This window comes from Peribacillus kribbensis DSM 17871 (assembly GCF_000430765.1).
Classification (GTDB): domain Bacteria; phylum Bacillota; class Bacilli; order Bacillales; family DSM-1321; genus Paraperibacillus; species Paraperibacillus kribbensis.
In genome coordinates, this window is the sequence record NZ_AUMQ01000041.1 from 1 (window position 1) to 49893 (window position 49893).

Consider the following 49893-nt stretch of genomic DNA (forward strand, 5'->3'; position numbering starts at 1 on the left):
CAGGTTCGGGCGCCCAGCGGGAAAAGTAGTCCGAAGGCGGTCCGTGTTCGGACAAGTTCAGGAGTCCAGAAGAGAAAGTAGTCCGAAGGCATCCCATGTTCGGACAGGTTCAGCCGTCCAGAGAGAAAAGTAGTCCGAGGGCAGTGCATGTTCGGACAGGTTCAGGCGCCCTGCGGGAAAAGTAGTCCGAAGGCAGCCAGTCTGCACGCCCACATGCAACGCCGCTCAAAATCAAAAAAAAGAGAAGGCGCTTGTGGCCTCCTCTTATCTGTAATTCAAAAATTGGACGTCAACGGTCAGGTCAGCTGCTTTGATGGCTGCAATGATTGCCTGAAGATCGTCTCTGCTTTTTCCGGTAACACGGATCTGGTCTTCCTGGATCTGGCTTTTTACTTTCAGACCGCTGTTTTTGATGAGGGTATTAATCTTTTTGGCATTTTCTTTATCGATTCCCTGAATCAATTTAGCACGCTGTCTTACTGTTCCTCCGGAGGCACCTTCAATTTTTCCGTAGTCGAGGTTTTTGACCGGTACCTGGCGCTTGATCAGCTTGCTGATCAAAACATCCTTCAGTTGTTCCAATTTGTACTCATCATCAGAAACTAACACCAATTCTTCTTTTTCAAGTGAGATGTCGCTTTTGCTTCCTTTAAAATCGTAGCGGGTTTTAATTTCCTTCATGGCTGCGGTTACCGCGTTCGTTACTTCTGAAAAATCCACCTTTGATACAACATCGAATGAGGCGTCTTTTGACATAGCGTTCCCTCCAGTTATCTCATTTTTTTCATTATACCAAAATAACAGGCTTTATTGCACGGGCCAGGAAGCCGAAAAAAGCCGTTTCATAGGGCGTGTTTCCATATAGAAGCAGGGGCTGGCTGCCCTTCACTTCAACTTTTTAGAGGTCCGAAGGCGGCAGTTCATTTAGGAAGAAGACCGCGATTGTACCCGGGCCGGCATGGGCGCCGATGGCAGAACCGACTGTATGTATGTATACATCTTTTACATGGAATTCATCCATGATAGCCTGTTTCCATTCTTCCGCTGTTTCAAGCGCGTCCGCATGGCTGATGGCAACGGTCTGCTGTGATAAGCTTTCTCCGCGTTCGCCCATCAGCTCCAATATCCTTTTTAAAAGCTTCTTCTTTCCCCGCAGCTTCTCGAGCGGTACCAGCTGTCCGTCCTCCATATTCAAAAGAGGCTTGATATTTAACAGGCCTCCAAAGAAGGCACTGGCCTTGGAAATCCTGCCTCCTCTTGCGAGATACTCCAGGTTGTCGACTGTGAATAAATGCTCCATATGCCTGCAGTAAAATGATGAATCTTTCAGGATCCGGTCTTTATCGGCTCCGCCGGCAGCAAGATGTACCGCAAACTTTACAGCAAGGCCATATCCAAGGGAGGCGCATTTCGTATCTATGATGTCGATATCTGCTTCAGGATAGTCTTCTTTAACCTGTTCAAGAGCAAGTACGGCTGATTGATAGGTGCCTGAGAGCGCTGATGAAAAAGCAAGGTATACAGCCTGCTTATTTTCAGCGGCCGTTTTTCTGAAGGTATCCAAAAAATATTCCAGGGAAGGCTGGGACGTCTTCGGAACCCTGCCTTCAATCATCGCTTTATATACTTCATCGGGAGTGATTCCCTTTAAATCTTCATAATCGATTCCGTCAAGGTGGACTTTTAAGGGAATAAAAACTACATCATTCTCTTCAAAGTAGGATAAAGGTAAATCTGAGGCGCTATCAGCAATAATCTGCACCGCCATAATTCAACACCATCTTTCATTTCTCTTCATAAATTAAGCCGAAGCGTAAAGCCCAGCCAGTTTACATTAAGTGTATCTATATCTTTCGTAAAATACAATCCTCGAATAGTATTTCCTGCTTTAGGGTAAGTCAATATTATTCACATCAAGAACTGGGGGATATAAAGTGATCTATGCAGAGACAAAAAAAATAGGGGTCGTGATCATTGGGGCCTTTCTGAATGCCATTTCCATGAATTTATTTCTAATTCCAGCAAAGGTCTATGCAAGCGGCTTTACAGGACTGGCACAGCTTCTTTCCAATCTTCTTGGAAGTTTTGCTCCCTTTAAAATTTCCACCGGGATTCTGCTGTTGATTTTGAATATACCAGTAGCTGTGCTGGCATGGAAAAAGGTTGGGAAGCTTTTTACTTTTTACAGCCTTCTGAGCGTCGGCTTCAGCACCATTTTCCTTGAAACGATCCCTGTCAAGGAAGTTTCGCCGGATATATTATTGAATGCTGTATTCGGCGGGGTCATTGCAGCGGTAGGCATCGGCCTTACGCTGAAATATGGGGCGTCCACAGGCGGCCTTGATATTGTAGCCATGGTACTGTCGCGTTTAAAGGATAAACCAATCGGAATTTATATGTTCAGCTTAAATGCCTTGATCATTCTGACTGCCGGTTATGTATACGGCTGGGAAAAAGCCCTTTATACTCTGGTTGCGCTGTACGCCTCCACAAGAGTGGTAGACGCCATACATACGAGGTATGAAAAGCTTACTGTCATGATCATCACAAAAAACTATGAAGAGATGAAAAGTGCCATTTATTCAAAATTCGTCCGCGGCTTAACTCTAATACCTGCAAAGGGAGCCTTTAAGAATGAAGATAAAAATATGATCATGATTGTGATAACCCGTTATGAATTATACGATCTGGAAAAATTGATCAAAGAGGTGGACCCGGCGTCCTTTACAAACATCGTCGAAACGGTCGGCATTTTAGGACAGTTCAGGAAGGACTAGCCCTCGGGCTTCGGTTTTCTTCATATAGATCCTCAGTCCTTAAGCGGGAATAGGACACGAGGACGCACCTCGCTAATATGAGAGATATCAAAAATGAGCATGAAGTGAATCGAATTCAGGCTTCATGGAGTAGAAGAGAAGTCCACCTTATCAAAAAAGGACACGAAAGCGCTGTGCTTTCAGTGTCCTTTTGCAGCTAAAATAAGAAGGTATCAGCTTTGGTCCAATTGTTTTGCTTCAGCCTCTGCCAATGTCATTCGGTAGGGGATTTTTTGACTGTGAAGAGTGACAGTGTCTTTTCCCTGCTGAATAAAGCGTCTGGATTTATTTCGTTTTCCCAAGTGCGCTCCCTCCTCATTTTAGGCTGGCGACACATTTGCTGCGTCAGGTTTATTGTGTCTTTCCTGACGGTAAATACATCGGGAAATTATTGGCTGTCGATCAGGCGCTGATGACTTTGAATCGTTCCTCAAGGAATAGGGCAATTCCATCTTCTTCGTTTGTGAGGGTGACCTCATTGGCAATATTTTTCACGAGTTCTATGCCATTTCCCATGGCGACTCCGCAGCCTGCATATTCAAGCATTTCGAGATCGTTGTCTTCATCACCAAAGGCGATGATTCGTTCCTTTGGTATCTGGAAATAGTCGGCGACCCGTTTGATTCCGACTGCTTTGTTCATTCCTTTTTTTACGATTTCAATGATATGGAAGGGATCTGCCCACCTTCTGTGCTCGATGACTTCTGCATGGACTTCTTCCAGGTGGCCCCGGATTAATGGAACATGAGCTTCATCGGTATGAATGAGAAGGCTTGTTGGATCTTCTTTCAGGAAGTTCCGGATATCCCCCGTGGTGACCTGGGGCTTTCCAAGATTAAAGATATCGAGCAGCTTTTCGTCATGATAATGGAAGTAGACATCGTCTCTGACCTCTGCGATGACATTGTGGAAATTAAAGGCGTGGAGAGCTTCGACGATATCCTTGGCAATCTTGATGTCCATAGGGGAGTGGTAAGCACCCCATTTGGAATCGAGAGGATGGTGCACAAAGGCGCCATTGAAGTTCACAATGGGAGTATTTAATCCTAATTCACGGTAATACTGTTCACTGGACCGGTATGGACGGCCTGTCGAAATCATGATCTTATGGCCTAGATTCATTAGGGAAGCGAGTACAGACTTTGTTCTTTCAGAAATGGTTTTATTGTTTCTTAATAATGTACCATCTAAGTCTAAGGCGATTAAATGCTGTTCCTTCATAAGTTCTCCCTTCCTATGTATGATTTATATACAGATGTCTTACCCTGGTGGATGGGAAACATCCAGTATCCGGTTATTTTTTGAGACCGTTTTTATCTATATTAACATGTCTCCTTGAAAATGATAGTAAGCTAAAGGTAAATCTTTTTCCATAATTGCGAAATTGTTGTAGAGTTAGGATAGAGAAATATTCATCAGGAGCAGTGAATAGGAGGCCGTGCATTGGTTTTAGTGAAAAAAGAAAGGATAGGGGATATCCATCTGCTGCATATTGCGAAACAGGACAGCTGGAACGAATCCCTTCCTTTTATTATTTTTATACATGGCATTACAAGCGCGAAGGAGCATAATCTGCATTATGCCTATCTTTTGGCAGAGAAGGGCTTCAGGGTGGTTTTGCCGGATACCTATCTTCATGGCGAAAGGGACACAGGGCTGCCGCAGAATAAAGTGGTCATGGCATTTTGGGATATCGTCATAAAAACGATTAAGGAACTTCAAGAGATTAAAGAGCATTATGTCATTACCGGTCAGGCGGACCCGGGGCGTATTGGAATGGCCGGCACTTCCATGGGCGGGATTATTACGTACGGAGCTCTGGCACAATACAGCTGGATTAAAGCTGCAGTGAGCCTGATGGGAAATCCGGGTTATGTCCACGCAGCGAGGTCACAGGTTCAGTGGCTGAAGGATCAGGGAACAGAGCTTCCTTTTTCGGAGGGCGATCTCGACAGACTGTTTACCGCCCTTGCGGAGCACGACCTTACCATGAAGGAGGATAAGCTTGACGGCAGGCCCCTCATGATCTGGCATGGCCAAAAAGATACCGTGGTCCCTTATGAGCCAGCCCGGGAATTTTATAATCATATGAAATTAAAGTATAATGATCCCGAACAGCTTTTATATATCCTGGATACAAAGGCGGGGCATAAGGTATCAAGAGAAGGACTGCTTAAGACCGCTGAATGGTTTGGCAGATATTTATAGAGTCCTTTTTTTAGCCTTTCTGGCGCTTCGGGGTAGGAATAGAAAAATTTCTATAAATAAATGATGAATAAGAGGCATGAAAGTATCCTTTTTGGGATATAGAGAGTATATGTGCTTATTTTTTAAGGAGAGATTACAATGGATCAGGATTTGAAAGATAATATAATGGGAGCCCTTGAACAGGTGGTGGATCCTGAAATCGGGATTGATATCGTAAACCTTGGGCTTGTGTATGATATAGATATGGACGAGGAAGGCAATACGACTGTCACCATGACATTGACATCTATGGGCTGTCCGCTTGCGGGAACCATTGTCGACCAGGTGAAAATCGCTCTGGAGGATATTCCGGAAGTGAAGAGCACCGAAGTCAATATTGTATGGACCCCGGTATGGAACAAAGATATGATGTCGAGGTACGCCAAGATCGCCCTTGGAATCCGATAATTTTCAGAGGACCGAAACATCCCGCAGAACGTTCTGATGGGATGTTTTTTTTAAAAGCCGGCTGCTAGCTTATTTAAAATATAGAGAAAATGCGGGAGGGGACAATTTTGAAAGAAATCAACCAGACTTTTGACGCTTTGAAACGGCCGCTCCGCGATCTGCGCATATCTGTTATTGACCGCTGCAATCTAAGATGCCAATATTGTATGCCCGCAGAAATATTCGGGGACAGCTATGAGTTTCTCCCGATGGAGGAGCTTTTGACTTTTGATGAAATTGAACGGGCTGCGACCTTTTTTGCGAATCTAGGAGTGGAAAAAATACGGCTGACTGGCGGGGAACCGCTATTGAGGAAAAATCTCCCCCAGTTGATTGAAAAGCTATCTGCTATTAAGGGCATAAAGGATATAGCCCTGACATCCAATGGTGTATACCTGAAAAAGCATGCCTCTGCATTAAAGGCTGCGGGACTCAAGAGGGTCAATATCAGCCTTGACAGCATCGAGGATGAGCTCTTCAAAAAAATCACCGGCAGGAAAATAGGCATCAAGCCTGTGCTTGAAGGAATAGAGGCTGCAGAAAAGGCAGGTCTTGAGGTCAAGATCAACATGGTCGTCAAAAAGGGGATGAATGAATCTCAAATCCTTCCGATGGCTGAATTCTGCAAGGATAAAAACGTCACTTTACGATTTATCGAATTTATGGACGTAGGCAATACAAACGGCTGGAAGCTTGATCATGTAATGACTAAGCAGGATATCCTGGAACTTCTTAGCTCGAAATACGCTCTGGAGGCTGTAGACCCCGATTACTATGGAGAGGTGGCAAAAAGGTACCGCTACTCTAATTCAAGTGCCCAGATCGGCTTTATAACCTCTGTTTCAGAGTCTTTCTGTTCGACCTGCACACGTGCCCGCCTTTCGGCAAACGGACAGATTTATACATGCCTGTTCAGCAGTGAAGGCTTTGACCTGAGAAAGTCCCTCAGATCCGGTTTGACAGACGAGGAAATTCAGGGCCAGATCGAGTCAGTCTGGAATTTACGGAGAGACCGCTACTCTGACGAACGGGTGGAAGGGATTGCTGAGAGGAAAACAAAAATAGAAATGTCTTATATCGGCGGCTGACATTTATCTTTGGGGGAATCTGTGTATGCTTGAAAAAAGAAAACCGATATCCATTGAGGAAGCAGTATCAAGGGTCATGGCGATTAACACGGCTGGAAGTATGGAAACTGTCTCTTTACAGGAAAGCCTAGGCCGGTATCTTGCTGAGGACATAACGGCCGCTCATGATGTACCGCATTTTAACCGGTCTCCCTATGATGGATTTGCTATAAGGTCAGAAGATACGAGTATGGCTGGGAACAGCCATGCTGTAGAGTTTGAGGTAATTGAAGAGCTTGGGGCAGGAATGGTTGCCGAAAAAAGAGTAGGCCCATTCCAGGCGGCAAGGATTATGACAGGGACACAGATGCCTGAAGGGGCAGATACTGTCATTATGCTGGAGCTTGTAAGAGAATATGAAGAGCAGGGAAGAAAATTCATCTCGGTTAAAAGGAGGCAGGAAAGCGGTGAGAATGTCTCCTTTAAGGGTGAAGACGCTAAAGAGGGAGAATCGCTCCTTCGGAAGGGTACATACATAAATCCGGGTGTCATCGCGGTGCTGGCGACATTTGGCTATCATTCAGTCAAGGTGGCAAAAAAACCTGTCATCGGCCTTTTTGCAACAGGAACGGAACTGCTGGATGTAGCAGAGGATCTGCAGCCCGGAAAAATACGTAACAGCAATGCCCCGATGATTGCGGCACAGGCAGCCAGGGCAGGAGCAGAGGCGGTATATTTCGGCCAGCTTCCGGATCATTTAGAAGTATGCTATGATGCCGTCAAGAAGGCCCTTGATAAGGTGGACATCCTTATTACGACGGGCGGAGTGTCTGTTGGGGACTTTGATTTCATGCCGGAAATTTACAAACGTCTTGAAGCCGAGGTTTTATTTAATAAGGTCGCTATGAGACCGGGCAGCGTAACTACTGTTGCAAGGCTCGGAAATAAAATATTGTACGGTCTTTCAGGAAATCCATCAGCCTGTTATGTAGGCTTTGAGCTTTTTGTCCGGGGAGTCATCAGAACCATGCTTTTTTCCAGCAGCCCATATCTTCGAAAAGAAAAAGCTTGGCTGAAGGAGGATTTTCCAAAGGCAAATCCTTTTGCCCGCTTAATACGAAGCAGGGTTATGATCGAAGAGGGCCGGCTTTATGCTCAGCCATCCGGTTTGGATAAATCGAGCGTGGTGATGAGCCTGGCAGGAGCCAATGCTTTGATTGTCCTGCCTGGGGGAACGCGCGGGTATAAAAAGGAAGATGAAGTGGAAGTGTTTCTGCTTGAGGACCATGAGGGAAGCCAATGGCTGAAATAGCGGCTGCCCCGGTATTCCAGATTTGCGGATACCAGAATTCCGGCAAAACCAGCTTTCTTTCAGGAATCCTTCGTGAACTAAAATCCCGGGGGAAATCGGCGGCTGTTTTAAAGCACCATGGCCACGGCGGGAACCTGACAATCAGGGAGAATCTGAAGGATTCGGAAAGATATCTGGAAGAGGGGGCGGCCGCTTCGCTTGCGGAAGGAGGAGGCACCCTTCAGCTGCTGGCAGGGATGGAGATTACCATGGAGCAGCAGCTTCAGCTTCTCTCTGTATTCAGTCCGGACATCATTTTGATTGAAGGCTATAAACGAAAACCTTTTCCGAAGATTGTCATGCTAAGGAAGCCTGAAGATTTCTCACTGCCGGAGGAGCTTTTTGGAGTACGGGGAATCGTGTATTGGCCGGACGTTGAACACCATGTGAAGGAATTGGAGTTTTCAGGGGAGAAGCTCAGCCTGGAAGATCCAAAACTTTTTGAAAAAGCCGCAGACCTGATGTTGAAATTCGCTGAAGAGTGAAGGATCCGTCCAGAAAGTCGGGTAAATCGGCTTTCTGTGCATAAGCTGACCCTCCAATTTCGATAAAAAAGCCTGGATGGAGAAATCAGTTGAACATTAACAAAAGCAGGTGGAGGAAATCTTTCTCCACCTGCTTTATTTGATTTAGATTTTAATGTGGTACATCCGGCATTTATCATAAAAGCTGGTTTTTCCGATTCCGAGCAGCCGGGCCGCCAGCTGCTTGCTGCCCTGTGCCTTTTTGAGCGCCCTTTCCAGGGCTTCCTTTTCAGCAGCGGCCATAGTCTCTTTTAAGGGCTTTACAGGTTCCTCCTCTCTTGGGGGATTCCCGATTACAGGTGCGGGTACTGCTGCATCCTGCAGATAGAGGGGGAGGTGCTCCGCTGATATGATATGGCCGTCCAGAATATTGATGGCCCGTTCGAGTACATTCTCGAGCTCCCTGATATTCCCCGGCCAGGAGTGGTTCAGTAGGAGGGGTTCTGTGCTTTTGGATAAAGAAATATTCTGCCTGAAGAATTTCTTCTCCAGTTTTTTTAAGAGCAGATTGGCAATCTCCATTAGGTCGTCTTTCCGCTCTCTAAGGGGAGGGATTTCAATTTTCAAGACATTCAGGCGGTAGTATAAATCCTGGCGGAACGTCCCTTCATTGACCATCTCCTCGAGATTCCTGTGGGTGGCCGCAATGATTCGGACGTCAACAGCCTTCGGCATCTGTCCGCCAATCCGTTCAATTTCCTTTTCCTGAAGAAACCGCAGCAGCTTGCTTTGCATGGGCAGGGGCATGTCGCCGATTTCGTCCAGAAAAACAGTCCCTTTATGTCCAAGCTCAAATTTTCCTTTTTTCCCACCCTTGCTTGCGCCGGTAAAGGCACCTTCTTCATATCCGAATAACTCAGATTCCAGGAGGTGCTCCGGAATGGAAGCACAATTGACCCTGATAAAGGGAAAGCGGGATCTTGTGCTGTTATGATGGATGGAATGTGCGAACAATTCCTTCCCTGTGCCGGATTCTCCAATGATAAGAAGGGAGCTTTGACTGCAGGAGCCTCTCTCCGCAAGTGCCTTCGCCGCAGTGAAGGCCTTGTTTTTTCCGGCAAGATCCCTAAAGGTATATTTACTTGAATTTTCCTTGGTATACCGTCTTTTATAATAATTCAGTTCATCCAGCAGGGGCTGGATTTTTTCCGAGTAGTCCAGCCATTCCTGCGGATTGCGGAAAATGACAGTGCCAGCTGCCCCTTTCAGCTCATTATCGATGAAAATGGGATATCTGTTCGCTATCATCTCACTGCCTTTGATGGATTGAACGGACGAAATTTCAGGGATACCTGTGTTCGAGACAATATGCATTCTTGTATTCTCAATGACTTCAGTCACATGCCGTCCAATTGAATGTGACGGCCGGATATCGAGAAAATCGCAATAAGCCGAATCCATATATTTGATGATTCCGTCCCTGTCTACCACAACTAAGCGTTCAGCTACAAGATTGATCACTTCCTCCATCCATTCGACAGGAAGAGCAATTCCCTTATGCACCATATTTGCAATCACCTTTAGTTTTTATAGCTATTATACTAAGAATGTCCAAGGTATGCTTTCTAAAAAATGAAAAATTCAGAAAAATACTATTGTGCGGTATACCCGCCGTCCAGGACACATGCCTGCCCCGTAATTCCCCTTGCTTTTTCACTTGCAAGAAAGATGGCATAATCTGCGATTTCTTCGACCTCAAGCAGCCTTTTTTGCGGAATGAGGGGATATAGGACTTCCTCCAGCACACTCTCCAAGGGTACATTGCGTTCCCGGGCCAGATCTCCCATCTGATTTTGAACAAGCGGTGTGTTTACATAGCCTGGGCAGAGAGCATTGACCGTGATCCCTGATTCCGCACCCTCAAGGGCTGCCACCTTTGTCAGTCCGATCAGGCCATGCTTTGCGCTGTTATAGGCGGCTTTTCCGGCAAAGCCTACCAGGCCGTTAATGGAGGCCATATTAATGACCCGGCCATATCCTTGTTTTTTCATTAAGGGGAAAGCGTGCTTGATCCCAAGAAATGGTGCCGTCAGCATCAGCTTAACCAGGAATTCAAACCGTTCCACAGGAAAATCTTCTATCGGGGAAATATGCTGCATGCCGGCATTATTCACAAGGATGTCCAGTCTGCCAAATTGGCTGACTGCATGCTGCATGCTGTTTTGAATGTCTATTTCGCTTGTCACATCACATTCAAGCCCCACAGCCCTAAAGCCCTGTTCCGATAAGATACGGGCCTCTTCTTTGGCAGAATCTCCCCTGATGTCCGTCAGGATCACATTCGCTCCTTCGGCAGCGAATGCCTTTCCTATCTCAAGGCCGATTCCGCTTCCTGCCCCGGTAATAAGGGCAGTTTTGTTCTTTAATGTCTGCATCATTTTTTTCCCTCCGGAAGTAGTATTTGTCATATGTTCAGCTTAAACAATCCCTGTAAGGCTGTACAGTCCGATAATCAGGAAAACAGTCACGGTCTTTAACACAGTAATTGCAAAAATATCCTTGTACGACTGCCTGTGGGTAAGCCCTGTTACGGCCAGCAATGTAATGACCGCCCCGTTATGAGGGAGGGTATCCATCCCGCCGGATGCCATGGAGATGACCCTGTGCATAACCTCTGCCGGGATATGAAATTCCTGGATGGCCGCTGTATATTTATCCGACATGGCTGCCAGGGCAATGCCCATTCCGCCCGATGCTGAACCGGTGACTCCAGCCAGGGTGGTCGTAGTGATGGCCCCGTTGACAAGGGGATTGGTAAAGGTTTCGGAAATCCCTCTGCTGACCGTAGAAAATCCCGGCAGAGAAGAAATAATCCCGCCAAACCCATATTCTGCAGCGGTATTCATGACAGCAAGCAAAGCTCCGGCGATGCTCAGGTTCAATCCCGTCTGGAAATCAGTAGAAACTCTCTTCCAATTGTAAAAGAGGGAAGCAATAATCCCGATGGCAAGTGCCATTTCCACAGACCAGATGGCAGTCACTGCCGGCGTTTCAAGTTTAACTACTGTATTTAGCCCGATTGCGGAAAAGTCAAACCCATTTGGGTACCATTTAGGAATGTTAACCGTAAATACCTTATTCATTACTCCTACCAAAATAAGGGGAAGGAAGGCTGCTGTCTGGCGCAGCGGAGAGGGGCTGCCTTCAGGAAGAGGCTCTTCTTTTTTAGAAAGATCTGCTGCTGTACTGGCAGCTGCTGTTTCAGAACCAAATCCAGTGTAGCCTTCACCGGCTGCCAAAGCCTTTCTTCTCTGGCGTTCGAGGTAAAGCAGTCCGACAAGAAGAATAAACACGCCTCCAATGATTCCAAGTGCTGGGGCAGCGTAAATATCGGTTTTGAAAAAGGTAGTCGGGATGACGTTTTGAATCTGAGGTGTCCCCGGCAAAGCATCCATAGTGAATGTGAACGCTCCCAATGCTATTGTGCCGGGAATCAGCCTTTTTGGAATATTTGCCTGCCTGAATAAATTGGCAGCAAAAGGATAGACTGCAAAAACCACTACAAACAAGCTTACACCGCTGTATGTCAAGATAGCTCCGAGCAGCACGATCGACAGCATGGCCCTTTTGGCCCCCGCAAGCCTTGAGATCGTGGACGCTATGGACTCGGCGATACCTGACATTTCCACGACTTTTCCAAAGATGGCTCCCAATAAAAAGACTGGGAAATACGATTTGATGAATCCCACCATCTTATCCATGAAAATGTTTGAGAAAAAGGGAAGAACATAATGCGGGTCCGTTAAAAGAACAGCAAACAAGGCGCAGATAGGGGCAAATAAAATAACGGAGAACCCTCTATAAGCAACGAACATTAATAAACCTAAAGACAATAAAATAATGACTAACTCCATGTAAATCCTCCTTTTTCAATAAAATCAGCTAAGCCAGGGATATGTATCCACCTCCATGTTTGAAATTGCAGCCAAAAGGGTAAGTCAATCTTGTTTAATGCAAATAGTGTGCCAAATTAGAAAAATCAGAAAAATAAGCGAATAAAAAGGAGAGTTTTACTTTCATTCCGGAAAAACGGAATTTTTTTTCTCAGTCACAGCCGTTATTTCGGAAAGTTTCCGTATTTTCGGAAGGGAATGGATCCTTAAGATTGTTAAATTAAGAGATTAATGAAATAATTTATAATAATACATTTGCATTTATTTTTATTCATACATATAATGGGTAATAATCCTATTTTTTAATACTTATATCCATGGAGATGATTGATTTTGAAGGTTTCGATTGTAGGAGCGACAGGTTATGGAGGGTTGGAATTAACAAGATTTATTAATAATCATGCAGTATTTGAACTGGAAAGCGTCCATTCCTCCTCAAGGACCGGTGAAAGCATTGCAGGCGAATACCCGCATCTGAAAAGCATCACAGATCATCTGCTTCAGGAAATTGATCCTGAAAAGATTGCAAAAACGTCCGAGGTGGTTTTTCTAGCCACGCCAAATGGGATTTCAAAAGGACTTACCCCAATTTTTCAGGACTTGAATATAAAGGTGATAGATCTGTCGGGTGATTTAAGGATTAAAGACCGCGGGCAATACCAGGCTTGGTATAAGAAGGAACCTGCGGATCAAAAGGTGATTGACTCTGCGGTCTACGGCCTTTCAGAATGGAATCGGGAAGCTGTATCCAAAGCAGGCACGATTGCCAATCCGGGCTGTTTTCCAACTGCATCGCTGCTGGGCCTGGCGCCAATCCTGCAAAACTATGAAACTGTCTGTGATATTATCATTGATGCCAAGACGGGAGTTTCAGGCGCAGGAAAGGCTCCCTCTGCTTCTACTCATTTTAGTGAAATCAATGAAAATATCAAAATTTATAAGGTGCATGAACACCAGCATGTCCCGGAAATTGAACAGCAATGCCTTCTATGGAATCCTGGGGCTCCAAACATCAGTTTTTCGGCCCATCTTGTCCCGATGACAAGAGGAATTATGGCTACTATGTATATAAAAACAAACCAGGAAACGACGTCTCATGAAATATGGGAACTGTTCCGCCATACGTATGAAAAACATCCGTTTGTCAGAATTCATCCGCAGGGAAGCTTTCCCTGTACCAAGCATGTGTACGGCTCCAACTTCTGTGATATAGGCACGGCCGTGGATGAACGAACAGGCCGGATTACCGTCGTTTCCGTCATTGATAATCTGGTCAAAGGAGCTGCCGGCCAGGCCATTCAAAATGCAAATATCATGATGGGCATAAAAGAGGAAGAGGGGCTCACGCAGCTGCCCCTATATCCTTAACATCCTCACTGGAAAGAGGATTACCATCATCAGCTAAAAGCATGGCAGCTCATCCTGATCACGATCAAAGGGAAGGCAGCCAGCAAACCATAGGAGGCAAACATGGAAACAATTAAAGAGAAGCATCACCTTGAAAAAATCATGAGTGGAGGCATTCTGTCACCTAAAGGATATAAAGCGGCAGGCGTCCATGCCGGCCTCCGTTATACAAAGAAAGACCTGGGGATCATCCTTTCGGAAGTTCCGGCTGCCTGTGCAGCCGTATATACCAAAAATCAGCTGACTGCGGCACCGCTTCAGGTCACAAAGGAAAGTATAGCTGTAGAAAGGAAACTGCAGGGAATTGTGGTGAACAGCGCCTGTGCGAATGCCTGCACAGGCAGACAGGGGCTGGCTGATGCCTATGAGATGAGGAAATATGCAGCAAATGCCTTTGGAGTAAAGGAACATTATATGGCCGTGGCATCCACGGGTGTCATTGGTGAATTTCTAAATATGGAAAAAATCAAAAGGGGGATCGACCTGCTGCAGCCTGTGAAGGAGGAAACAGGAGGGGCTGACTTTGAAACAGCCATCCTGACCACGGATACGGTAACCAAGAAGACTGCTTATTGTACGTATATTGATGGGGTAAAGGTGACAGCAGGAGGTGCAGCCAAAGGCTCGGGTATGATTCATCCCAACATGGCGACCATGCTCGGCTTTGTAACGACAGATGCCAATATCAGTTCCGCTGCTCTTCAAAGGGCGTTATCAGCAGTGACGGACCAGACATTCAATCAAATCACAGTAGACGGGGATACATCGACAAATGATATGGTTGTGGTTCTCGCAAATGGTACAGCCGGGAATCGCCAGCTGGATGAAGACCATCCCGAGTGGGATAAATTTATGAATCTGCTGAAAACCACGTCAGAAGAACTTGCCAAGAAAATTGCAAGGGATGGAGAAGGGGCAACCAAATTGATCGAAGTCCGGGTATCCGGAATGAGGACAGTAGAAGAAGCCCAGCTGGCCGCAAAGACCATTGTCGGCAGCAATCTTGTGAAGACAGCCGTATTTGGCGCTGATGGCAACTGGGGCCGCGTGATTGCAGCCATGGGAAGAAGCGGTATCAGCTTTAATCCGGATGATGTGACCATTTATTTCGGCAGCCACCTGCTGCTGAAAGAAAGTGAGCCTGTTGCTTTCTGCGAAGAAAGTGTGACTGCTTATCTGAAAAATGAACATGTCACGATTGATGTGCTTCTCCAGGAAGGCGGATGCAGCGGCACTGCCTGGGGCTGTGACCTGACGTATGATTATGTGAAAATTAATGGAAGCTATCGTTCATGATGGAGGATGCTATGGAAATCATCGTTATCAAATGCGGAGGAAGCACTTTGAATAATCTATCAGAATCATTTTTTGAGAGTCTGATAGAGCTGAAGCAGGATGGCCGTCAGCTGGTCTTCATTCATGGAGGCGGCCCTGACATTAATGAAGCATTAAAGTTATATGATATCCAGCCTGAATTCAAGGACGGACTGCGGAAAACAACACCTGACGTCATGGAAATCGTGGAATTGGTGCTAGCGGGCAGGACGAACCGGAAGCTTGTAGAGATGCTGGGGCAAAAAGGCTTTAAGGCTCTAGGGCTGAATGGATCGGACTGCGATATCCTGGAAGCTGATTATATCGATGAGGAGAATCTGGGGCAGACGGGTAAAGTGACCGCTGTGAACAAGGAACTTTTACTTTTCTTATTGCGGGAGGGATATACCCCTGTCCTGACGCCGATTGCGAAAAAAGGCGGGCAGAAAATGAATGTGAATGCGGATATGGCGGCCGGTGCGGCTGCTGCGGCACTGGGCGCAGAGATTTGCGTGTTTATAACGGATGTAGAAGGAGTCATGAAGGAAGGGTCTGTCCTTGCACAACTGACAGAACAGGAAACAAAGACCCTTATTGAGGATGGGACCATTTATGGAGGAATGAAGCCGAAAGTCGAGACGGCATTATCGGTTCTTGAACAGGGAGCCGGCAAGGCAATGATTGCAAGTGGAAAGATTTCTTTTTATCAAGAAGGAAGGTTTACCGGCACGGCTTTTATTGCGGAAAGTAAATCAGTCAAGGAGGCAGTCAAATGAGCAGTCTTTTTCCAACATATGCACGATGGAACATCGAGCCTGTAAAAGGAGAAGGAACAAGCCTGGTGGATCAATCAGGGAAGGAATATCTAGATTTCACGTCTGGGATCGGTGTGCTGAATCTGGGGCACTGTCATCCTGCTGTAACAGAAGCAGTAAAGGCGCAGCTTGAGGCGCTCTGGCATACATCGAACCTTTTCACTTTACAAATCCAGGAAGAGGCTGCTTCTCTGTTAACCGGGCTATCTGGACTGGATCGTGTCTTCTTCTGTAACAGCGGGGCAGAGGCCAATGAGGCGGCCATCAAGCTTGCCAGAAAAGCGACAGGCAGATCGAAGGTGGTTACATGCCTTCAGTCATTCCATGGCAGAACATTTGCTACCATGGCCGCGACCGGGCAGGAGAAAGTCCGGACCGGCTACGGAACAATGCTTGAATCCTTTTCGTATGTAGAATTTAATAATCTGGAGGCACTGGAGAGGGCATGCGGTGAGGATACTGCAGCAATCATGGTAGAAATGATCCAGGGAGAAGGCGGCATCCGTCCGATTCAAGAGGGTTATATTGAGAAAATAAAGGAAATCTGCCAGAAAACAGGCGCCCTCCTTATAGTGGATGAAGTGCAGACAGGCATCGGCAGAACAGGGAAAGCATTTGCTTTTCAGCATTTTAATCTCCAGCCTGATATCGTAACATCAGCAAAAGGGCTGGGCAATGGGCTGCCTGTAGGAGCGATGCTTGGCAGTGAGGTGCTTTCAGCACACTTTGGCCCGGGGAGTCACGGATCTACATTTGGAGGAAATCCGGTATGCTTAGCCTCTGCTAAAGCAGTTTTAAAAGAAATCTCCAGGAATGGATTTCTGGAGGAGGTAAATGAAAAAGGAAAGCTTCTTTTGCAGGGGTTAAAGGATGGTTTAGGAAATGCAGAAGTCGTAAAAGAAATCAGGGGCAAAGGCCTCATGATCGGAATAGAGTTAAAGGAGGAAGCTGCTCCATATCTGGAAGTCTTGCAGGATAAAGGACTGCTTGTGCTGACAGCGGGGCCAAACGTGCTCCGTCTGCTCCCGCCGCTTACTGTGACGAGAGACGAAATTCAATCTGCGGCTAATATGATTTCAGGTTTATTCGCTAAAAAGACCCAGGCTGTTTGATACCTAGGGTTTCTATGGATAAAAATGTATAAAAATACGATTGGATATATAAATATACAAGTTGTGAGGGTGGACTATGAAAGGATATCTACATTTGCAAAGCGGAAATTGTTTTGAAGGGAAATGGCTTACGAAAGCGCAGGAGGCAGAAGGTGAGGTGGTATTTTATACAGGCATGACCGGCTACCAGGAGGTTTTGACAGATCCATCCTACCGGGGGCAGATTATTGTATTCACCTATCCGCTGATTGGAAACTATGGAATCAATAAGGAAGATTTTGAAAGCAAGATTCCTCATGCAGCAGGCGTGGTGGTCTTTAAAGGAAATATGGAGCATTCACACTTTCAGGCTGAATGCTCACTGGCTGAATATCTGGATAAGTGGAATATCCCAATGCTTGGAAAAGCAGATACCAGAGCGATTGTCAAGAAAATCAGAAGAGACGGATCCATGCAGGGAAGGCTTTCTGCTGCAGCAGACTCGCTTCCAACTATGAAGGAAAGAAGTACCGTTATCAGCGAGGTAGCTTCGACTGAGCTTAAAACATATGGCAGAGGGAGCCAGCACATTGTCTTGATGGATTTTGGCTTTAAACACTCCATTCTGGAGGAGCTGGTAAATCGGAATTGCAGAGTGACGACTGTCCCTTATCGTACTTCTATAGAAACGATCAAATCACTGAAGCCTGACGGTATTGTTTTGTCAAATGGACCCGGGGATCCAAAAGCGATGGCTGGGATTCTTCCATCCATTAAGAAAATTGCCGAGAAGTATCCGACCTTAGGAATATGCCTTGGCCATCAGCTCCTGGCCCTGGCCTTTGGAGGCAATACAGAAAAACTGTTATTTGGACATAGGGGAGCCAATCAGCCCGTCATGAATGTAAAAACAAAAAGGGTCCTTATGACATCTCAGAATCATGGATATGTAGTACAGGAAAAGAGCCTTGCCCAAACCCCGCTGCAGGTTCTGTATAAAAATGTGAACGACAAAAGCATCGAGGGTCTTGCACACAGCACCCTGCCGATCATTACAGCCCAATTCCATCCAGAGGCAAATCCAGGGCCGTGTGAAAGCAATTATTTATTCGATGAATTTCTAGAAATGGTTAAACATCAGACTGGGAGAGAGAAAGCATATGCCTAAAGATCATACCTTACAATCCATCTTAGTTATCGGATCAGGCCCCATCGTGATTGGCCAGGCGGCAGAATTTGATTATGCGGGAACACAGGGCTGCCTTGCCCTGAAAGAAGAAGGATACAGGGTCATATTGGTGAACAGCAATCCTGCGACCATCATGACGGATGAGATCCATGCGGACAGCGTGTATTTTGAACCGCTCACCGTGGAAGTCATTGATCAAATCATTGAAAAAGAGAAGCCGGATGGACTGCTCGCAACCCTTGGGGGGCAGACGGGCTTGAACCTTGCCTATGAACTCCATGAATCTGGCATTCTTGAAAAGCATGGAGTCCGTCTCCTCGGCACTCCTATAGAATCCATAAAAAAGGGGGAGGACCGTGAGCTTTTCCGTTCCCTTATGTATGAGATTGATGAGCCTGTGCCTCACAGCAAAATCATTCATGACATGGAAGCAGGCATTGAATTTGCGGAAGAAATCGGATTTCCCATCATCATCCGCCCTGCCTACACGCTTGGAGGAACAGGCGGGGGGATTGCTGGAAATATGTCTGAATTTAAAGAGCTAGTCAGATCGGGCCTGCAGGAAAGTGCCATCACACAGTGCCTGATCGAACAGAGCATTGCGGGATTTAAGGAAATTGAGTATGAAGTGATGAGGGATGCCTCGAATACTTGTATTACCATCTGCAATATGGAAAATATTGATCCTGTAGGGATTCATACAGGGGATTCTGTGGTTGTGGCCCCTTCTCAGACCTTGACGGATCAGGAGTATAATATGCTGCGTTCTGCATCCATCAAGATTATTTCTTCCCTTGGAATTATCGGAGGCTGCAATATCCAATTTGCGCTTGACCCTGCTAGCAAGCAATATTACTTGATTGAAGTCAATCCAAGGGTCAGCAGGTCGTCAGCCCTTGCATCGAAGGCAACGGGATATCCGATTGCAAGGATCGCCGCGAAGCTTGCAGTAGGCTATACCCTTGACGAGCTGATCAATCCTGTAACCAAGAGCACCTATGCAAGCTTTGAGCCTGCCCTTGATTATACTGTGGTGAAATTTCCGCGCTGGCCATTTGATAAGTTTCCAGAGGCAGAAAGAAAGCTTGGGACCCAGATGAAGGCAACCGGTGAAGTCATGGCGATTGAAAGGAGCCTGGAGGCTGCCATCCAAAAAGCGGTGGTTTCCCTGGAATTAAAAACGACAGGTCTGCAGCTGGATTCTTTGAAGGAACGCCCATTCACAGAACTTCTTGCTTCGTTTAAACAGTGCACGGATGAGCGGATTTTTATAATTTTTGAGCTGCTGAGAAGAGGGATGGGAATCGATGAGATCCATCGAGAGACAAAAATAGACTATTTCTATCTCAATGCCTTTAAAACATTGATTACGGCTGAGAAGGAAATCTTGAACTCTGCTGCTGCAGAAGTAACGAAGGATCAAATGCAGGAGTATAAAGATTTAGGATTCCCCGACCTTTTCCTTGCTGATGCCTGGGGAGTGCCTGAAAAGGAAATCCGATTCATCCGCAAAAGCATGGGAGTTATTCCATCCTATAAGATGGTCGATACATGTGCAGCCGAATTTGAGTCCACCACCAATTATTTCTATTCCTCCTACAATGGAGAAAATGAGCAGGCGGTGAAGGATGGCAAAAAGGTTCTGGTCATCGGCAGCGGCCCGATCCGCATCGGCCAGGGAATTGAATTTGATTATTGTTCGGTCCATGCTGTGTATGCTTTAAAGCAGGAGGGCTATGAAACCATCATGATCAACAATAACCCTGAAACGGTAAGCACAGATTTTGCCACTTCTGATAAGCTCTATTTTGAACCTCTTACCCTGGAGTCTGTATTGAATGTGATTGACGCGGAGGAAATTGATGGAGTCCTGATTCAATTTGGCGGCCAGACGGCCATCAATCTTGCCAGGGAGCTTGAGGAAAACTCAGTAAAGCTCCTTGGCACGAGCTTTGATGTCCTGGATCAAACAGAAGACCGCCACCGCTTTTACGAACTGCTTCAAAAGCTTGATATCCCCCATGTGCCGGGATATGAAGCCTCGTCCGAAAGAGATTTGCTTCAGCTCTCCCAGGAGATTGGTTTTCCTGTTCTCATCCGTCCATCTTATGTAATCGGAGGGAGAGGCATGAAGGTATTCCATTCTCTTAATCAGCTCCAGGAAGAGCTGGATGGCCGCTGGGATATTTCGTACCCCGTCCTGATCGATAAATTCATTCCTGGAAGAGAAGCGGAAGCCGATGTGATTGCCGATGGAGAAAATAGCTTCATCCCAATGATTGCAGAGCATATTGAAAGGGCCGGTATTCATTCCGGGGACAGCATGGCATATCTCCCAGCCCAGAATATCAGCGGCGAAGAAGGACAGCTTATCCTGGAATACAGCAAAAGGATTGCAGAAGAATTAGAGTACAAAGGGCTAATGAATATACAATTCGTACTTGCGGATGAGAAGGTATATGTTCTTGAGGTTAATCCAAGAGCAAGCCGGACGGTTCCTATTATCAGCAAGCTTTCTGGTGTACCTATGGTACAAATTGCGACAAAAATATTGCTTGGGAAATACTCTCTTGCCGCATTAAATGAGCAGGAGATGAAACCTTATCCTTTTGTCGCTGTTAAATATCCGGTTTTTTCAAATTATGCCTTAAGCGGCCTCGATACAAAGCTTGGGCCAGAAATGAAGTCAACTGGAGAAGGAATATCCATAAGCAGCAAAAGGGAGGATGCCTTAAAGAAGGCTTTTCTCCAAAAAAACCAGAATTTCAAAATCAAGAATGAAGTTTTGCTGAGCAGTCATGTAAAGCTTACAAATCAAGAGGCGGCAAGGATCAGACAGAACGGCTTCAAAATCTTATTATCCAGGGATATTGATATGAATACCTGGCTGCAGGAAGGAAGAGGAGCAGCCGTACTTGCATATGGGACCGCCGAGGAAGATCAAATGCTGAGAAAGCAGGCGGTTAAATTCCGGATGCCTGTATTTTCTCAGGGAGAGACCTTTATGGCTTTCCTGGATTCGATGAAATCAGCATCCATTGCAGTCACTTCCCTTCAGGAGTGGAAGTCAAATATAGAAGCAGGAGTGAAGTAAACATGATGATTCATGCCGCCCGTACAGATGAAAAAATAACCGATAAAAAGGACTTCCTGGCCATCGCGGATTTTTCTGCAGATGAGATTAAAGATTTTCTAGAGCTGGCTAAGAAAATTAAAGCTAAACGCGTGATGGGAGAGCCCTATACACCGCTTGCAGGGAAGACTCTCGGGATGATTTTTGAGAAACCATCTACAAGAACAAGGGTATCATTTGAAGCAGGCATGCTCCAGCTTGGCGGTCATGCCCTCTTCTTAAGCAGCCAGGATTTACAGATTGGCCGAGGCGAAACGATTGCTGATACTGCAAGGGTGCTTTCCCGTTATCTAGATGGGATCATGATCCGGACATTCAATCATGAGACGTTGGAGGTTCTTGCCAAGAATGCTGAGATTCCGGTGATTAACGGCCTTACAGATCTGAACCATCCATGCCAGGCCCTTGCAGATCTCCTGACGATCCATGAAATAAAAGGGGAATTGGAAGGCTTAAAAATGGCCTATATTGGTGATGGCAATAATATGGCCCATTCTCTCATGGCTGCCTGTGCCAAAATGGGGATCCACTTCTCCCTAGCCTGTCCAAAAGGGTATAAACCTAATGAGGAATTGGTGCTGTCAGCCGCAAAAGAGGCAGCGAAGAATGGAACGGAGCTAGTCGTGACCGATGATCCTGTCTCAGCTGTCAAGGATGCAGATATCATTTATTCAGATGTTTGGACCAGTATGGGGCAGGAAGAGGAAAATGAGATCAGGCTCAAGCATTTCAAAGATTTCCAAATCAATCAAGACCTGACACAGCATGCAAAAAAAGATTATATCTTTATGCATTGTCTTCCGGCACATAGAGGGGAGGAAGCCACTGCAGAGGTGATCGATGGAGAGCATTCGGTCATTTTCCACCAGGCTGAAAACCGACTCCATGCCCAGAAAGCAATCCTGGTCGATCTTTTAAAATAAATCGTTTTATTAAAAGGCTGTTTTTTTTACGCAAACTTTGTTGCTTTGGAACAAGGTGGTTGATTTCCATTCCAATGAACCTGTTTAATAATGGGATTGCCTTTCAGACTCTTTAAAAAACAACAATCTTTTAGACAAGAGCCTTTTGAAAGAAGGTCTTATACCTCTCTTGCTCACACAGTTTTGATTTTCCAGTAAAATCAATGTTTTTTACTTCGGAAATAACTGAAAATAAGAGAAAAAGGGGGGGATAAGATGCATTTTAGACCGGGAAGCAAGGCTCCCAATAACGGATACTATGTAGAAGTAGGCATCGGGGGCAGCATGGTGAGTAATCCAAAAAAAATACATTTGAATACGGGAGACCGTTTTCCTGATAATTCAAACGATGACCGGCATTGGGCGCATGCGCCTAAGCCGCAGCACTGAAGGCCGGATCATCAATTTTCTAAGAAAGAAGTGTCCCGCAGGGGATCACTTCTTTCTTTTTTGTGGTAAAAATAGAAGAGAGACTACATTTCAAGCCGAGGTGATAGAAGCTGGAATTAGAACATATGACTGTCAAATTACAGGAAGGCTTAATGGGAGCACAGCGGATCGCGGCGGAGTGGAACCATCAGGAAATAGTGGATATTCACCTTTTCCTCTCTTTTACTGATGATCCGGAAGGAATGCTTCCCAGAATCCTTGAGATCTGCTCGATCCCTGTCCGGGATGCCCGGGAATTTTATGAGGAAAAGCTTCGCCACCTTCCCCAAGTAACCATCCAGGGGGATAAACCGCAAGTATATATTTCCTTAAGTCTTCAAGGGATTTTCGACGAAGCTGAGCGTATAAAGGAGGACCTTCAGGATGAATATCTTTCTGTGGAGCATTTCATCCTTGCCAGCATAAAAAATGGCCGCCATACCTTCTTCGGGAAAAACAAGCTGAACTATGACAAAGTGTATCACGTAATAATGGACATTAGGGGGAATCAGAAAGTGACCAGCAGCAATCCGGAGGCCGCCTATGAGGTGTTGGCCAAATATGGCCGGGATCTAGTGGCAGAAGCAAAGAAAGGAAAAATGGATCCTGTTATAGGCCGTGATGCGGAAATCCGCCATGCCATCAGGATTCTGTCCAGGAAAACAAAGAACAACCCAGTCCTGATCGGTGAGCCGGGGGTGGGGAAAACTGCTATCGTGGAAGGCCTTGCACAGCGGATTGTAAGGCGGGATGTTCCTGAAGGACTTAAGGATAAAATCGTCTTTGCCCTCGATATGAGCTCGCTCATTGCAGGGGCAAAGTTCAGGGGGGAATTCGAAGAACGCCTGAAAGCGGTCTTAAACGAAGTGAAAAAAAGTGAAGGGAAAATCATTTTGTTTATTGATGAGCTGCATACCATTGTCGGGGCAGGCAGGACAGAGGGCGCCATGGATGCGGGAAATATGCTGAAGCCGATGCTTGCACGCGGGGAGCTCCACTGTATTGGGGCTACTACACTGGATGAGTACAGGCGCTATATTGAAAAGGATCCTGCTTTAGAAAGAAGATTTCAGCAGGTCCTTGTCAAGGAGCCTGATGTTGAGGAGTCCATTTCCATTCTGCGCGGGTTAAAGGAACGGTTTGAAATTCATCATGGAGTACGAATTCATGATTCAGCCATCGTATCTGCTGCCATTCTCTCAAACCGCTATATTTCGGACAGGTTCCTGCCGGATAAGGCCATAGACCTGGTGGATGAAGCGTGTGCCATGATCCGGACAGAGATTGATTCTATGCCGACAGAGCTGGATGAGATAACACGAAAGGTTATGCAGCTTGAAATTGAGGAGGCCGCCCTTACAAAGGAAACGGATGCAAAGAGCGTTAAGAGGCTCGAGCAGCTTAGGGAAGAGCTTGCCCAATTAAAGGAGCAGTCCCGTGAGATGAATGCAAAGTGGCTGGCTGAAAAGGCTTCGCTAGAAAGTGTGCAAAAGAAAAGAGAAGGGCTGGAAAAACTCCGCAGAGATCTGGAAGAAGCAGAAAATAAATACGATCTAAACAGGGCAGCAGAGCTTCGCCACGGCCTGATTCCAAGAGAGGAACAGGAGCTTAGACAGTTTGAAGAGGAGCTTAAAGCTTCCAAAACGGAAGCAAGCCTTCTGCGTGAAGAAGTTACAGAAGAGGAAATAGCCGCTATCGTAGCCAGATGGACAGGGATACCTGTGGCAAAAATGATGGAGGGAGACAGAGAGAAGCTTCTCCGGATGCCATCGATCCTCCACGAAAGAGTAATTGGCCAGGAGGAAGCGGTTGAACTGGTTTCAGATGCCATTCTCCGGGCAAGAGCGGGCATAAAGGATCCGGGCAGGCCTATAGGTTCCTTCATTTTCCTTGGACCGACGGGAGTGGGGAAAACCGAGCTTGCCAAGGCGCTGGCAGGGTCCTTGTTTGATAGCGAAGAACAAATCATCAGGATCGATATGTCTGAATATATGGAAAGGCATTCGGTCTCAAGATTGGTCGGAGCTCCTCCGGGATATGTGGGCTATGAAGAGGGAGGACAGCTGACTGAAGCGGTAAGAAGGAAACCGTATTCTGTGATTCTCCTGGATGAGATTGAAAAGGCACACGGAGAAGTTTTCAATATTCTTCTTCAGCTGCTCGATGAAGGAAGGATCACAGATTCACAGGGACGGACGGTTGACTGCAGGAATACCGTGATCATTATGACATCAAACATCGGCTCAGGCTCACTTTTGGAAATGAAAAGGGATTCTGAGGAAATCCCCGAGGGAATCAAGGAACATGTATTTCAGGAAATGAGGCTCCGGTTTAAGCCTGAGTTCCTCAACCGTGTGGATGATATTATCCTCTTTAAGCCGTTGACCTCTGAGGAAACAGCCTGTATTGCAGAAAAAATGATAGGAGAACTGGCAGCAAGAGCCGTTGATCAAAACATACGCCTGACCATAACAGATGCCGCAAAAAAACTCATTGCGGAAGATGGGTATGATCCTGTATACGGGGCAAGGCCGCTTAAAAGATATATTCAAAAGCACATCGAAACGGCGGTGGCGAGGGAAATCATCAAAGGAACGGCATCAGATTCCCTGACCATAGACGCAAAAAACGGAAGGCTGGAAATTTTAGTGAGATAAAGACTTGAAATTCAAATAAATCTGAATAACAGCTGCTTTTCAAACCTTAAATATGTGAAACCAGCTGAGTAAAAGGAAAAGGGACCCCGGTGAACGGAGTCCCTTTTCTTCCAGCCAAGCTGAAAGAAAATCAATGTTGAGTTTTCTTTACGGGTTCGTCAGGAATGATTGCACTCACAATCAATATCAATACAGTTACCACTACCCCAAGAATTGCACCTTGTGCATAATTTGGATCCACACCATTCATTGAGCTCACAACATATGTAAGCATTTCAACGAGTAAAAAGGTCCAGAAAAATGTCCAGAATACTTTCAAGAAGTTCACCTCATTCCTAGTGTATGTGTTCAGGAAGTCCTGTAGCCAAACAGATGAAACAAAATTAAATCATGCTGAAATAAAACGGCGGACCTTTATAGTAGTACAGAAAAGCCGCCAATAGCATCAACAATATCTTACCATAATTCAGTTTTTTAGGAAATGCTGATTTCTTTCTATTAGCAGATTTCCTAATATATAAAAAGGGAAAATGAAAAAAATATGCGCTTTTTGCCTGAAAGACCCATGCATGCATAAGCAAGCTATAATAGTATAGATAGAAAACAACTGTTTAAAATTCTATGAAAAGGGAGAACCCGGATGATCAACCAACGCAGCTTTCTGCTGGACGGACAATACAGCATGATTTATTATCCTGAACGGCCAAGCGGGTTCGCAGTCATGATCATAGGAGACCGGAATCATTTTGTTGAAGAGAAGACAAGCTTCTGGCTTCAGCATCCAGGAAGGAATGAAATTGTAACTCAGCTTAAATCGTTAGGATACATGCTGTTTTCCTCGAATTTTTATGGAGCAAGCTGGGGGAGCGACAGAGCTGCAGACCTGGCCAAAAGGCTTTATCACATGGTCATGAAAAGCGAGATTCTTAATGAGCGCTTTCATATTTTGGCCGAAGGTACCGGTGCACTGACAGCAATGAAGGTAGCAGATCTACTCAAGGACCAGATAAGATCTGTGGTCTTCCTCAATCCCTGCTTATCCTTACAAAAGAAAATCCAGAAGGAAAAGGAACAAAAATTCTTTTATAAAAAGATTATAAATGAAATATCCCATGCTTATGGATGGAACAAACAGGAAAGTGCTGAATTCTTACGATCACCAGAAGCAGAAAATCTTGAGATTTCTGTTCCTTTGAAGATTATCCATATCCTCGGCAATGGTGCAGAGGATCAGTCTGAACTTTATAAAAGCATCCAGAATAAAAGCCATCTGGAAATTCAATTTCTCCTGGCGGAAAAACGCTATAAAATTGCAGCACAGGCGCGCAGCTTTTTTAGGAAATATGAAACTATCCTATAGTGTAAAAGGAAATTCCTCTCTCTATCCGCATAAGATAGAACAATAGGCTTTAGGGAGGCGTCTGTATGACGAAATTTATCATAGCCCCTGTATTCCAGTTCGTAAACTTTCACCTATGTAAAAAGCTGCTTGATGCAGGTCATGAAGTAATAGGAATGGATGATACCCCTGAAAGAGAAGGAAGCTTACAGGAAAAGTACCTGGAGATCGGCCGGAATGGGAACTTTTCTTTTCAGAATCTGGAGGATTGGCAGGAGGTATGGCCAGCTGAAGGAAAAACGGAGTTTATTCTCTCTTATTATGATGTTTATAAGGGTCCTATAGAGGAGAGAGATGCCCGGCTGGAAGTATTGAAGGCTATTCAACAGGAAAGGTCCTTGCAGCAATCTGCCATTATCCTGGCTCCTGTTGAAATAGGAGAGGATCTCATCTGCAATAAGGATAGAAATAACGCAGACAGGATCATTCTTCTTCCAACTATCTACGGGCCGTGGCAGCCAGGTACGATGGCTTTTCAGTCGGTCTTAGAGGGTGAAACGAAAAAGATTGATGCCATAATGAGTGAGGAGTATAAAAAAGATGCTCTTTATGTGGACGATTTAATGAGCTGTTTTCCAAATATGTTATCCGTATCGGAAAAAAGGCTGCTGGTCAAAAGCAGGAACGGCGGAGGAAATCACTGGGAAGAATGTGCCAGGGAGCTGATCGAGCCTATCCGTATATCCGCTGAAAAGGATGATGAACATGGGCTTTCATCCTTTACTCCCTTCCTGGTGCAAGTCCAGACTTCTCCAAAGGAAGGGCTGAAAAAACAACTGGATCATTTTAAGAGAAGACAAAGGCTCATGAATTGGCCATGATTTTAAGAGGAAATATCCCTTTATCCTCCTTCAGCCATCCAAAAGAAGCTTGAAAAATGCGTAAATCGTTTACTTTAAGCTATAATAAGGAGGATTTAATTAAAGGGAGAGAATGATAATGGAACAAAACAAAAATATGGAATTTATGACGATTGCGATGAAGTATTTTCCTGAAGCAAAACAAAAGCTTGAAGAAGCGGGAATCGAACTTTCCATGGACATGCTTCCGCATTTTATGGATTTATTTCAAAAGGTCATGCAGGAAGCATATGAGCTTGGAAAAAAGGATGCTGCAGAGTAAATCTGGGTAACTGAAAAAAGCTGCATACGCAGCTTATTTTTTTTTCTTAAATAATTGAATAACAGGGGATAATTGTTTAATGGCAGGTTTAAATTGACTGTAGATATTCATAATGCTGTCTACATGGGTGAACAGCTGATCCAGGTCGATATTGGCCGTGAGATCTGTAAGCTTCTGAGCTGTGGATGTTTCTTTTTTACTGCTGGGAGCCTCAGGTTTCCTGCCGAACATAAATTCTGCGAAGGCATCCCCTCGCCTTTGTGAAGAATCCATCTTATTTTCCCTCCTCACTCTATTGGTTTTTACTTGTACTATATGATGGAAGGTCCGTTTTGGACTAGACTTATAAACAATATACCGCCTGCGATTATTGGGGCTTATTGTCCGGGGTGCGGCAGGGAGTAAACAAATGATCATTTGTTTACATGCTGTGACGGCGCTATTAAACCTTCCATTGATGTCAAACTATTGCCAGAACATTTCTTTTTAGATAAAATTAGTACCAAGTCTTAATAATTGATAATAAGCTATAAGGTGATTTTAAAATATAGAGGGGTTGTTTATATGAATGCCGGTATAATAGGTATTGGAAGATATCTGCCTGAAAAAATCCTAACAAATTTTGATCTGGAGTTGATGGTGGAAACATCGGACGAATGGATCCGTACACGGACAGGCATTGAGGAAAGAAGGATTGCTGCGGACGATGTTAATACATCCGACATGGCATATGGAGCTGCAAAAAAGGCTTTGGAAAATGCAAATGTTTCTCCTGAAGATCTTGACTTGATCCTGGTAGCCACTGTAACTCCTGATCAGCCGTTTCCAAGTGTTTCCTGTATGCTGCAGGAAAAACTTGGCGCGCTAAAATCCGCAGCCATGGATCTTAGCGCAGCCTGCGCAGGATTTATGTACGGAATGGTTACAGCAGGGCAATTCATCCAAAATGGAACTTATAAAAACATTTTGATTGTGGGCGTAGAAAAGTTGTCTAAAATAACCGACTGGAATGACCGCAATACAGCTGTACTTTTTGGAGATGGAGCAGGGGCTGTTGTAATGGGACCTGTTTCTGAGGGTAAAGGAATCCTTTCATTTGAATTGGGAGCAGACGGTTCGGGCGGCAAGCATCTCTATCAAAAAGATCAATACCTCTCGATGAATGGAAGGGAAGTATTTAAATTTGCAGTAAGGCAAATGGGTGAATCCAGCCTGAATGTATTGGAAAAGGCGGGCCTGAAAAAAGAAGACGTCGATTTATTGGTGCCTCATCAGGCTAACATCCGGATCATGGAAGCATCGAGGGAGCGCCTGGAACTGCCTCCTGAAAAAATGACTAAAACGGTTCACAAATACGGCAATACCTCTGCCGCTTCGATTCCGATTGCCATCGTGGAGGAGCTTGAGGCAGGAAGAATCAAAGATGGAGATCTCCTTGTCATGGTGGGCTTCGGTGGAGGACTTACCTGGGGAGCTATTGCACTCAGATGGGGAAGATAACCTGTTAATCATAAACTCCTTTATAATATAAGCAGTTTATCAGTAAAGAAAGGAAGATTGGAATGAATAAAAGAAGAGTAGTAGTAACCGGAATGGGAGCTGTCACACCGCTTGGAAGCAATGCTGAAACCACATGGGACAACGCTATTCAAGGGAAATCCGGAATCGGGCCATTAACAAGGGTTAATGCCGAAGAATATCCGGCAAAGGTCGCAGCCGAAATTAAAGACTTTAACCCGGAAGATTATCTTGAAAGAAAAGAAGCAAGGAAAATGGACCGCTTCACTCAATATGCAGTAGCGGCTTCCATGATGGCAGTGAAGGATGCCAGCCTTGAAATTACAGAAGCAAATGCAAACCGCGTAGGTGTATGGATTGGCTCAGGGATCGGCGGTATGGAAACATTCGAGAATCAATTTGAGACTCTTTTGACCAGAGGACCGCGCCGAGTCAGCCCATTCTTCGTCCCTATGATGATTCCTGATATGGCTGCCGGACAGGTATCCATCATCCTTGGTGCAAAAGGATTTAATTCTTGTACTGTTACAGCGTGTGCCACAGGTACCAATTCTATTGGAGATGCCTTTAAGGTGATTCAGCGCGGAGACGCGGATGTAATGATTTCCGGAGGAACCGAGGCGCCGATCACAAGAATGGCCGTCGCTGGTTTCTGTGCGAATACAGCCCTGTCTACAAATCCAGATCCGAATACAGCAAGCCGTCCTTTTGACAAGAACCGTGACGGATTTGTAATTGGGGAGGGTGCAGGGATTCTTGTTCTGGAAGACCTTGAGCATGCACTGAACAGAGGAGCGAAAATTTATGCAGAAGTGGTAGGCTATGGCGCTACTGGAGATGCTTATCATATCACAGCTCCGTCTCCTGGCGGTGAGGGCGGTGCGAGAGCCATGAAGATGGCTATCCAGGATGCAGGAATGGAGCCAGGGGAAATCAGCTATATCAATGCCCACGGGACAAGTACGGCGTATAACGATAAATTTGAGACCATGGCGATCAAAGAAGTATTCGGTGACGCTGCGTATCATGTAGCTATCAGTTCCACAAAATCGATGACCGGGCACCTTCTTGGAGCTGCCGGCGGGGTAGAGGCCATCTTCACAGTTCTTGCCATTAAGAATGGAATTGTGCCTCCGACCATTAATCTCGAAGAATCAGATCCGGACTGTGATCTTGACTATGTTCCTAACAAGGCAAGAGAAATGGAAGTAGGAGCCGCTATGAGCAATTCGCTTGGATTTGGCGGTCACAACGCAACTCTTGTCTTTAAGAAATATGTGTAATTGAATAAAACCAATCTGGCAGGTCCAGGGAAAAAACTCCGCGTGTGGAGGCTCCTTGGGCCTGTTTTTTATGTTTTCCAGGTAACAAAAGTGCCCGTTTTCCCATAAGTGAAAATGATAACCACGGCCCTTTTTCATGCATATAATGAAGCAAATTGCGAAAGCGGGAATAGGTGAGGGCAAATGGGAGTGCTGAAGACAGATGAGTGGCTGAAGAAATACTTGAACAGCCCTTTATTGATTTGCAGCAAGCTGAAAAAGCTGTTTAATGAAGATTCGCCGCAAAGGGTTTATCAATACTTATCCAGAAACGGCATGTATAAATACTCAAGCCGCTCAGAATATGATTTTAAACTGCTGATGAAAAATCGAGTTTGGGAGAAGGTGGAGGGTTATTATAAGCATTATAAGAAATTATGGAATGGGCCAGAGATTCCGATCCTGATTTTTCCGCATACAAGCCAGGGCTTTTTTTCATCCAAAGGAAGGAAGTCTGGCCTTGCTTTTAAGGATAAAATGTTTTTGTTTTATACGCCCGGCCTTTCGGATAAGGAGCTCGAAGCTGTATTCGTGCACGAATACCACCATGTGTGCAGGCTGAATTTCTTAAAGAAGGATATTAACCAATTTACCCTGATGGATTCCATTATTCTGGAGGGGCTTGCAGAGCATGCTGTCCTTTCCTATGTAGGAGAGCGCCATCTGGCAGACTGGACCAGATTTTACTCTGCCAAAGAGATTAAAAGGATTGGGAATACACTCATCAAGCCTCATCTGGAATTGAAGAAAAATGAAGAACTTCATGATCAAATCTTATACGGGCTGGGAAGATACCCAAGGATGATTGGCTATGCAGCAGGATTCCACGCTGTCTCGCATATGAAAGAAAAGCATCTGGTTACAGACAGGGCAACATTTAATAAGCCGTCTGAAACCTTCCTGGAAGGATTCTTCGAAGAATAGCCCAGAGTACAGTTCTCACACGCATTTCAAGCCATGAAAATACCCATTCAAACCGCTTTTAAAAAAATTTACAAAGTTTATAAAAACGGGGGAAACAGGAATAATTTAACTTGTAAATGCCTATACTGATGGACAAATAGTTTTCAAATAAGTGAGGGGTAAGATGATGTTATATCTCCATGATGTATGGGTCAATTGGTTTGAAGGAGAAGAAAACGGATACAATATCTGCCATTTTCATGAATGGAGAAAAGACGATGGTATAGAACTGCTCGATCAAGCGCCGCTCATCAAAGTATCTTCTTCATTGTATCACTATATTGAAAATGACTTATCGGAGCTGCCTAAGGCCTTGCTCGACGATATCTTCCAAAAGGCCTATTCAAGAAAGAATCATGAAAGAATCCAGATGGATTATTGCTTTATCGTAACCGATGGAAATGGAATCCTTGCTGTGGATACGATCGGCTACAACATACCAATCCGGAAAAGCAGGCTTATTCCGCGACAAGAGCAGCTGGTCTATGAGATGATCGAAAATCAGGAAGAATCCATCTATGAATTTGAAGTGAAAGAAAAGGAAGATAAAAACTACCATATACTGTCTCCTTCCCCGGAATTGATGAATGGCCTGACAAGAAGAGAACGCCAGCTTAAGCAGCTCCTGTTCATGGCCCTCGATCAGCTGTATTCCTCCAAAAATACCGCAGAGATCAGATACTGGTATACTGAATGGGCACCGGACAGGTATTCCTATATTCAAAACCTGGATTTTGAAATTGCCTGGAGAGAACTGTTTGAAGCTGCAAAGTATGACTGGACGGGAAAACATCAGCAGCTGTGCGAAAATATAATCAAAGGCCAGCCATTTTTTGAAAAGCTGTGGGAAATGGAAGTCGGCGACAGTCCCTCTGTATTATAGAAGAAACTAGTCTGCTTTAAAGGAACAAAGTACCCTAAGACCACAGACAAACCGAAAAAAAGGTTTGTCTGCGGTCTATTTTTTTTGACGAATCCAAGATTTCTGCTATTTATAAAAGCCGACTTCGTAAAATTTTGCTGCTTTGGAACAAAGTGGTTGATTTCCGCTCCAGGATGCTCGCTCCAATCCCCCTGTTTAATAATGGGATTGCCTTCTAGACTCTTTAAAACACAACAAATCTTTTAGAAAAGAGCCTTATAAAAAGACTGCAGGCAGCACTCGATTAATATCGAAGCTGCCTGCAGTCTGAAATGATTCTGACAGAGTTTTATATTATCTTTTTCTTCCAAGTCCCATCGCATTATTGATCTTTTTTATCATTTTGTTTGCTTCAAAGTTTGCCTTTTCTGCGCCCTGATCAAGGATGCGATCCAGTTCTTCGGAATTGATCAGTTCGTGATAGCGCTCCTGGATTGGAGAGAGGGCATTGACTACAACTTCTGCTAAATCACCCTTGAAATCGCCATATCCTTTGCCGGAGTACAACTGTTCAATTTCGGCTATAGCCTTGCCGCTGAATATAGAATAGATGGAAAGGAGGTTAGAAACTCCTGGTTTATTTTCTTTGTCATAACGGACTATACCTTCAGAATCGGTCACAGCGCTTTTGATCTTTTTAGTGATCGATTTTGGATCATCGAGCAGCGTGATAAAGGATTTTTGATTGGCATCCGATTTGCTCATTTTTTTAGTCGGCTCCTGAAGGGACATGACCCTGGCTCCCACTTTGGGAAGGCTGATTTCAGGAATGGTGAAAATCTCATTATATTTTTTATTGAACCGTTCAGCCAGGTCGCGGGTCAATTCAATATGCTGCTTCTGGTCATCTCCCACCGGGACAATATCTGTTTTATAGAGAAGGATATCGGCGGCCATCAGCGGGGGATAAGTCAGCAGACCTGAGGAAACCGCTTCCTTTCCGGAGGATTTATCCTTGAATTGAGTCATGCGTTCCAGCTCGCCTATATAGGAAATGCACTGCATGACCCATCCAGCCATGGCATGCGCCGGCACTTCCGATTGAATGAAAATCGTTGCTTTTTCCGGATCAATGCCGATAGAAAGATAAAGGGCAGCAAGACTTCTGATATTTTTTCTCAGCTCAAGGCGGTCCTGTGGCACGGTGATGGCATGCTGGTCGACTATGCAGAAATAGCAATTAAAATCATTTTGCAGCTCGACGAACTGTTTCATTGCGCCTATGTAATTTCCTATTGTGACATTCCCCGTAGGCTGAATGCCTGAAAAAATGGTTTTCATTATAACACTCCTGTTTCTATATTTTTGATTTTTTTGATTAAATGAACAAGATTAAATACAAGCTCGTCCCAGTAACTCAAAGCGGAGGGGAGATGTGAATTTTTCGAAAAATAAAAAACCATCCAATCCCCGTTGTCAAGGGACGAATGGTTTTCCGCGGTGCCGCTTTTAGTGCCGTCTGCCATACAAATATGTATGCCCTTTTTCTGCCGGGTTAAATCTATCGGAAACCAGCTGAACTTTACGGCTCGCTGTCCGGAAAGTCCATACCATACGGACAGCTGCCTGCTTTCACTAAATTCAAGGCTCCCTGAAAACTGTTCCGAATGTACTGCTCTTTATCAACGTTTTTTTAATATAATTATTAATTCATTTTACCTAAAATCGATACCAAATGCAAATTTTGTCCTATAAAAGTAGCATCAGGCTCAAAAGGCAGCAGATGGCTCCAGAAACTAAAATCGGACCTGTCAGTTTGAAGGGCCTGGACACTGGGTAGCTTGACTTATTGGCCTTTTCATCATGATCGAAACTGGCAACATAGCTTCCGAGCCTGTCCAGCTTTAAAAAGCTTTTCATGCTGAATATGATCCCGTTGAAGAAGCCCCCCTGGACCACGAAAAGGAATGCCCCCGCTACAATAAAAAAGAGACCTATGAAAAAGAGGGAATTCAAATAGGAAACCAAAAAAGAATGATCCCCAAAGAAAGCAAAAATGAGAGAAGCTGCTATATTTATTCCGGTTAAGACGGACAGTCTTTTAAGAAAGAAACTCATGTTGTTCCACCTGCTTTATATTAATTTCCCATTAAGGAAGGCTGGCTAATAATCTTTATAAACATTTCGTAAAGAAAAGTATATCTATTTATAGACGAATTAATCAAGGACTATTAAAATAGTTTTGGGAGAATCTTCGAAATATACAGAAGGATATACATATTATGGAGATTCAGTTCTTTAAAAAAATGAAATTTTCCCAAGTTTTGCGGGAATTATATAAAAAATTAGACGGGGTTACATGAAATTTTTCCCTGTATAATGAATTGCAATCCTTGATATATCAACATTTGTCGAATAATCGGGTCTTTTTTTTGAAATCACCTCGTAAAGTTTTTGTAAAAAAAATATTGAAAAATAATACTTATCCAAATATAATTAAGAACGAAATCTTCAGAAAATTTGAAGATAAAACTAAGGGAGGTCAATCTCGCAATGAACAAAAAGTTTTCTTTTCTTTTGGTTCTAGTTCTTGCTTTGAGCACGTTCCTAGCTGCTTGCAGCAGCAGTAGCAGCGATAAAGCAGGATCTGACAACAAATCCGGTTCTGGCTCAGGATCTGGGAAAAAAGATCAAGTGCTCAACCTGATTGCAACTGCTGAAATTCCTTCAATGGATTCTACTTTAGCAACAGACTCTGTTTCATTCTTAGTAATGAACAACGTTTATGAAGGTCTTTACCGTTTAGGAAAAAACAATGAGCCTGTACTTGGTATGGCTGCTGAAGAGCCAAAGGTAAGTGCAGACGGCAAAACCTACACTTTCAAACTTCGTGATGCAAAATGGTCAAACGGTGACCCTGTAACTGCAAACGACTTCGTGTACTCATGGAGACGCGCTGTTGATCCAGCGACTGCTGCTGAGTATGCTTACATGCTGTATGATGTAAAAAATGCTGAAGAAATCAACACTGGAAAAGCTAAGCCGGATGCACTTGGCATTAAAGCAGTGGATGACAAGACACTTGAAATCACATTGAAAAACAATGTTCCTTACTTTAAGTCTCTATTATCATTCGGAACTTTCTATCCAGAAAACGAAAAATTTGTTAAGTCTCAAGGCAAAAATTATGCTCTTGAAGCTAACACTGGCGTTTATAACGGTCCTTTCACTCTTAGCGACTGGAAACACGAACAAAGCTTCCAGCTTAAGAAAAACCCTACCTACTGGGATAAGGATACAGTCAAGCTTAATACGATCAACTTCAATATCGTAAAAGACACCGCTACAGCAGTTAACCTGTTTGAAACAAATAAAGTTGACCGCGTGACTCTGAATGCTGAGTTCGTTGATAAGTATAAAAATAACAAAGAGTTTGGTTCTTACCCTGAAACATCTGTGTTCTTCCTTCGCTTAAACGAAAAGAACAAAGTATTGGCTAACAGAGATGCCCGTAAAGCCATCGATATGGCATGGGATAAAAAATCATTTGTTGATGTTATCCTGAATAATGGATCACAGCCTGCCAACTACCTGGTTCCTAGCGATTTCGCAAAAGGTCCGGATGGCAAAGACTTCCGTGAAACAAACGGCGATCTTTCCAAACTTGATGTAGCTGAAGCTAAAAAGCTTTGGGCAAAAGCAAAGAAAGAAGCTGGATTTGATAAGGTGTCTTTAGAGCTTCTGAACTATGATGATGACAACTCTAAAAAGATTTCTCAATATCTGAAAGAACAGCTTGAATCAAATCTTGACGGCTTAACCATCACTATTAAGCCGCAGCCTTTCAAGCAAAAGCTTGATCTAGAATCAAAAGGAAACTATGACTTCTCATTCGCTGGCTGGGGCCCTGACTATCAAGACCCTATGACTTTCATCGACATGTTCGTAACTGGCGGAGCTCACAACCAAATGGGCTACTCCAACAAACAATATGATAAGTTAGTAGCTGACGCAAAAGGTCCTCTTCTTTCCGATCTTAATGCTCGCTGGAAGGCTATGCTCGATGCCGAGAAAATCCTGATGGATGATGCTGCTATCTCTCCTATGTACCAAAGAGGTACTTCATACCTTCAGCGTGATTACGTAAAAGGTATCGTTAAGCATCCATTCGGAGGAGACTTCGGCTACAAATGGGCTTCCATTGAGCAATAATCAGCTGCTCAAGGGATAGTGCAAGGAGAGTATGTGGAAAAACACATACTCTCCTTTTCCCTTATCCTTTTGAATTCAGAATAAATAGATTTGCAGGAATATTATTAAAAGAAAAGGGGGGCTAACGAGATGTTACGTTATACTCTTCAGCGAATTGTCTACATGCTAATAACAATGTTCATCATTGCTACTTTAACGTTTTTCTTGATGAAGCTGCTTCCTGGTTCTCCATTGAAAAGCCAGGATAAACTGACTCCGGAACAGATCACCATCATTAACGAAAAATACGGACTTAATGACCCGCTTCCAGTGCAATATGTCCACTATCTCGGAAATTTAGCAAAAGGAGATCTGGGTTCGTCTTTCCAATATGATAACCGACCGGTAACTGAATTGATTGGAAACCGTATCGGAGCTTCCGCGCAGTTAGGTTTTCAGGCACTAATATTGGGATCAATTGTTGGCCTAATTCTAGGGATCATTGCTGCCATCAGGCACAATACAATTTTCGATTATGGTGCTACCGTACTTGCAGTATTAGGTATTTCCATACCTTCATTCGTATTTGCAGGTTTTATGCAGTATATACTGGGAGTTAAACTTCAGCTTCTGCCTGTTGCACTTTGGGAAGGTTTCAGTTATACAATCATGCCTACCATTGCGTTATCAGGCTTTGTAATTGCCAATATTTCTCGCTTTATGAGAACCGAATTACTGGAGGTAATGGGGTCCGATTATATCATGCTTGCAAAAGCAAAAGGGATGAGCGGCACCGGAATCATCATTAAGCATGCTTTGCGTAACGCTTTAATTCCTGTTATCACAATCATTGGACCTTTGGCAGTAAACATCATGACAGGCTCTTTAGTAATCGAACAAATCTTTGCCATCCCAGGATTAGGGGAGCAATTTGTCAAGTCCATTAGTATGAATGACTATACAGTCATCATGGGTACAACCATTTTCTATAGTGCCCTGTTCATCTTTATCATTTTTGTAGTAGATATTCTGTACGGAGTGATTGATCCAAGAATCCGTGTGGCAGGAGGGAAAAAATAATGGAACAAAAGCAGCTGGACCAGCTTTCCACGGATCTTTTCCGCCCTGCCGCAGGCAGAGGCGACCTTGAGCAGATTGGAAGGCCGAGCTTAAGTTATTGGAAAGATGCATGGCTTCGCCTTAGAAAAAATAAAGGGGCTATTTTTGGCCTGATTGTTGTAATTGTCCTTACCGCTCTGGCTATTTTCGCCCCTATGGCAAGCAAGAACGACTACCACACACAAAACCTATCATTGTCCAAGCTTCCGCCAAAAATCCCCGTACTTGAGAAAGTGTCATTTCTGCATGTGGATGGCAAAGACAAAGATGGATTTGATGTATATAAGGCAAAAAACATAAAAGAAAATTACTGGTTCGGAACGGATGACCTTGGCCGTGACCAGTGGGTACGTGTATGGCAGGGAACACGCATATCCTTATTGATCGCCGTTGCAGCCGCATTGATCGACCTGGGCATAGGTATCATTTACGGTGGTGTATCCGGTTTTTATGGCGGCAAGGTAGATAATATCATGATGAGGATCATCGAGATTTTAATCGGGATCCCGCAGCTGATCCTTGTTATTCTCTTTATTTTGATTTTTAAGCCGGGGGTTTCGTCCATTATCCTGGCAATGATTATAACCGGCTGGACCGGTATGGCGCGGATTGTGCGCGGCCAGATGCTGAAAATGAAAGAACAGGAATTTGTTATGGCATCTAAGACTTTGGGTGCAGCAAATTCAAGACTTATCGGAAAACACTTAATTCCAAATATTCTGGGGCCGATCATCGTTACAACCATGTTCACGGTTCCTGGAGCGATCTTTACAGAAGCATTTTTGAGCTTTATCGGTCTTGGTATTGCTCCGCCGCAGGCTTCACTAGGTTCATTGGTGAATGATGGATTCAGATTTCTTCAGACATATCCGTATCTGCTGATCATTCCTTCAATCATCATCAGTTTATTAATCCTGAGCTTTAACCTGCTTGGTGATGGACTACGTGATGCCCTTGATCCAAAAATGCGTAAGTAATTGGGAGGAGAAGAATTATGGAAAAGGTTTTAGAAGTAAAAGATCTGCATGTCTCCTTCGATACGTACGGCGGAGTGGTAAAGGCTGTACGTGGTGTCAACTTTGACCTAAAAAAAGGGGAGACTCTCGCTATCGTTGGAGAATCGGGTTCAGGGAAGTCGGTTACTTCCAAGGCCCTTATGAGGCTGATCCCAAATCCACCGGGCCGTATTGCGAAAGGCGAAATCCTTTTTGATGGCAGGGACCTCGCTAAATTATCGGAAAAAGAAATGCAAAAAATCCGTGGAAAAGACATTGCGATGATTTTCCAGGATCCTATGACTTCCTTAAATCCGACAATGAAAATCGGGTCCCAGATTATGGAGGGACTCATTAAGCACCAAAACCTTTCAAAGAGTACTGCGAAGGAAAGAGCGCTTGAGCTTTTAAGGCTGGTAGGCATCCCTCAGCCGGAAGTCCGGATCAATCAATATCCGCACCAATTTTCAGGCGGTATGAGGCAGCGTGTGGTAGTTGCCGTGGCATTATCCTGCAATCCAAAGGTTTTGATTGCCGACGAGCCTACCACTGCTCTGGATGTTACCATCCAGGCGCAAATCCTTGAGCTTATGAAAGACCTTCAAAACAAAATTGATACATCCATTATCTTCATTACACATGATTTGGGAGTCGTTGCCAATGTAGCTGACCGCGTAGCCGTCATGTATGGCGGCCAGATTGTTGAAATGGGTACAGTGGATGAAATATTTTATGACCCAAGACACCCATATACCTGGGGATTGCTTGCATCTATGCCTTCCCTTGATACGAGTGTCCAAACTGAACTTGCAGCTATTCCGGGAACGCCTCCGGATTTAATGAATCCTCCAAAAGGAGATGCATTCGCACCGCGCAGCTCTTATGCTCTGGAGATTGATTTCGAGCATGAGCCGCCAATGTTCCAAATATCTGATACACACTTTGCAAAAACATGGCTGCTCCACGAAAATGCGCCAGCTGTTGAGCCTCCAAAAGCAGTTGTGGAAAAACGCCGGACCATGCCGTCCAATTTTGCAAAGCCAAGATTGGCAGAGGAGGTCGTACTCTAAAATGGCAGAAAAGCTACTTGAAATAAAAAATTTAAAGCAGCACTTTAATGTTGGCAAACCCAATCAGGTTAAAGCAGTGGATGGGATTTCCTTTGATATTTATAAGGGAGAAACCCTGGGGCTTGTAGGAGAGTCTGGCTGCGGGAAATCCACAACCGGAAGAACGATCATCCGTCTATACGATGCAACGGACGGTGAGGTTCTGTTTGAAGGCGAAAATGTCCATGGTAAAAAATCCAGGTCTGATCTTAAAAAGTTCAACCGAAAAATGCAGATGATTTTCCAGGATCCCTATGCTTCGCTTAACCCGCGTATGACAGTTGGGGATATTATTGCTGAGGGAATTGATATTCATGGTCTTTCTAAAACCCGTAAAGACAGAATGGAAAAGGTGCATGAATTATTAAAGACGGTTGGACTTAACAAAGAGCATGCCAACCGTTACCCGCACGAATTTTCGGGAGGTCAGCGCCAGCGTATCGGTATTGCCCGCGCCCTGGCTGTAGAGCCGGAATTCATAATCGCAGACGAACCTATTTCCGCATTGGATGTGTCCATCCAGGCTCAGGTTGTAAACTTGATGAAAAAGCTTCAGCGCGATAAACAGCTTACGTATTTATTTATTGCCCATGACCTGTCCATGGTGAAGTACATCAGTGACCGTATCGGCGTTATGTATTTTGGGAAACTGGTGGAGCTTGCACCAAGTGAGGAGCTATACAAGAATCCGATTCATCCGTATACTCAATCTCTTCTTTCGGCTATCCCGCTTCCAGATCCGGAAAGTGAAAGAACAAGAAAGAGAACTGCTTACAATCCAAGCATTCACAATTACGCAGAAGGTGAAAACCTGGAAATGCGTGAGATTTCTCCAGGACATTTTGTTTATTGCTCGGAAAAAGAATTCAAGCAATATCAATCCATTTATAAAAAGTAATTTAGCGGCCGTCTGGCCGCTTCTTTTTTTGCCTTCATGCGCCTTTTGATTGTTTCACAGCAGAGAATAAGGGTAGTGAAAAGGGAATCATCCATTTTTTTACTGACAGGAGGAAACAAATTGCCTGACTATCAAAAAACAGCTGCAGCCAGTGTGCTTTCCTTGCTCCTTTGCTCATTCCCCATGAGTCCAGCATGGGGAGAGGAAACCTCAAAAAACGGCCAGGAAGCTAAACTGGGAGGGTATAAGAAAGAGCTGCCGGATAATCTGCCCCGTTTTACATACCATTCTGGACTGTCCTTTACTTATCCGAATGCCGTTAGAGGCATCTATGTAAGCGGGAACATCGCGGGAGCAGAAAGATTCAACGAACTTCTTAAGCTCGTCGACAGCACGGATTTAAACGCGATGGTGATCGACATTAAAAATGACAGTGGGAATTTGACGTATAAACCAGGGAGCACCTCACCATATCAAAACATCAGCCAAAAATACATACGAGATCCGAAAAGCCTGCTGAAAACCCTGGAGCAGAGAAAGATCTATCCGATTGCAAGGGTCGTAGTGTTTAAGGATACCGAATTAGCACATCTGAAACCGGAATGGTCCTATATGGATGGAAAAAGCGTCTGGAAAAATGGAAAAGGCGATTCATTCGTAAATCCATTTTTAAAAGAGGTCTGGGATTATAATGTAGGGGTGGCTATTGAAGCTGCGAAAATGGGATTCCAGGAGATCCAGTTTGATTATGTCCGTTTCCCTGAAGGATTTGAAAAAAGGGATTCACAGCTGAAATACAGCCAAGGGGATTATCAACATGAAAAATTGGGCAATGTGCAGAAAAGGGTGAAGGCGGTTTCGGATTTTGTTGCTTATGCCAGGGAAAAGCTTAAGCCATATGATGTGAAGGTATCAGTGGATATTTTCGGATATACGGCAACCCTTCCGGAAGCTCCGGGAATCGGCCAGAATTTTTCAAAGATATCGGAAAATGTGGATGCGATCTCCTCTATGATTTACCCGAGCCACTGGACTTCCTATTTTGGTATAGATAACCCTGATCTTGAACCTTATAAAATTGTATCTGCCTACTCACAGCTTGAAAAGAAGAAGCTGGAAGAATTGAAAACACCACCCATCTCCAGGCCGTGGATACAGGATTTCACAGCAAGCTGGCTGGGGCAGGGACATTATAAACCTTATGGAAAGGCCGAAGTAGAGGCGCAGATCAAGGCGCTGAAGAATAATGGCATTAGCGAATTCCTTTTATGGAATGCGGGCAGCAGATATACTTCGAATGTCGATTATACTCCATGATAATAAAAGCGTTCACCACCCCTTATGGGTGGTGAACGCTTTTTAGTATAGGAATCTTACTGGATTACAAATCCTTCGTCCTGCCGCCTACCAGCTTCCAGCCGCTCTGTATTCCTTCAGATTTTTCCGTGAACTCGGTTTTCTTTCCCCTGCTGAACAATGTCTTTCCTATGCTGTTCATGATTACGCCCATTAAGGCCGTAATCGAAATGATTAGGATTGCCACAATCAATAGATCTGTGATATATGCAGCCATTATTAAACCTCCAGAAGTGGTTTAGTAGGATTTCCTATAAAATTAAGTATATGTTAAGAAAATTGATGTATGATTTATGTAATGGGAAGAAAAAGCAGCAAAGAGGTTTATGAATGAAATGAAGCGGGTAAATAAGACTATAAAAGTAAGTCTAAGAAGAAAAGAATAAAAGGAAAGAGTTTCTTGCTGTTAATTATAACAGCTCGATGGATAAAGGTAAAACAATATCATTTGGCAGAAAATCCGTCTTAAAAAGGGGAAACAAGATTTGCTTTATAAAACCGATTACATTACAATATGCTTATTTTTGAAAAAATCACCCTCTTTTGTTAGTAATAGTGTATAATATAATAGATATTACTTATTTATAGTAATTCTAATCACCTTTTTAATCGGAAGGCAATCTAGTTATCCCAGCATAGATCATCGATTCTATATTCAGGGAGTGTGAATAAATGGTTACTCTATATACTTCACCAAGCTGCACATCCTGCAGAAAAGCAAAAGCATGGCTTGAGGAGAATGAAATTTCTTATTCTGAACGTAATATTTTTTCAGAGCCTCTTTCCATCGATGAAATAAAAGAGATTCTGCGCATGACCGAAGATGGCACAGATGAGATTATCTCTACCCGTTCCAAAACATTTCAAAAATTAAATGTTAATGTGGAATCACTTCCACTTCCGGAACTTTATAAACTGATCAAAGAAAATCCGGGACTTCTTAGAAGACCGATTATCTTGGATGAAAAACGTTTACAGGTTGGGTATAATGAAGATGAAATCCGGAGATTCCTGCCAAGGAAAGTCCGTACCTTCCATCTTAGAGAAGCACAGCGCATGGTCAACTAAATAATTTCATGAGTCTTTCCGGCTTTTTGGGCCGGAAAGTTTTTTTTATAAGGACATTTTATGTCCCTCCGAAGGAAACCAAAGAATCTAAGCTAAATCTACGTTTATAATCTCCTTCATATGTTAAAATAAATAACAGGAAAGAAATATGAGTATTTTGTCCAGACTACAGGTAATTGTGATGAAATTGTGCATGTTTAGCCATACATCATTAAGGGAATATTAGGCGAACAATTGTTTTTTTAAAATATTTGTTTTTTATTTCCCTTCTAAAGAATTTTGTCATAAAATAAAGTCAACAGAATATTTATACCATTCTTAAGCTTCCATGTGAGGATTTGCCCTTTAACACAGCTTGTATTGCCTGGGGGTAATGTCCCTTCCATAATTGAGAACGAAGGGAGAGGGAATAATGGAAATTGAACGAATCAATGAGAATACAGTTAAGTTTTACATTTCTTACGTTGACATAGAACAGAGAGGCTTCGACCGCGAGGAGATCTGGTATAACCGTGAGAGAAGCGAGGAATTATTTTGGGAGATGATGGATGAAGTCCATCAGGAGGAAGAATTCATGGCTGAGGGCCCTCTCTGGATACAGGTTCAGGCGCTTGATAAAGGTCTTGAGGTCCTTGTTACCAAAGCTCAGCTTTCAAAAGACGGCCAAAGGCTGGAACTGCCGCTGTCTGAAGATAAGCTCAAGGATCTTACGGCAGAAGATAAGATTGAAGACTTCCTTGATGAACACTTTCACAGCAAAAGTGAAGAATTGACTTCTAACAGCTTTGAGGAAGGAGTTCTTGAATTCGTAATGGTCTTCAAGGATTTCGAGGATGTGATTTCCCTGAGCAAGAGCACTGGGCTGGAAGGAATAAGCACAAAATTATATGCATTTGAAAACAAATATTACTTATATGTAGAATTTCTTGAAGAAGACGATGATGAGGACGAAATAGATAACATTCTAAGTGTTCTTCTTGAATATGGCACTGAATCTAATATTACGGTCCATCGCCTCGAGGAATATGGAAAGACTGTTATTGATCAAGATGTTTTTGAAACAGTAAATAAGTACTTTTCCAAATAAAAGCGACCGATTTCTATGTAAGAAATCGGTCTTTTCTTTTGATTAAAATGTATAAACCTGCCGCACCTTTCCTGGGTCATTCAGGCTGTATATTTAAGTTTTAATAATTAGGGTATATACCATATAGAGATGTAGACTTTGGATTGTGGGTGAGGAAATGAAGAATACCGTAAGATTGGGTATTTTTTTATGTGGACTTTTTGCAGTTTGGTATTTTTTACATGATTATATCGCAGGGAATTTTGTAAGTTATTTTAGTCTTGTACTTACACTTTCCTTGATCATTATTGGATTTATGATTTTCTTAGAAAACAGGCAGCCGACCCATACCCTGACCTGGCTGGTTGTATTCGGGGCTTTCCCGCTGCTTGGGTTTATTTTTTATCTTTTATTCGGCCGGAATTATAAGAAAGAAAAAATGTTCCGCAAGAAATTTTTCCTGGATAAACAGACCTTTTTAAAAGTCCAAGGGGAAAGGGATGTCAGTCAGGAAAGAATCAGCCACATGGGGGAGAACAGGCAGAAAATGATGCGCCTCGCCCAAAAGATCGGCAATAGTCCGATCTCCTTCAGCAGTGCCACTGAAGTGCTGACAAATGGGGATGAGACCTTTACCGCCATCCTGAATGAATTAAAAAAGGCCAATCATCATATTCACATGGAATATTACATCGTAAGAAATGATGAAATTGGAAAAGAGATTAAAAACCTTTTGATCGCCAAATCAAAAAGCGGGGTAAAGGTGAGATTTTTATATGATGCGGTCGGTTCTTGGACCCTTCCAAAAAGTTATATAAAGGATCTTCGAAATGCAGGTGTGGAAGCTGTAGCATTTGGACCTGTAAAGGTTCCTTTTTTGAACAATAAGTTCAATTTTAGAAATCACAGGAAAATTATCGTAGTGGATGGCAGTGTCGGCTTTGTCGGCGGATTGAATATCGGGGATGAATATCTTGGGCGCGATAAGCATTTCGGCTTCTGGAGGGATACCCATCTCATGGTGAAGGGGGAGGCCGTGCGCTCCCTGCAGCTGATTTTTCTCCAGGATTGGTATTATATGACAAACCACAGCTTTTTAACGGATGAATACCTTTCCGCTCTTCCGATCCAGCATCGCCATGGGGGAGTCCAGATGATAGCAGGCGGGCCGGATAACGAATGGAGTGTCATCAAAAATATCTTCTTTTCTATGATTGCCTCTGCCGAGGAATCTGTATGGATCGCTTCTCCTTACTTTATCCCTGATGAAGACATTTTCCAGGCACTCAAGGTGGCAGCCTTAAGCGGGATTGATGTCAGGCTGCTGGTTCCCCAGAATCCTGACAAATGGATCGTGTATCATGCTTCAAGATCTTATTTCCCTGATTTGCTTGAGGCGGGAGTCAGAGTGTTTGCCTATAAAGAAGGCTTTATGCACAGCAAGATTATCATCGTTGATAAAGAGTTTGCCTCCATTGGGACTTCCAATATGGATATGAGAAGCTTCCACCTTAACTTTGAAGTCAATGCTTTTTTATATAAAACAGGAAGCTCTAAAAAACTGGTTCAGGATTTCATACAGGACCTTACCAGGTCACGGGAACTGCACTTAGATACCTTTAATAAGCGGCATATCGGCCTTAGGATTCTCGAATCTACCTGCCGTCTGCTTAGCCCGCTGCTGTGACCCTGCCATGCCGGCAGGGCTTTTTTTGTTTTGGGGAGGAACTTAAACGGACGATGGAGAATGTAAAGGAAGGCCAGCTTGGAGAAGCAGGTTTATAGACCTTTAAGCGGCCGGAAACTGAATTTAAGGAGGAAATGAATGCTTACAGCTTACTTGCCAAGCGGAGAACTATTCACAATCAGGAGGAGGCTGAGCCAAAAGGAAATTTATGATTTAAGAGAAAGCGCTCCGTTTCTCTGTCCTGCATGCAGACAAAAGATGCTGCTTAAGGCGGGACCCTCTAAATTCCCCCATTTTGCCCATTTTAAAGACCGCTCGTGCACCTTTGAATCTGAACCTGAGACCCTCTATCATCTAGAGGGGAAATTGGCTCTCTATCACTGGCTCAGAGATCAGGGAATAGAAGCTGTGCTTGAAGCGGGTATACCGGAGATTAACCAGCGTGCAGACATTCTCATCACTTCCGAGGGAAAGCGGATCGCTATAGAATTCCAATGCTCAGCAATTCCCCAGGAGGTATGGGCAAAACGTACCCGGTCCTATCACCAAGCAGGAATCAGGGTTTTATGGATCCTAGGTAAAGAAAAACTCAAATCTCAATACTCTGGAACCCTTCATGATGTTTCTTTGGGAAGCTTCGAATGGCTGTTTCCATTTGGAAGCAGTGCGATGCCGACCTTCATTGCATTTTGTCCGAAAAACTCTGTCTTTTTTAAATCCACAAGCATCCTCCCTTTTTCTCCGCGTAGCACCCTTGTCGAGTTTAAAATATCAGGCTTGAGAACGACTTCATTCACCTCTCTAATCAAAGAACATCTTTTCGTTACTTCTTCCCAGATAAGGAGATGGCTCTACAAAAAGGAAAAATGGAAACAATTCAGCCATCGTTATGCCACTGTCCAAGACCCCTTTTTCAGGGAGCTGTATCTGAGAAAGCTCCCGCCTGCATCCATTCCAGCTGAAGCGGGAGTGCCCGTCCCCTATATGCATCTCATTGAAACATCCCCATTAAGATGGCAGTCCTATTTATTCCTTGATCTTTTTTATGACCGCCCGGCAGGAACAGTTATACAACGGCATAAAATCAAAAATGTTTTTACAAAAAGACTGATGAAGGGAGACATTATTCTAAGACATAACGGGGATTTGCCCGAAGCGACCAATCCTTATATCCCCTTATTTTCCTATCTTACGTTTTTGGTTCAGTCTGGCTGCTTAAATAGCCAAAAGAATGGGGAATTTATCTTAAGGAAAGACTTTATAGCATGCATGCCAGAAGGAGAAGAAGAAAAAACAAGGGAGAAGATGGTTAAATATTTGGAAAGTTTTTATTCCAATGAGATAATAAACCAAGAGCTCATTGTTAAAGGTACAGCCTTTTTTGAAGATGGAAGCCTGGGCCTGTAGCATGGTCAGGGGCTCTATTTAATCTATTTGCCGGCTTTTGTTCAGAAAGACCATTTCTTTAGAAATCAGGATAGAATATAAAGGATTTTATCTGAAAAAAGCGAATTACAAGATGGTAATTACCAATGAATAATGGAGGGATTTTAGATGACACAGGAAAGTTCTGTTAATACACTGCCTGCAAGAAATGAGGTGCCGGTCAACGAAACCTGGAAACTCGAAGATATTTTTGCGACCGACCGTGACTGGGAAACTGAATTTAATTCCTTAAAGGAAGAGCTGAAGAAGGCAGAAGCCTTCAGGGGTACACTTGGGGACAGCCCGGAAAAATTATTTACTGCTCTGCAATTCCAGGATGAAGTGATGGAGCGTCTTGGCAAATTATATACATACGCTCATATGCGGTATGACCAGGATACAACGAATTCTTTTTTCCAGGGATTCGATGACAGGGCAAAAAATTTATATTCCCAGGCAGCGAGTGCTTTTTCATATGTAGTTCCCGAAATTTTAAGTGAGGATGAAAGTAAAATTGAACAATTCCTCAATGATTATAAGGAATTGCAGCTGTATGCACAGGCGCTGAAAGAAATTAACCTGCAGAGACCGCATGTTCTTTCTGCAGAACAGGAAGCCTTGCTCGCTCAGGCATCAGAAGTGATGGATTCTCCACAAAACACGTTCGGCATGCTGAATAATGCGGATTTGAAGTTCCCGGCTATTAAGGATGAAGAAGGCCAGGAAGTCGAAATTACCCATGGCCGTTATATCCGTTTTCTAGAGAGCGAAGACCGCAGCGTGCGTTCTGAAGCATTTAAAGCGGTATATGATACGTATGGAAAGTTCCGGAACACCTTTGCAAGTACGCTGAGCGGGACGGTCAAAAAGGATAACTTCAGCGCTGCTGTGAGGAAGTATGATTCTGCGCGCCATGCCGCCCTGAGCAGCAATAATATCCCGGAAAGCGTCTATGATAATCTGGTGAATACGGTTCATGACAATCTGCATCTGCTCCACCGGTATGTGGACTTGAGGAAAAAGGTACTTGGTGTGGAGGACCTTCACATCTATGACTTGTATACACCTCTTGTGAAGGACGTAAAAATGAAAGTGTCCTATGATGAAGCAAAGGAAATGGTTCTTAAAGGACTGGAGCCGCTTGGTGAGGAGTATACTTCCATCCTGAAGGAAGGCTTTGAGAATCGCTGGGTCGATGTTCATGAGAACAAAGGAAAGCGAAGCGGGGCTTATTCCTCCGGGGCGTATGGAACCAATCCTTATATCCTGATGAACTGGCAGGACAATGTAAACAATTTATTTACCCTTGCCCATGAATTCGGGCATTCCGTGCACAGTTACTATACAAGGAAATCCCAGCCGTATCCGTATGGCAATTATTCCATCTTTGTAGCTGAAGTGGCTTCTACCTGCAATGAGGCGTTATTGAATGATTATCTATTAAAAACCGTAGATGATGAGAAAAAACGGCTTTACTTGCTGAATCATTATCTGGAAGGATTCAGGGGTACTGTGTTCCGCCAGACGATGTTTGCTGAATTCGAACATTTGATCCATCAAAAGGCACAGAATGGAGAAGCTTTGACTGCGGATCTTCTCACTAAAGAGTATTATGAACTGAATAAAAAATACTTTGGTGAGAATATCACGATAGACGAAGAAATCGGGCTTGAATGGTCCAGGATTCCTCACTTCTACTACAATTATTATGTGTACCAATATGCAACAGGCTTCAGTGCGGCGACAGCACTGAGCAATGCGATCCTTGAAGAAGGGGAGCCAGCTGTAGCCCGCTATATTGAATTCTTAAAATCAGGAAGCTCCGACTATCCTATTGAAGTATTGAAGAAAGCTGGAGTCGACATGACAAAGGCAGATCCAATCCAGCAGGCATGCAAGGTTTTTGAAGAAAAATTAAACGAGATGGAGCGCTTATTATCCTGATTGGATACCAAAGCCAGGGGGGCTGTCCAGAAAGTCTTGTAAACTGACTTTTTGGACGGCCTCTTTTTAAAAGGATCAGTTTTTGACATCCACCGCCTGGGTTCCCAAACATGTAAGCTTAAAATAAACTCCAGATAACTACCAGGAGTAAAATAAGGGGAGAATTGAAGGTAGTCTAAAAAGTGGACACGTCACTAGGACAATTTTATATACTTTAACTAACAATCTTAGGGGCGTGTTAATAAATGAGAAAAACCTATTCACCCGAATACAAGGAATACGTCGTTAAATTAGTCCTGGAGGAAGGCAGGAAGATGAGTGAACTGTCTCGAGAGCTTGAAATTCCTTATGGCACCATGAATAAGTGGGTCATGGAATGTAGAAACAAAGGGAAACAGGACAAGGAAGCTTATCAGACCCCTTCTGAGCTGGCCAAGAAGGAAGAGCGGTATCTGAAAGAAATTCGTGAATTGCAGGAGGAGGTGGAGATCTTAAAAAAGGCCATGC

The 49893-nt window shown here is 44.0% G+C and carries 46 protein-coding genes; 34 read left to right on the plus strand and 12 right to left on the minus strand.

Features of this window, described 5'->3' with window-relative positions; all coding sequences use genetic code 11:
* Positions 1-264 precede the first annotated feature (264 nt).
* Positions 265-756: a YajQ family cyclic di-GMP-binding protein gene (locus H539_RS0109000; protein WP_026693246.1), complete on the minus strand. Its 492-nt coding sequence runs from the start codon at positions 754-756 to the stop codon at positions 265-267.
* 142 nt (positions 757-898) lie between these two features.
* Positions 899-1768 carry a DegV family protein gene (locus tag H539_RS0109005; protein WP_026693247.1) on the minus strand — a complete coding sequence of 290 codons (870 nt, stop codon included), beginning with the start codon at positions 1766-1768 and terminating at the stop codon, positions 899-901.
* 166 nt (positions 1769-1934) lie between these two features.
* Here H539_RS0109005 and H539_RS0109010 point away from each other — a divergent pair, with 166 nt between their 5' ends.
* Complete coding sequence (locus H539_RS0109010; RefSeq protein WP_026693248.1) at positions 1935-2777, plus strand: YitT family protein; 843 nt, start codon at positions 1935-1937, stop codon at positions 2775-2777.
* A gap of 212 nt (positions 2778-2989) precedes the next feature.
* Here the strand turns inward: H539_RS0109010 and H539_RS33080 are convergent, their stop codons facing one another.
* A complete protein-coding gene (locus H539_RS33080) occupies positions 2990-3118 on the minus strand; it encodes a hypothetical protein (protein WP_281171408.1) in 129 nt (42 codons plus the stop codon).
* A gap of 100 nt (positions 3119-3218) precedes the next feature.
* Complete coding sequence (locus H539_RS0109020) at positions 3219-4037, minus strand: Cof-type HAD-IIB family hydrolase (protein WP_026693249.1); 819 nt, start codon at positions 4035-4037, stop codon at positions 3219-3221.
* Between the two features lie 231 nt (positions 4038-4268).
* Between H539_RS0109020 and H539_RS0109025 the strand changes: the two genes are divergently transcribed.
* From H539_RS0109025 to mobB, 5 genes are all read left to right on the plus strand, one after another.
* Entirely contained in the window at positions 4269-5024 is a 756-nt protein-coding gene (locus H539_RS0109025; RefSeq protein ID WP_342664005.1) for a prolyl oligopeptidase family serine peptidase, read from the plus strand.
* A gap of 138 nt (positions 5025-5162) precedes the next feature.
* On the plus strand, positions 5163-5471 hold the full coding sequence (locus H539_RS0109030; RefSeq protein WP_026693251.1) for a metal-sulfur cluster assembly factor: 309 nt from the start codon (positions 5163-5165) through the stop codon (positions 5469-5471).
* A gap of 89 nt (positions 5472-5560) precedes the next feature.
* The gene (gene moaA / locus H539_RS0109035; protein WP_051348520.1) at positions 5561-6598 is read left to right on the plus strand and encodes a GTP 3',8-cyclase MoaA; all 1038 of its coding nucleotides are present in this window, start codon (positions 5561-5563) and stop codon (positions 6596-6598) included.
* Between the two features lie 25 nt (positions 6599-6623).
* Positions 6624-7889 carry a molybdopterin molybdotransferase MoeA gene (locus tag H539_RS0109040; RefSeq protein WP_026693253.1) on the plus strand — a complete coding sequence of 422 codons (1266 nt, stop codon included), beginning with the start codon at positions 6624-6626 and terminating at the stop codon, positions 7887-7889.
* On the plus strand, positions 7877-8413 hold the full coding sequence (mobB, locus tag H539_RS30700; protein WP_081415829.1) for a molybdopterin-guanine dinucleotide biosynthesis protein B: 537 nt from the start codon (positions 7877-7879) through the stop codon (positions 8411-8413). The genes H539_RS0109040 and mobB overlap by 13 nt, the downstream gene beginning before the upstream one ends.
* 144 nt (positions 8414-8557) lie before the next feature.
* Here mobB and H539_RS0109055 read toward each other — a convergent pair whose 3' ends face one another.
* The 3 genes from H539_RS0109055 to H539_RS0109065 all read right to left on the minus strand — a co-directional run bounded on the left by H539_RS0109055 (position 8558) and on the right by H539_RS0109065 (position 12306).
* Positions 8558-9958 carry a sigma-54 interaction domain-containing protein gene (locus H539_RS0109055; protein ID WP_026693254.1) on the minus strand — a complete coding sequence of 467 codons (1401 nt, stop codon included), beginning with the start codon at positions 9956-9958 and terminating at the stop codon, positions 8558-8560.
* Between the two features lie 86 nt (positions 9959-10044).
* A complete protein-coding gene (locus H539_RS0109060; RefSeq protein WP_026693255.1) occupies positions 10045-10830 on the minus strand; it encodes a 3-hydroxybutyrate dehydrogenase in 786 nt (261 codons plus the stop codon).
* A 39-nt stretch (positions 10831-10869) separates the two neighbouring features.
* Positions 10870-12306, minus strand: coding sequence for a GntP family permease (locus tag H539_RS0109065; RefSeq protein WP_026693256.1), 1437 nt, complete (start codon positions 12304-12306; stop codon positions 10870-10872).
* A gap of 372 nt (positions 12307-12678) precedes the next feature.
* Here H539_RS0109065 and argC point away from each other — a divergent pair, with 372 nt between their 5' ends.
* The 9 genes from argC to clpB all read left to right on the plus strand — a co-directional run bounded on the left by argC (position 12679) and on the right by clpB (position 25342).
* Entirely contained in the window at positions 12679-13713 is a 1035-nt protein-coding gene (argC, locus tag H539_RS0109070) for an N-acetyl-gamma-glutamyl-phosphate reductase (protein WP_026693257.1), read from the plus strand.
* A 102-nt stretch (positions 13714-13815) separates the two neighbouring features.
* On the plus strand, positions 13816-15048 hold the full coding sequence (gene argJ / locus H539_RS0109075) for a bifunctional ornithine acetyltransferase/N-acetylglutamate synthase (protein ID WP_026693258.1): 1233 nt from the start codon (positions 13816-13818) through the stop codon (positions 15046-15048).
* An 11-nt stretch (positions 15049-15059) separates the two neighbouring features.
* Positions 15060-15842 carry an acetylglutamate kinase gene (gene argB, locus H539_RS0109080; RefSeq protein WP_026693259.1) on the plus strand — a complete coding sequence of 261 codons (783 nt, stop codon included), beginning with the start codon at positions 15060-15062 and terminating at the stop codon, positions 15840-15842.
* Positions 15839-16993 carry an acetylornithine transaminase gene (locus tag H539_RS0109085; RefSeq protein ID WP_035322237.1) on the plus strand — a complete coding sequence of 385 codons (1155 nt, stop codon included), beginning with the start codon at positions 15839-15841 and terminating at the stop codon, positions 16991-16993. Before argB ends, H539_RS0109085 begins: the two co-directional genes overlap by 4 nt.
* Before the next feature lie 76 nt (positions 16994-17069).
* Positions 17070-18140 carry a carbamoyl phosphate synthase small subunit gene (locus H539_RS0109090; protein WP_026693261.1) on the plus strand — a complete coding sequence of 357 codons (1071 nt, stop codon included), beginning with the start codon at positions 17070-17072 and terminating at the stop codon, positions 18138-18140.
* On the plus strand, positions 18133-21255 hold the full coding sequence (locus tag H539_RS0109095) for a carbamoyl-phosphate synthase (glutamine-hydrolyzing) large subunit (RefSeq protein ID WP_026693262.1): 3123 nt from the start codon (positions 18133-18135) through the stop codon (positions 21253-21255). Before H539_RS0109090 ends, H539_RS0109095 begins: the two co-directional genes overlap by 8 nt.
* Positions 21256-21260: 5 nt before the next feature.
* Complete coding sequence (argF, locus tag H539_RS0109100; protein ID WP_035322246.1) at positions 21261-22217, plus strand: ornithine carbamoyltransferase; 957 nt, start codon at positions 21261-21263, stop codon at positions 22215-22217.
* Between the two features lie 255 nt (positions 22218-22472).
* On the plus strand, positions 22473-22646 hold the full coding sequence (locus tag H539_RS30705; RefSeq protein ID WP_081415828.1) for a YjzC family protein: 174 nt from the start codon (positions 22473-22475) through the stop codon (positions 22644-22646).
* A 110-nt stretch (positions 22647-22756) separates the two neighbouring features.
* Positions 22757-25342: an ATP-dependent chaperone ClpB gene (gene clpB / locus H539_RS0109110; protein ID WP_026693265.1), complete on the plus strand. Its 2586-nt coding sequence runs from the start codon at positions 22757-22759 to the stop codon at positions 25340-25342.
* 130 nt (positions 25343-25472) lie between these two features.
* Here the strand turns inward: clpB and H539_RS0109120 are convergent, their stop codons facing one another.
* Complete coding sequence (locus tag H539_RS0109120; RefSeq protein ID WP_026693266.1) at positions 25473-25661, minus strand: YjzD family protein; 189 nt, start codon at positions 25659-25661, stop codon at positions 25473-25475.
* A gap of 321 nt (positions 25662-25982) precedes the next feature.
* Here H539_RS0109120 and H539_RS0109125 point away from each other — a divergent pair, with 321 nt between their 5' ends.
* The 3 genes from H539_RS0109125 (at position 25983) to H539_RS0109135 (ending at position 27863) form a co-directional block, all read left to right on the plus strand.
* Complete coding sequence (locus H539_RS0109125; RefSeq protein ID WP_026693267.1) at positions 25983-26702, plus strand: hypothetical protein; 720 nt, start codon at positions 25983-25985, stop codon at positions 26700-26702.
* Positions 26703-26767: 65 nt separating this feature from the next.
* Positions 26768-27562: a hypothetical protein gene (locus tag H539_RS0109130; RefSeq protein ID WP_026693268.1), complete on the plus strand. Its 795-nt coding sequence runs from the start codon at positions 26768-26770 to the stop codon at positions 27560-27562.
* A gap of 118 nt (positions 27563-27680) precedes the next feature.
* Positions 27681-27863, plus strand: a complete 183-nt coding sequence (locus tag H539_RS0109135) for a ComZ family protein (RefSeq protein WP_026693269.1) — start codon at positions 27681-27683, stop codon at positions 27861-27863.
* Positions 27864-27896: 33 nt separating this feature from the next.
* On the opposite strand, the gene H539_RS0109140 is transcribed toward H539_RS0109135, so the two are convergent.
* Positions 27897-28136, minus strand: a complete 240-nt coding sequence (locus tag H539_RS0109140; protein WP_026693270.1) for a hypothetical protein — start codon at positions 28134-28136, stop codon at positions 27897-27899.
* Between the two features lie 291 nt (positions 28137-28427).
* Here H539_RS0109140 and H539_RS0109145 point away from each other — a divergent pair, with 291 nt between their 5' ends.
* From H539_RS0109145 to H539_RS0109160, 4 genes are all read left to right on the plus strand, one after another.
* On the plus strand, positions 28428-29363 hold the full coding sequence (locus H539_RS0109145) for a beta-ketoacyl-ACP synthase III (protein ID WP_026693271.1): 936 nt from the start codon (positions 28428-28430) through the stop codon (positions 29361-29363).
* A gap of 62 nt (positions 29364-29425) precedes the next feature.
* On the plus strand, positions 29426-30664 hold the full coding sequence (gene fabF, locus H539_RS0109150; protein ID WP_026693272.1) for a beta-ketoacyl-ACP synthase II: 1239 nt from the start codon (positions 29426-29428) through the stop codon (positions 30662-30664).
* A gap of 183 nt (positions 30665-30847) precedes the next feature.
* Positions 30848-31627 carry a DUF2268 domain-containing putative Zn-dependent protease gene (locus tag H539_RS0109155; RefSeq protein ID WP_026693273.1) on the plus strand — a complete coding sequence of 260 codons (780 nt, stop codon included), beginning with the start codon at positions 30848-30850 and terminating at the stop codon, positions 31625-31627.
* Between the two features lie 166 nt (positions 31628-31793).
* Complete coding sequence (locus tag H539_RS0109160; protein WP_026693274.1) at positions 31794-32549, plus strand: YjbA family protein; 756 nt, start codon at positions 31794-31796, stop codon at positions 32547-32549.
* Positions 32550-32882: 333 nt separating this feature from the next.
* Here H539_RS0109160 and trpS read toward each other — a convergent pair whose 3' ends face one another.
* Complete coding sequence (gene trpS / locus H539_RS0109165; RefSeq protein ID WP_026693275.1) at positions 32883-33872, minus strand: tryptophan--tRNA ligase; 990 nt, start codon at positions 33870-33872, stop codon at positions 32883-32885.
* Positions 33873-34277: 405 nt separating this feature from the next.
* Positions 34278-34646, minus strand: a complete 369-nt coding sequence (locus tag H539_RS0109175) for a DUF3899 domain-containing protein (RefSeq protein WP_026693277.1) — start codon at positions 34644-34646, stop codon at positions 34278-34280.
* A gap of 435 nt (positions 34647-35081) precedes the next feature.
* Here H539_RS0109175 and H539_RS0109185 point away from each other — a divergent pair, with 435 nt between their 5' ends.
* From H539_RS0109185 to H539_RS0109210, 6 genes are all read left to right on the plus strand, one after another.
* Positions 35082-36740 (plus strand): peptide ABC transporter substrate-binding protein, encoded by a 1659-nt coding sequence (locus tag H539_RS0109185; protein WP_026693278.1) that lies wholly within the window; start codon positions 35082-35084, stop codon positions 36738-36740.
* A gap of 129 nt (positions 36741-36869) precedes the next feature.
* Entirely contained in the window at positions 36870-37799 is a 930-nt protein-coding gene (gene opp3b, locus H539_RS0109190) for an oligopeptide ABC transporter permease (protein ID WP_026693279.1), read from the plus strand.
* Positions 37799-38815 carry an oligopeptide ABC transporter permease gene (gene opp3C / locus H539_RS0109195; protein WP_035322242.1) on the plus strand — a complete coding sequence of 339 codons (1017 nt, stop codon included), beginning with the start codon at positions 37799-37801 and terminating at the stop codon, positions 38813-38815. Before opp3b ends, opp3C begins: the two co-directional genes overlap by 1 nt.
* Before the next feature lie 17 nt (positions 38816-38832).
* A complete protein-coding gene (locus H539_RS0109200; protein ID WP_026693281.1) occupies positions 38833-39903 on the plus strand; it encodes an ABC transporter ATP-binding protein in 1071 nt (356 codons plus the stop codon).
* A gap of 1 nt (position 39904) precedes the next feature.
* Positions 39905-40840: an ABC transporter ATP-binding protein gene (locus H539_RS0109205; RefSeq protein ID WP_026693282.1), complete on the plus strand. Its 936-nt coding sequence runs from the start codon at positions 39905-39907 to the stop codon at positions 40838-40840.
* A 183-nt stretch (positions 40841-41023) separates the two neighbouring features.
* Positions 41024-42157 (plus strand): putative glycoside hydrolase, encoded by a 1134-nt coding sequence (locus H539_RS0109210; RefSeq protein WP_051348522.1) that lies wholly within the window; start codon positions 41024-41026, stop codon positions 42155-42157.
* 64 nt (positions 42158-42221) lie between these two features.
* Here H539_RS0109210 and H539_RS0109215 read toward each other — a convergent pair whose 3' ends face one another.
* Positions 42222-42413, minus strand: coding sequence for a hypothetical protein (locus tag H539_RS0109215; protein WP_026693284.1), 192 nt, complete (start codon positions 42411-42413; stop codon positions 42222-42224).
* A gap of 455 nt (positions 42414-42868) precedes the next feature.
* On the opposite strand from H539_RS0109215, the gene spxA reads away from it, so the two are divergent.
* The 6 genes from spxA to H539_RS0109245 form a co-directional block, all read left to right on the plus strand.
* On the plus strand, positions 42869-43264 hold the full coding sequence (spxA, locus tag H539_RS0109220) for a transcriptional regulator SpxA (protein WP_026693285.1): 396 nt from the start codon (positions 42869-42871) through the stop codon (positions 43262-43264).
* 412 nt (positions 43265-43676) lie between these two features.
* Positions 43677-44351, plus strand: a complete 675-nt coding sequence (gene mecA, locus H539_RS0109225; protein ID WP_026693286.1) for an adaptor protein MecA — start codon at positions 43677-43679, stop codon at positions 44349-44351.
* A gap of 157 nt (positions 44352-44508) precedes the next feature.
* The gene (gene cls, locus H539_RS0109230; RefSeq protein ID WP_026693287.1) at positions 44509-46017 is read left to right on the plus strand and encodes a cardiolipin synthase; all 1509 of its coding nucleotides are present in this window, start codon (positions 44509-44511) and stop codon (positions 46015-46017) included.
* A gap of 138 nt (positions 46018-46155) precedes the next feature.
* Positions 46156-47424 (plus strand): competence protein CoiA, encoded by a 1269-nt coding sequence (locus H539_RS0109235; RefSeq protein ID WP_026693288.1) that lies wholly within the window; start codon positions 46156-46158, stop codon positions 47422-47424.
* A 147-nt stretch (positions 47425-47571) separates the two neighbouring features.
* Positions 47572-49386: an oligoendopeptidase F gene (gene pepF / locus H539_RS0109240; protein WP_026693289.1), complete on the plus strand. Its 1815-nt coding sequence runs from the start codon at positions 47572-47574 to the stop codon at positions 49384-49386.
* Between the two features lie 245 nt (positions 49387-49631).
* Positions 49632-49893, plus strand: a 262-nt coding sequence (locus H539_RS0109245; RefSeq protein ID WP_026693290.1) for a transposase, incomplete at its 3' end; no start/stop codon positions are given.

What these genes read in the sequence shown, in the direction of transcription:
- H539_RS0109085 (WP_035322237.1), top strand. Translation starts at nt 15,839, where the DNA reads ATGAGCAGTCTTTTTCCAACATATGCACGATGGAACATCGAGCCTGTA.
- H539_RS0109210 (WP_051348522.1), top strand. Translation starts at nt 41,024, where the DNA reads ATGAGTCCAGCATGGGGAGAGGAAACCTCAAAAAACGGCCAGGAAGCT.
- H539_RS0109055 (WP_026693254.1), bottom strand. Translation starts at nt 9,958, where the DNA reads ATGGTGCATAAGGGAATTGCTCTTCCTGTCGAATGGATGGAGGAAGTG.
- H539_RS0109185 (WP_026693278.1), top strand. Translation starts at nt 35,082, where the DNA reads ATGAACAAAAAGTTTTCTTTTCTTTTGGTTCTAGTTCTTGCTTTGAGC.
- H539_RS0109060 (WP_026693255.1), bottom strand. Translation starts at nt 10,830, where the DNA reads ATGATGCAGACATTAAAGAACAAAACTGCCCTTATTACCGGGGCAGGA.
- argB (WP_026693259.1), top strand. Translation starts at nt 15,060, where the DNA reads ATGGAAATCATCGTTATCAAATGCGGAGGAAGCACTTTGAATAATCTA.
- H539_RS0109040 (WP_026693253.1), top strand. Translation starts at nt 6,624, where the DNA reads ATGCTTGAAAAAAGAAAACCGATATCCATTGAGGAAGCAGTATCAAGG.
- mecA (WP_026693286.1), top strand. Translation starts at nt 43,677, where the DNA reads ATGGAAATTGAACGAATCAATGAGAATACAGTTAAGTTTTACATTTCT.
- argJ (WP_026693258.1), top strand. Translation starts at nt 13,816, where the DNA reads ATGGAAACAATTAAAGAGAAGCATCACCTTGAAAAAATCATGAGTGGA.
- fabF (WP_026693272.1), top strand. Translation starts at nt 29,426, where the DNA reads ATGAATAAAAGAAGAGTAGTAGTAACCGGAATGGGAGCTGTCACACCG.
- H539_RS0109065 (WP_026693256.1), bottom strand. Translation starts at nt 12,306, where the DNA reads ATGGAGTTAGTCATTATTTTATTGTCTTTAGGTTTATTAATGTTCGTT.
- H539_RS0109000 (WP_026693246.1), bottom strand. Translation starts at nt 756, where the DNA reads ATGTCAAAAGACGCCTCATTCGATGTTGTATCAAAGGTGGATTTTTCA.
- H539_RS0109140 (WP_026693270.1), bottom strand. Translation starts at nt 28,136, where the DNA reads ATGGATTCTTCACAAAGGCGAGGGGATGCCTTCGCAGAATTTATGTTC.
- H539_RS0109020 (WP_026693249.1), bottom strand. Translation starts at nt 4,037, where the DNA reads ATGAAGGAACAGCATTTAATCGCCTTAGACTTAGATGGTACATTATTA.
- pepF (WP_026693289.1), top strand. Translation starts at nt 47,572, where the DNA reads ATGACACAGGAAAGTTCTGTTAATACACTGCCTGCAAGAAATGAGGTG.
- H539_RS0109145 (WP_026693271.1), top strand. Translation starts at nt 28,428, where the DNA reads ATGAATGCCGGTATAATAGGTATTGGAAGATATCTGCCTGAAAAAATC.
- H539_RS0109130 (WP_026693268.1), top strand. Translation starts at nt 26,768, where the DNA reads ATGACGAAATTTATCATAGCCCCTGTATTCCAGTTCGTAAACTTTCAC.
- H539_RS0109005 (WP_026693247.1), bottom strand. Translation starts at nt 1,768, where the DNA reads ATGGCGGTGCAGATTATTGCTGATAGCGCCTCAGATTTACCTTTATCC.
- H539_RS0109030 (WP_026693251.1), top strand. Translation starts at nt 5,163, where the DNA reads ATGGATCAGGATTTGAAAGATAATATAATGGGAGCCCTTGAACAGGTG.
- spxA (WP_026693285.1), top strand. Translation starts at nt 42,869, where the DNA reads ATGGTTACTCTATATACTTCACCAAGCTGCACATCCTGCAGAAAAGCA.
- H539_RS0109205 (WP_026693282.1), top strand. Translation starts at nt 39,905, where the DNA reads ATGGCAGAAAAGCTACTTGAAATAAAAAATTTAAAGCAGCACTTTAAT.
- H539_RS0109155 (WP_026693273.1), top strand. Translation starts at nt 30,848, where the DNA reads ATGGGAGTGCTGAAGACAGATGAGTGGCTGAAGAAATACTTGAACAGC.
- H539_RS0109235 (WP_026693288.1), top strand. Translation starts at nt 46,156, where the DNA reads ATGCTTACAGCTTACTTGCCAAGCGGAGAACTATTCACAATCAGGAGG.
- H539_RS0109135 (WP_026693269.1), top strand. Translation starts at nt 27,681, where the DNA reads ATGGAACAAAACAAAAATATGGAATTTATGACGATTGCGATGAAGTAT.
- mobB (WP_081415829.1), top strand. Translation starts at nt 7,877, where the DNA reads ATGGCTGAAATAGCGGCTGCCCCGGTATTCCAGATTTGCGGATACCAG.
- H539_RS0109200 (WP_026693281.1), top strand. Translation starts at nt 38,833, where the DNA reads ATGGAAAAGGTTTTAGAAGTAAAAGATCTGCATGTCTCCTTCGATACG.
- H539_RS0109160 (WP_026693274.1), top strand. Translation starts at nt 31,794, where the DNA reads ATGTTATATCTCCATGATGTATGGGTCAATTGGTTTGAAGGAGAAGAA.
- opp3b (WP_026693279.1), top strand. Translation starts at nt 36,870, where the DNA reads ATGTTACGTTATACTCTTCAGCGAATTGTCTACATGCTAATAACAATG.
- H539_RS0109125 (WP_026693267.1), top strand. Translation starts at nt 25,983, where the DNA reads ATGATCAACCAACGCAGCTTTCTGCTGGACGGACAATACAGCATGATT.
- H539_RS0109215 (WP_026693284.1), bottom strand. Translation starts at nt 42,413, where the DNA reads ATGGCTGCATATATCACAGATCTATTGATTGTGGCAATCCTAATCATT.
- moaA (WP_051348520.1), top strand. Translation starts at nt 5,561, where the DNA reads ATGCGGGAGGGGACAATTTTGAAAGAAATCAACCAGACTTTTGACGCT.
- H539_RS0109095 (WP_026693262.1), top strand. Translation starts at nt 18,133, where the DNA reads ATGCCTAAAGATCATACCTTACAATCCATCTTAGTTATCGGATCAGGC.
- H539_RS30705 (WP_081415828.1), top strand. Translation starts at nt 22,473, where the DNA reads ATGCATTTTAGACCGGGAAGCAAGGCTCCCAATAACGGATACTATGTA.
- H539_RS0109090 (WP_026693261.1), top strand. Translation starts at nt 17,070, where the DNA reads ATGAAAGGATATCTACATTTGCAAAGCGGAAATTGTTTTGAAGGGAAA.
- argF (WP_035322246.1), top strand. Translation starts at nt 21,261, where the DNA reads ATGATTCATGCCGCCCGTACAGATGAAAAAATAACCGATAAAAAGGAC.
- H539_RS0109175 (WP_026693277.1), bottom strand. Translation starts at nt 34,646, where the DNA reads ATGAGTTTCTTTCTTAAAAGACTGTCCGTCTTAACCGGAATAAATATA.
- cls (WP_026693287.1), top strand. Translation starts at nt 44,509, where the DNA reads ATGAAGAATACCGTAAGATTGGGTATTTTTTTATGTGGACTTTTTGCA.
- opp3C (WP_035322242.1), top strand. Translation starts at nt 37,799, where the DNA reads ATGGAACAAAAGCAGCTGGACCAGCTTTCCACGGATCTTTTCCGCCCT.